Source organism: Colwellia sp. SU-HH00943, from assembly GCF_057546125.1.
Genome location: NZ_BAAJLW010000003.1, coordinates 634,386 through 692,056, shown reverse-complemented (window position 1 = coordinate 692,056; position 57,671 = coordinate 634,386). Strand labels below are relative to the sequence as shown.

General features: G+C 37.1%; 43 protein-coding genes (2 of these 43 cut by a window edge). 21 read left to right on the top strand and 22 right to left on the bottom strand.

Features of this window, described 5'->3' with window-relative positions:
- Positions 1–1,306: the 3' portion of a protein adenylyltransferase SelO gene (locus AC27GZ_RS11485; protein WP_487095196.1), read on the top strand. 269 nt of this gene lie to the left of the window's left edge; 1,306 of the gene's 1,575 nt are visible here — the last part of the coding sequence; the start codon falls outside the window, past its left edge; it ends in the stop codon at positions 1,304–1,306.
- 169 nt (positions 1,307–1,475) lie between these two features.
- On the opposite strand, the gene AC27GZ_RS11480 is transcribed toward AC27GZ_RS11485, so the two are convergent.
- The 8 genes from AC27GZ_RS11480 to AC27GZ_RS11445 form a co-directional block, all read right to left on the bottom strand.
- Positions 1,476–2,189: a DUF3379 family protein gene (locus AC27GZ_RS11480; RefSeq protein ID WP_487095195.1), complete on the bottom strand. Its 714-nt coding sequence runs from the start codon at positions 2,187–2,189 to the stop codon at positions 1,476–1,478.
- On the bottom strand, positions 2,182–2,697 hold the full coding sequence (locus AC27GZ_RS11475) for a sigma-70 family RNA polymerase sigma factor (RefSeq protein ID WP_487095194.1): 516 nt from the start codon (positions 2,695–2,697) through the stop codon (positions 2,182–2,184). The genes AC27GZ_RS11480 and AC27GZ_RS11475 overlap by 8 nt, the downstream gene beginning before the upstream one ends.
- A gap of 66 nt (positions 2,698–2,763) precedes the next feature.
- Positions 2,764–4,515, bottom strand: a complete 1,752-nt coding sequence (locus AC27GZ_RS11470; RefSeq protein WP_487095192.1) for a BatD family protein — start codon at positions 4,513–4,515, stop codon at positions 2,764–2,766.
- Entirely contained in the window at positions 4,509–6,560 is a 2,052-nt protein-coding gene (locus AC27GZ_RS11465; protein ID WP_487095190.1) for a vWA domain-containing protein, read from the bottom strand. Before AC27GZ_RS11465 ends, AC27GZ_RS11470 begins: the two co-directional genes overlap by 7 nt.
- Positions 6,561–6,574: 14 nt before the next feature.
- Positions 6,575–7,570, bottom strand: coding sequence for a vWA domain-containing protein (locus AC27GZ_RS11460; RefSeq protein WP_487095189.1), 996 nt, complete (start codon positions 7,568–7,570; stop codon positions 6,575–6,577).
- Positions 7,567–8,136, bottom strand: coding sequence for a DUF4381 domain-containing protein (locus AC27GZ_RS11455; protein WP_487095187.1), 570 nt, complete (start codon positions 8,134–8,136; stop codon positions 7,567–7,569). The genes AC27GZ_RS11460 and AC27GZ_RS11455 overlap by 4 nt, the downstream gene beginning before the upstream one ends.
- A complete protein-coding gene (locus AC27GZ_RS11450; RefSeq protein WP_487095186.1) occupies positions 8,124–9,182 on the bottom strand; it encodes a DUF58 domain-containing protein in 1,059 nt (352 codons plus the stop codon). The genes AC27GZ_RS11455 and AC27GZ_RS11450 overlap by 13 nt, the downstream gene beginning before the upstream one ends.
- Positions 9,183–9,200: 18 nt before the next feature.
- A complete protein-coding gene (locus AC27GZ_RS11445; RefSeq protein ID WP_487095185.1) occupies positions 9,201–10,166 on the bottom strand; it encodes an AAA family ATPase in 966 nt (321 codons plus the stop codon).
- Positions 10,167–10,493: 327 nt separating this feature from the next.
- Between AC27GZ_RS11445 and fadI the strand changes: the two genes are divergently transcribed.
- From fadI to AC27GZ_RS11430, 3 genes are all read left to right on the top strand, one after another.
- The gene (gene fadI / locus AC27GZ_RS11440; protein ID WP_487095184.1) at positions 10,494–11,798 is read left to right on the top strand and encodes an acetyl-CoA C-acyltransferase FadI; all 1,305 of its coding nucleotides are present in this window, start codon (positions 10,494–10,496) and stop codon (positions 11,796–11,798) included.
- Positions 11,798–13,966, top strand: coding sequence for a fatty acid oxidation complex subunit alpha FadJ (gene fadJ, locus AC27GZ_RS11435; RefSeq protein WP_487095182.1), 2,169 nt, complete (start codon positions 11,798–11,800; stop codon positions 13,964–13,966). The genes fadI and fadJ overlap by 1 nt, the downstream gene beginning before the upstream one ends.
- A 271-nt stretch (positions 13,967–14,237) precedes the next feature.
- On the top strand, positions 14,238–14,441 hold the full coding sequence (locus tag AC27GZ_RS11430) for a hypothetical protein (protein WP_487095181.1): 204 nt from the start codon (positions 14,238–14,240) through the stop codon (positions 14,439–14,441).
- A 309-nt stretch (positions 14,442–14,750) separates the two neighbouring features.
- On the opposite strand, the gene AC27GZ_RS11425 is transcribed toward AC27GZ_RS11430, so the two are convergent.
- From AC27GZ_RS11425 to AC27GZ_RS11415, 3 genes are all read right to left on the bottom strand, one after another.
- The gene (locus AC27GZ_RS11425) at positions 14,751–15,107 is read right to left on the bottom strand and encodes a hypothetical protein (protein ID WP_487095180.1); all 357 of its coding nucleotides are present in this window, start codon (positions 15,105–15,107) and stop codon (positions 14,751–14,753) included.
- Between the two features lie 269 nt (positions 15,108–15,376).
- The gene (locus AC27GZ_RS11420) at positions 15,377–20,086 is read right to left on the bottom strand and encodes an EAL domain-containing protein (RefSeq protein WP_487095179.1); all 4,710 of its coding nucleotides are present in this window, start codon (positions 20,084–20,086) and stop codon (positions 15,377–15,379) included.
- 59 nt (positions 20,087–20,145) lie between these two features.
- Complete coding sequence (locus tag AC27GZ_RS11415; RefSeq protein WP_487095178.1) at positions 20,146–22,953, bottom strand: insulinase family protein; 2,808 nt, start codon at positions 22,951–22,953, stop codon at positions 20,146–20,148.
- Positions 22,954–23,219: 266 nt separating this feature from the next.
- On the opposite strand from AC27GZ_RS11415, the gene sixA reads away from it, so the two are divergent.
- Entirely contained in the window at positions 23,220–23,723 is a 504-nt protein-coding gene (gene sixA / locus AC27GZ_RS11410; protein ID WP_487095176.1) for a phosphohistidine phosphatase SixA, read from the top strand.
- A 28-nt stretch (positions 23,724–23,751) separates the two neighbouring features.
- On the opposite strand, the gene smrB is transcribed toward sixA, so the two are convergent.
- Complete coding sequence (smrB, locus tag AC27GZ_RS11405; protein ID WP_487095175.1) at positions 23,752–24,306, bottom strand: endonuclease SmrB; 555 nt, start codon at positions 24,304–24,306, stop codon at positions 23,752–23,754.
- Positions 24,307–24,393: 87 nt separating this feature from the next.
- On the opposite strand from smrB, the gene prmB reads away from it, so the two are divergent.
- Genes prmB through AC27GZ_RS11390 form a run of 3 tightly spaced genes read left to right on the top strand, consistent with a single transcriptional unit; the run spans position 24,394 to position 27,711 of the window.
- Positions 24,394–25,335, top strand: coding sequence for a 50S ribosomal protein L3 N(5)-glutamine methyltransferase (prmB, locus tag AC27GZ_RS11400; RefSeq protein WP_487095174.1), 942 nt, complete (start codon positions 24,394–24,396; stop codon positions 25,333–25,335).
- Between the two features lie 31 nt (positions 25,336–25,366).
- Positions 25,367–26,491 carry a chorismate synthase gene (aroC, locus tag AC27GZ_RS11395; RefSeq protein WP_487095172.1) on the top strand — a complete coding sequence of 375 codons (1,125 nt, stop codon included), beginning with the start codon at positions 25,367–25,369 and terminating at the stop codon, positions 26,489–26,491.
- Positions 26,492–26,538: 47 nt separating this feature from the next.
- Positions 26,539–27,711, top strand: a complete 1,173-nt coding sequence (locus AC27GZ_RS11390) for an MFS transporter (protein ID WP_487095171.1) — start codon at positions 26,539–26,541, stop codon at positions 27,709–27,711.
- A 43-nt stretch (positions 27,712–27,754) separates the two neighbouring features.
- On the opposite strand, the gene AC27GZ_RS11385 is transcribed toward AC27GZ_RS11390, so the two are convergent.
- Together AC27GZ_RS11385 and tpx are read right to left on the bottom strand one after the other, a co-directional pair.
- Positions 27,755–28,210 carry an Hsp20 family protein gene (locus AC27GZ_RS11385; protein WP_487095170.1) on the bottom strand — a complete coding sequence of 152 codons (456 nt, stop codon included), beginning with the start codon at positions 28,208–28,210 and terminating at the stop codon, positions 27,755–27,757.
- A gap of 213 nt (positions 28,211–28,423) precedes the next feature.
- Positions 28,424–29,023 carry a thiol peroxidase gene (gene tpx / locus AC27GZ_RS11380; RefSeq protein ID WP_487095168.1) on the bottom strand — a complete coding sequence of 200 codons (600 nt, stop codon included), beginning with the start codon at positions 29,021–29,023 and terminating at the stop codon, positions 28,424–28,426.
- A gap of 224 nt (positions 29,024–29,247) precedes the next feature.
- On the opposite strand from tpx, the gene AC27GZ_RS11375 reads away from it, so the two are divergent.
- Together AC27GZ_RS11375 and AC27GZ_RS11370 are read left to right on the top strand one after the other, a co-directional pair.
- Complete coding sequence (locus tag AC27GZ_RS11375; RefSeq protein WP_487095167.1) at positions 29,248–30,351, top strand: response regulator; 1,104 nt, start codon at positions 29,248–29,250, stop codon at positions 30,349–30,351.
- 36 nt (positions 30,352–30,387) lie between these two features.
- Entirely contained in the window at positions 30,388–31,353 is a 966-nt protein-coding gene (locus AC27GZ_RS11370; RefSeq protein WP_487095166.1) for a GGDEF domain-containing protein, read from the top strand.
- Between the two features lie 384 nt (positions 31,354–31,737).
- Here AC27GZ_RS11370 and AC27GZ_RS11365 read toward each other — a convergent pair whose 3' ends face one another.
- Genes AC27GZ_RS11365 through pdsR form a run of 3 tightly spaced genes read right to left on the bottom strand, consistent with a single transcriptional unit; the run spans position 31,738 to position 36,052 of the window.
- Positions 31,738–33,063 carry a 3-oxoacyl-ACP reductase gene (locus AC27GZ_RS11365; protein WP_487095165.1) on the bottom strand — a complete coding sequence of 442 codons (1,326 nt, stop codon included), beginning with the start codon at positions 33,061–33,063 and terminating at the stop codon, positions 31,738–31,740.
- Positions 33,064–33,120: 57 nt separating this feature from the next.
- Positions 33,121–35,343 (bottom strand): proteobacterial dedicated sortase system histidine kinase, encoded by a 2,223-nt coding sequence (gene pdsS, locus AC27GZ_RS11360; protein WP_487095163.1) that lies wholly within the window; start codon positions 35,341–35,343, stop codon positions 33,121–33,123.
- Entirely contained in the window at positions 35,336–36,052 is a 717-nt protein-coding gene (pdsR, locus tag AC27GZ_RS11355; RefSeq protein WP_487095162.1) for a proteobacterial dedicated sortase system response regulator, read from the bottom strand. The genes pdsS and pdsR overlap by 8 nt, the downstream gene beginning before the upstream one ends.
- A gap of 241 nt (positions 36,053–36,293) precedes the next feature.
- Here pdsR and pdsO point away from each other — a divergent pair, with 241 nt between their 5' ends.
- A complete protein-coding gene (gene pdsO, locus AC27GZ_RS11350) occupies positions 36,294–37,127 on the top strand; it encodes a sortase-associated OmpA-like protein PdsO (RefSeq protein ID WP_487095161.1) in 834 nt (277 codons plus the stop codon).
- 206 nt (positions 37,128–37,333) lie between these two features.
- Here the strand turns inward: pdsO and AC27GZ_RS11345 are convergent, their stop codons facing one another.
- Positions 37,334–37,906: a TetR/AcrR family transcriptional regulator gene (locus AC27GZ_RS11345; protein WP_487095160.1), complete on the bottom strand. Its 573-nt coding sequence runs from the start codon at positions 37,904–37,906 to the stop codon at positions 37,334–37,336.
- A gap of 174 nt (positions 37,907–38,080) precedes the next feature.
- On the opposite strand from AC27GZ_RS11345, the gene AC27GZ_RS11340 reads away from it, so the two are divergent.
- Together AC27GZ_RS11340 and AC27GZ_RS11335 are read left to right on the top strand one after the other, a co-directional pair.
- Positions 38,081–39,127, top strand: a complete 1,047-nt coding sequence (locus tag AC27GZ_RS11340; protein ID WP_487095159.1) for an efflux RND transporter periplasmic adaptor subunit — start codon at positions 38,081–38,083, stop codon at positions 39,125–39,127.
- A gap of 1 nt (position 39,128) precedes the next feature.
- Positions 39,129–42,179 (top strand): efflux RND transporter permease subunit, encoded by a 3,051-nt coding sequence (locus tag AC27GZ_RS11335; protein ID WP_487095158.1) that lies wholly within the window; start codon positions 39,129–39,131, stop codon positions 42,177–42,179.
- A gap of 99 nt (positions 42,180–42,278) precedes the next feature.
- On the opposite strand, the gene AC27GZ_RS11330 is transcribed toward AC27GZ_RS11335, so the two are convergent.
- Both AC27GZ_RS11330 and AC27GZ_RS11325 read right to left on the bottom strand, forming a co-directional pair.
- A complete protein-coding gene (locus AC27GZ_RS11330; protein ID WP_487095157.1) occupies positions 42,279–44,015 on the bottom strand; it encodes a thiamine pyrophosphate-binding protein in 1,737 nt (578 codons plus the stop codon).
- Entirely contained in the window at positions 44,015–45,673 is a 1,659-nt protein-coding gene (locus AC27GZ_RS11325; RefSeq protein WP_487095156.1) for an FAD-dependent oxidoreductase, read from the bottom strand. The genes AC27GZ_RS11330 and AC27GZ_RS11325 overlap by 1 nt, the downstream gene beginning before the upstream one ends.
- A 76-nt stretch (positions 45,674–45,749) precedes the next feature.
- Between AC27GZ_RS11325 and AC27GZ_RS11320 the strand changes: the two genes are divergently transcribed.
- The 3 genes from AC27GZ_RS11320 to AC27GZ_RS11310 all read left to right on the top strand — a co-directional run bounded on the left by AC27GZ_RS11320 (position 45,750) and on the right by AC27GZ_RS11310 (position 47,866).
- Complete coding sequence (locus AC27GZ_RS11320) at positions 45,750–46,733, top strand: response regulator transcription factor (RefSeq protein WP_487095155.1); 984 nt, start codon at positions 45,750–45,752, stop codon at positions 46,731–46,733.
- Between the two features lie 165 nt (positions 46,734–46,898).
- Positions 46,899–47,591, top strand: a complete 693-nt coding sequence (locus tag AC27GZ_RS11315) for a substrate-binding periplasmic protein (RefSeq protein ID WP_487095154.1) — start codon at positions 46,899–46,901, stop codon at positions 47,589–47,591.
- Positions 47,592–47,677: 86 nt separating this feature from the next.
- On the top strand, positions 47,678–47,866 hold the full coding sequence (locus AC27GZ_RS11310; RefSeq protein WP_487095153.1) for a hypothetical protein: 189 nt from the start codon (positions 47,678–47,680) through the stop codon (positions 47,864–47,866).
- 207 nt (positions 47,867–48,073) lie between these two features.
- On the opposite strand, the gene AC27GZ_RS11305 is transcribed toward AC27GZ_RS11310, so the two are convergent.
- Positions 48,074–48,484 carry a hypothetical protein gene (locus AC27GZ_RS11305; protein ID WP_487095152.1) on the bottom strand — a complete coding sequence of 137 codons (411 nt, stop codon included), beginning with the start codon at positions 48,482–48,484 and terminating at the stop codon, positions 48,074–48,076.
- A gap of 307 nt (positions 48,485–48,791) precedes the next feature.
- Here AC27GZ_RS11305 and AC27GZ_RS11300 point away from each other — a divergent pair, with 307 nt between their 5' ends.
- Both AC27GZ_RS11300 and AC27GZ_RS11295 read left to right on the top strand, forming a co-directional pair.
- Positions 48,792–49,040 (top strand): putative quinol monooxygenase, encoded by a 249-nt coding sequence (locus tag AC27GZ_RS11300; RefSeq protein WP_487095151.1) that lies wholly within the window; start codon positions 48,792–48,794, stop codon positions 49,038–49,040.
- 78 nt (positions 49,041–49,118) lie between these two features.
- On the top strand, positions 49,119–49,577 hold the full coding sequence (locus tag AC27GZ_RS11295; RefSeq protein WP_487095150.1) for a GNAT family N-acetyltransferase: 459 nt from the start codon (positions 49,119–49,121) through the stop codon (positions 49,575–49,577).
- A 22-nt stretch (positions 49,578–49,599) separates the two neighbouring features.
- Here the strand turns inward: AC27GZ_RS11295 and dinG are convergent, their stop codons facing one another.
- On the bottom strand, positions 49,600–51,720 hold the full coding sequence (gene dinG / locus AC27GZ_RS11290) for an ATP-dependent DNA helicase DinG (RefSeq protein WP_487095149.1): 2,121 nt from the start codon (positions 51,718–51,720) through the stop codon (positions 49,600–49,602).
- A 100-nt stretch (positions 51,721–51,820) separates the two neighbouring features.
- On the opposite strand from dinG, the gene AC27GZ_RS11285 reads away from it, so the two are divergent.
- From AC27GZ_RS11285 to AC27GZ_RS11275, 3 genes are all read left to right on the top strand, one after another.
- Positions 51,821–54,199 (top strand): DNA polymerase II, encoded by a 2,379-nt coding sequence (locus AC27GZ_RS11285; RefSeq protein ID WP_487095148.1) that lies wholly within the window; start codon positions 51,821–51,823, stop codon positions 54,197–54,199.
- Positions 54,200–54,331: 132 nt separating this feature from the next.
- Positions 54,332–55,504, top strand: coding sequence for a cystathionine beta-lyase (locus tag AC27GZ_RS11280; protein ID WP_487095147.1), 1,173 nt, complete (start codon positions 54,332–54,334; stop codon positions 55,502–55,504).
- A 611-nt stretch (positions 55,505–56,115) separates the two neighbouring features.
- Positions 56,116–57,671: the 5' portion of a chondroitinase-B domain-containing protein gene (locus tag AC27GZ_RS11275; protein WP_487095146.1), read on the top strand. 1,336 nt of this gene lie beyond the right edge of the window; 1,556 of the gene's 2,892 nt are visible here — the first part of the coding sequence; the start codon lies at positions 56,116–56,118; its stop codon lies beyond the right edge, outside the window.

Sequence of the window (57,671 nt, the reverse complement as noted above, 5' to 3'; positions counted from 1 at the left end):
GGATGGGCGTGCTCATTTACTAGGTGAGGTGATTGATAAAGATAATATAAGGCGCGATATCCAACTTAAAGGCTCAGGAATTACACACTTTTCAAGGCGCGGTGATGGTAAATGTGCCTTAGGTCCAGCTTTACGTGAATATATAATGAGTGAAGCTATGTTTGCCTTAGGCGTGCCCACAAGCCGCTCTTTAGCCGTGGTTGCTACAGGCGAACTTATTAATCGCGGAGTTGCGAAAGCGGGCGCTGTTGTTACGCGTGTTGCAAGTAGTCATATTCGTGTAGGCACGTTTCAATATTTTGCTGCAAGAGGAGACTTAACATCACTTCAGTCTTTGGTTAAATATACTATTAATCGTCATTTCCCAGAGCTAGTTAATACAGATGTTCCTAATGTTGATTTGCTTGATGAGCAAACCGTTCTTGCTTTTTTAGAGGCTGTTATAGCGAAACAAATTACCTTAGTCGTTAGCTGGTTACGGGTGGGGTTTATTCATGGCGTGATGAATACCGATAATACTGCTATAAGTGGTGAAACCATTGATTTTGGACCATGCGCTATGATGGGACAGTATGATCAACAAGCTGTTTTTAGTTCTATAGATGAATATGGCCGTTATGCTTTTGGGAATCAAGCAAAGATCATTCAGTGGAATATGGTGAGATTAGCTGAATGTTTATTGCCATTATTAATGCAAACAACTTGTGGCGATATGAGTGATGATGAACAAGAAAAACACGCTGTAAGGCAAGTTGAAGAAATTATACATCAGTATAACGCCATGTATGATCAGGCTTATTATACTATGTATGCTAATAAACTGGGCATGGACAAGGCGACTAGGGAAAATAAAGAACTAACGGAACGTTTACTGGCTATCTTACAAGAAGAGGGTTTAGATTATACCCAAACCTTTAATTTGCTAACTCTTTCACTAACAGATGATGAAGCTGCAAACAGGTTAAAATCTAAGCTAGGGGATTGGTATCATGATTGGCATGAATTACTTTCAATCTCAGCACAGTCTATCTCAGCAATAGGCTCAACCCCTGACAATGCTGTTTTATTGTTAATGCGTCAAAATAATCCTGTGGTTATCCCTCGAAACCATCATGTGGAAGCGGTATTAACTCGCTGTGAAGAGGCAATGGCTAATGAGGATGCACCAAGCGCAACCATAAACAAGTTAGTGAACGATTTTCTCATCGTATTACAATCTCCCTATCAGGAATTAGCAACGACGAAGGATTATCAAGATTTACCTGAAGATGGTGATCGATATTATCAAACTTTTTGTGGCACCTGACTTTATTAGATGTATGTTTGCATTGTTTATTAAGCAGGCAACACACATGAAACATAAATGGTAGAAAAAGTCAGTTTAGTTGCTTTAAGTAACTTCAACAAACACAAGTAATGTTAGATTAGCCAAGTATCTTAAACTGACCAAGTAGTCTTAAACTGATCTATTAGTCTTAAATTGACCAAGAGACATTGTTGCTAATAGCGTTCTGCCATTGATTTAATGATTCATTTTTATCCGCGACCACAATTACATTGGCTTTTTCAAAGCCTATTGATTCACCTTGTAAGTGTGTATCACTAAAATATTGCTTAAACGGCAAATCTTCATTTTTAGGTACCACAAACACATCAACGGTATCAGTGACTCCTTTAAAAACTAAATGCAAACTTTTCATGCCGCCAAATCGACAATAATCAGCAGAAATTAGCTCGCCCACGGTTTTATCGAAACTGCCGTTAAAAGCAATCATCTTTTTATTTAAAGCCGTTAAACTTATTTCAGTTTCTGTATCATTTTGAAATACACCTTGCTCATGGTAGACGTGGGCTAAGGCATAGTCACCGAGATTACTATAGGCATTTGAAAATTGTAGGTAATTCACCACTAAACCTGCGACAACGGCAACAGAAGCTGCAAGCGCTAAATGGATGCGAGATTTTCGCTTTTTCTGCTGATGGCTTGCGAGCGTTTGACGTAAAATTAACTTATCACTCAGTCCTTCAGGTACAGGAACCTGCATAGCTTGTTTTAACTTTTCATCCAGTTGCTGTAACTCTTGCGCAAATTCTTTTTTTGACGGATCAGTTTGCTGTGCTTTAAGTACTTCGTCGTCTTGGCATGTAGGATCTGCGTATATGCTACGTCTAAATTGCAAATCATCCATTATATTGACCTCTAACTTTCGGTTCTTTCTCTAACGCTTCTTTTAGCTGATTACGCGCTCTAAACAAACGTGTCATTACGGTATTTTTATTTAGATCAAGCATAGAGGCTATATCGTCACCACTGTAACCGCCTAAAATTTGTAATACTAATGGCTCTGAATACTCAGGTGGTAATTGCGCTATTTTTTCTCTTAACCAGTGATTTTCAATTTCTTGCTCTGTACTCGTAGACTGAGTATCCATTACACTGGCTTCTTCGTATTCACTCATATCAAAGCGTTTTCGTTCAAATCGGCGAGCATTTTCACGACGTAAAATTGTGATCAACCATGACTTAGCCGCTTTCTCATCTTTTAATGAGTCTAACGCCCGCCATGCACGTAAAAATGTTTCTTGCACTAAATCTTCAGATACTTGCTTATCATGAGTTAACCAATACGCATATCGGTATAGATCAGTATGCAAAGCCTTGACTAGTGCTTCATATCTAACTTGTTTTGTTGCCATATTAGTAGAGACCTGAGCACTAGCAGATTTATTTCGCTTTTTTTTAATAAACATTTTTATTGTTTACTATGGGTTAAGTGTGAAGCTGATATTGCTTTTCGATGGTTTGAAGTTTTTATTAACGTCTTGAATCGCTGTGAGTAAAGCTTGTCCTGACCATGTCGAGTTTTCATTGGGTTTACCGTAGAGAGACGATTGCACATCATTAACCGCATGTGTGAATGCTTCATCCTCAATGACTGTCATTGCTTCTGATAAAGTTGAAACATTTGAGTTAACGCTGACTAGTAAACTGTTAACCCAAGGTACAATTAAATTTAAAGTTTGCTCTGCATTATTTTGTTTACAACTTGCCAGTAGGGCAAGGTAGTGGTTATTAGCAAGAGGCTTTTCTTTAGCAGGCTGTGTTTTTATATAACCACGTTTTAAATAAATAACATGGCTAAACCAGGCGATAAGGGTTAATAACCACAATGCAAAGAATAGCCATTGTAATTTTGTGTTTTGCTCAATGATAATGGCTTGTTGAGGCCCTGAACCTATAGTTTCTTGATTATTATGTTCTTGATTACTTTGTACCTTGTTTTGACTCAAGCCTTGCTGATCATTTACCTGCATAGAGGGTGACGCGTTACCAGAATCACCATTAGGTAAAATAGTGATGGTTTGCTCAGGCAACACAGCTTGTTGATACTTGTTGGTGACCGTATTCCACCAGTTAATGGTTATTTTAGGTAGAGTATATTGGCCCACTTGACTGGCGACTAATGCAAAGTTTTGCTTCTTTTGACTTACTAAGCGATCTTTAGATAAGTTTGAATGTAGCTCTGCTTGATCTGGATACACTTTTAACCCCATAGGGGCTTGCATAACTATGTTAGGTAATTGAGATTCTCCAAGGCCTGCTGCAGTAAGCAAAAGCGTGCGTGTAATTGGCTCACCCACTTTAAATTCACTGCTACTGGGTTGCCACTCTTGATGTAAAGTTAATAATTCACTGGGTAACCAACTTGCGTTATCAGGGTAGCTATCTGGAATAGGGCGTACATTAAGAGCAAGCTTTTCGCCTAAAATATTGATTGGCTTAGTTTCTCCGAAGCTTAAAAAACCTGAACGACGTTTTGATTGCACCATCACTTCACCGGCAAAGGTTGGGGAAATTAGGGTTAATTCTCCACTTTTTTCTGGTGTTATTGCGTAAGTTCGCTCGATAATACGATAGCGCTTGCCGTTAATGATGTTGTCCGTTTCTTTATCTGTTCCAACTTGTAAAATATTGGCGCCATCTAGGGTGGGCTCAGTTAAACTACCACGCTGTAGTTGGACACTAATATGAAGCTTGACGGTGAGCGTTACTAATTGCTGGACATAAACATCATTTTTTGAAAGCTCTGCGGTAATAAAAATATCTTGTTGTTTTGCTGAGCTATCATTTCCTGGTTCAACAACCACGACAGCTATTGCTTTTGAGTAATGGTTATCAACTTTTAAAGCAGGAATGATAAGCTTGCCGGTTTTTTTCGGAATAAGCACTATTTGCCAGCGTGTTGTCTGGCTAGTCTTAAAATTGATTATATTGGTCTGAGAGCTTACTTCGGTGCGCGCAACGATGAAGTCAGTAGTTAATGGGCTTGTGTCAAGGGCATCGCGCTCGACACTGTCATCAGCGGTAACTGTGAGCACAATAGATTCGTTACTCATGACAGGATTAGAGTCAATACTAGCAGTCACTTGCGTTAAGGCAAAAGCTGACTGACTGATGACTAATAGTGCGCTAATAGTTATTGTTGCGACTAGTTTTAAGGTTACTTTTACCACTTTTTCTTGTCTCCTTGACTAGCACCAAACTGTTTACGTTTTTGATACTCTAATTGCATTTTGTTTCGCAGTAACAGGTGAGGGTCGTCTGTTACTTTATTAAGTAACTGTTGGTGTTTCTGCTCGGTTTCTTTGGCTTGTTGTTCTGCGGCTATTTGTGCTGGCGTCTTTTCTTCGCCTTGCTCATTTTCACCTTGCTCAGAATTACTAGCTTGTTGCTCTTGCTCATTTTGCTGCTCTTGGGGTTGGTCTTTTGATTGTTCTGAAGATTGTTGTTCATTTTGTTGTTTATTTTCATCAGTGTCACTTTGTTGCTGTGATTGCTCGTTCTGCTCACTTTGTTGGTTATCATCACTTTGTTGCTGTGAGTCTTGTTGCTCACCTTGCTGCTGATTGTTTTGATTGTCGCTTTGGCTTTGCTCTTGATTTTCGTTTTGGCTCTGATCTTGTTTATCAGAATCTTGAGATTGATCACCTTGCTGTTGTTGCTGTTGCTCTTGTTGTTTTTGTTGTTGTTTAATTTTTTCTATATTGTCTTTGGCATCTTGCAGATCTGGATTCTTAGCAAGGGCTTGTTCGTAATGTTCAATCGCTTGCTCGTACTGTTGCATTTGCGCTAATGCATTGCCTTGGTTATATAATGAGCTAGCACTCGTCGATTGTTCACCTTGTTTAAAGGCATCTAATGCTGCTTGATAATTTCCAGCTTTATAGTGTGCGCTACCTTGCCATTGATTGTTTTCAAATTGTTCAGCAGCACCTTGGTAGTCTTGTTGGTTGTATCGTTGTTGTGCTTGTTGATCCTTAGTTTTCCATAAATTGTTCCAAATATTACCCAAAGTAGAGCCTTGGTTATTGCCTTGACTATTGTTGGGGTTTTGACTTGGCTGATTAGTGGTTTGTTCCATTTGCGCAGTAGTTTGCTGATAGGCAAAAGTATTCGAACTGATAAATGAAAAAGACAATAGAGTTAATAGAGGCAAACTTATAGAAGACAGCATTAAAACACTGCTACCTCGTCTGAAATAACTTAATAATAGCGGTAAAACTATGATTAATAACCATGGACCTTGCTCTTGCCATTGATCACCACTTTGCTGACTTTGTTGTTTGTTTTCTTCGCTTTGCGCTAAAACTGTACGATTACTCAGTAACTTTTCAATATCATTATCGTTGTGAGAAATCGTTTGATATTGACCATTACCACGCATTGTTAAGCCATTAAGTTTTTGAATGGGTAACTTAGGCACGACAATGGCACCATAATTATCTTTAAGTAATTCACCTGAAGGTAAGGTGATTGGTGCACCTTCTTGACTACCAATGCCTAAAATATTTAATTGATGGCCGAATTTTGTTGACCAGTCATAAATATCATTGATTTCACTATTATCTACATCATCAGTAAACCAGTAAATATCTCCATTTAGGTGTCCGGCATTTGTCAACATTTCATGGGCAAGTGATAAGGCAGGATATGGGTTAGCTCCATGTTCAGGCATAATCTCAGGACTTAACGATGGCAAGAGTAGTTCAATATTTTTAATGTCTTGTGTTAAAGGGCTGATCACAAAGGCATCACCTGCATAAGCAATTAAACCAATATCACCTTCATTTATTTTATTCAGTAAATCAACGGCTTTATAGCGCGCTCGGGTTAAGCGATTTGGTTTAATGTCAGTGGCGTACATGGAGTATGACATATCCATAATTAACACTGAGCCAGTTTGCGTTTGATAAACTGGTTGTGGTAATTTTTGCCATGCAGGGCCTGCCATGGCGATAATAGCAAAGAAACCAATCAGAAAAGGTTTGATTAACTTGCTTTGAAAAATTGAAAAACCTTGAGACTTTGGCTGAGCAGTTGTACTGGCACCCTCAACTAAGACTTGCCTTAAATGATCAGGAATAAATTTATTCCAAGGAGATTGGTTGAAACGATGTTTTTTTAATAACCAAAGGGCAAAAATGAGGGCAATTATTGCCAATAACCACCAAGGTCTTAAAAAGTGAAAATTGTTTATAAATACGGTGAAAGAAGTCATATGTTTTCGATAACCTAAGCCGCTTTGCGATTAACACTGGCGAAGTTAATCACTAATAAATAGAAAAAACTTAATACTAATGCCAAGGCGAGTGGCCAATAAAATAGCGCGGTAAGTGGGCGCATTTGTTGTTGCTCTTGCTCAATCGGCTCAAGTTCGTCAAGCAACTGATAAATTTGGCTCATACTTTGGCTGTCTCTAGCACGAAAGTACTTACCACCGGTTTCATTAGCCAGCTTTGTTAAGGTTTTCTCGTCTAATTCACTTGAAGGGTTTACGCGGCGATTGCCAAATAGTGATTGTTGTATCATGACATCAGCGCCTATACCTATAGAATAAATGGTAATATCTTTGGCTATGGCTAGTTCAAGTGCTTGCTCAGGCGTTATTTTTCCAGCGGTATTTTGACCGTCAGTTAATAATAATAGTACTTTGTTGGATTGCTGTTTAGCATCGAAACGTTTTACGGCAAGGGCAATAGCATCACCAATAGCGGTTTTTCTGCCGACTAAACCAAGCACACTTTCATCAAGCATTTGTTTAACGGTTTGTCTATCAAAGGTCATTGGAGTTTGCATATAAGCATCGTCGCCAAACAATATTAAACCTAATCTATCGCCAACACGACGTTCAATAAAATCACCCAGTACTACCTTTAACATATCGAGTCGATTGACGGCTCGTCCATTAATACTCATGTCTTCAATTTGCATACTGCCAGATAAATCGACGGCAATCATCATCTCTCGACCTTCGGTTGGAATGTCTATCGCATCACCTAACCATTGTGGTTGACTCAGAGCCAATACAGTTAACAACCAACATAGGGTTAATATGATGAGTGGAGCTTTTTTACTGTTTTGTGTTTGGGTACTCGAGCTGTTTGACGATAATAGTGTTGGAACGATTAAGGCCGCACTCGTATGGCTTTTTTCTTTTTTAGGAAGCCAGTAAACCAACAAAGGTAAGGGCATAAGCAGTAACAACCATGGCCAGGCAAAATCAATCATAGTTCAGCCTCCGGCGTTTTGGGGCTTAAATTTGGGCAAAAATTTGAGCTTAAATTTTTGCCTGTCTCTTTTGGTGGCAAAGCATTGCTAAGCCATAATATAGCTGCTTTGTGAAGGTTACTTTGATCATTATCGGCTGTATCGATTGAGCTATGATACTGATTTGTGAAGCTATCTCCAACAAGTTCTAGAAATGATTGTTGGTGCTTTTCAGGGAGTTTTTGTGATAAAAATTGTAGAAAATTAGTACCATATAATTTAGCTAATTCAAAGCGTGAGAAATACTGTAAAGCTGCCCATTTTAATAATGCGATAATATCGTTATTACTCATGTTTGGCGTATTTTTTAACTGCTGCAATGCTATTTTTTGCTGCTGCTTTAATTTCTTCTGTTGGTAAGTTTTTATAAAAAATAAAACCATCAGAACTACAACTATTGTAGTTAAAATCCACCAACCGTAGGCAATAGGAAAATTTGATATTTGCTCAGGTGCGTGAATATCGTTCAGGTTGAGGGGATTTGTTGGCGTTACTGGCGTAGCAGAAGCGGGATTTATCTGTTGCAAAACTGCTCTCCATTTTTCAGTTGTTGTTCTAAAGTTTCTCCAGCCGTTAAGGTGATAACTCGGGCACCTGCTTTTTGTAGTAGTTTCTGACAGTGGTTATTCATTATGCTTGCTTGTTGTTTATACGTGGCCGCAGTTGCACTATCGCCTAAGGTAAGTTGTTGACGATTATGACCATCGGTAAAGTTAACATTTAGCTTAATGCGACTTTTTGGTAATTCTTGCTCTAACGAGTCAGAAATCAAGCAAACAACGAGTTCACAATGTTGGCTAATTTGTGTTAGATGGCGAAGGGCGTTTTGTTGTTGTGCTTCACTGGCATTTTTAAGTTGCTGTGCATCTGTAATTAAATACACTAAGGCACCAGGTTTTGCTATTTGCCTAATTCGGGCGCAGTTGTCAGCAAAGTATTGTTCACTTTGAGTGCCTGCTGTTAAATTTTCTTGTTGGCTATCTGCTTGATATTGTCGTTTGTGCTGACTGTTATGTAATGTCTGTAAGGCATGCAAGTAATGCAGTACACCTTCTTTTCGACTTCTGGGCTTTAATTCTAAGTGTTCACTTTGATTAAATACGATACCACCTAAACGATCACCACGGTTTTTAGCGTGCCAAGCAACAAGCGAAGCTAAGTGTGCCGCTTGTACGGACTTGAATAAAAGTTGACTACCAAAGTGCATGCTAGCACTTAAATCTGTTGCAATAAGCACAGGGCGCTCTAATTCTTCACGGAATAACTTAGTATGTGTTTTACCTGTTCGAGCGGTAACGCGCCAATCAATAGCTCTAATATCATCGCCTGTTTGGTAATGTCGCACTTCGTCAAACTCCATACCACGCCCTTTACTGCGTGATAAATAATTGCCTGACATTTGCCCATGAATATTTTTACGGGCGGACAAATCTATCAGAGCAGTTTTGTTCTGATAATGAAGCAGCTCAGGCATTGCAAGTTCAATCCCATTGCTAAAAATGCTTGCAAGTTGAGATTGAAAATCACTTTGGGTATTTGCTTGCCTGTTAATTGTTTTTTGTTTAAACCACATAGCTATAACTAAACGAGATTAAGCAACAGCAACTAGACTTAATAAGTGATCAAGTAGTTGGTTTGCGGTAATACCTTCTGCTTCTGCTTGATAACTTAATAAAATTCTGTGTCTGAGTACGTTATGAAAAACGGCTTGAATATCTTCAGGGCTAACAAAGTCACGGTTATGTAACCAAGCACGAGCGCGGGCACAGCGATCAAGGGCAATTGTAGCTCTAGGGCTGGCACCAAAAGCTAACCAAGATTTTAACTTGTCATCATATTTTTCTGGCTGGCGAGTAGCTATGATTAAATCAACCATATAAGTTTCTAGCGCTGGTGCCATATGGATGTTCAGCACATCTTTACGGGCACTAAAAATTTCAGCCTGACTTAATACTCTCAGTGGTGCTTTTTCTTCCGCTGAGCTCGCTAATGCTTCTCCACGATTAAGCTTTAATATATCTAATTCACTATTGGCATCAGGGTAGTCAATTTCTAAGTGCATTAAAAATCGATCTAATTGTGCTTCAGGTAAAGGGTAAGTGCCTTCTTGCTCAATAGGATTTTGTGTTGCCATTACCAAGAATAGTTCAGGTAATTGATAGGTTTTTCGGCCAACAGTTACCTGTCCTTCAGCCATAGCTTCGAGTAATGCAGATTGAACTTTAGCAGGCGCACGGTTAATTTCATCAGCTAAAACAAGATTTTGAAATAAAGGACCGGCTTGGAAAACAAAGCTGCCATCTTCTGGACGATAAATATCTGTGCCAGTTAAATCTGCCGGCAATAAATCAGGCGTAAATTGAATACGGTGAAAGTCTGCTTCTAAACCTTCAGCTAAAGCATTAACAGCACGTGTTTTTGCAAGACCTGGTGGGCCTTCAACAATTAGGTGGCCGTTTGCTAGTAATGCAATAAGTAAATTTTCAACAAATGCCGGTTGACCAATAATTTGTTGCGATAAATGTTGTTTTAATGCGGAGAAGTGTTCAATTGCCATATTTTTATCTTAAAGTGTTGTTTTTAAATTTTGTTTTTATGTAAAACGTTGTTGCTGATTAGCACTCTAGCATTTTATATAAGGTTATAGTTAAAGAAAACAAGGTTATTGTTTGATAGTTGTAACAAATTTTTATTTATTGGCAATTGCTGGTAGTAGTCTATGCTTTGAAGGTTAAACAGTAGTTTTAAATCAGGGATTGATTATTTTTTATAGTTAGTTAAAATCAAAGGTAAAGAACAAGAGGTCTGACCTCTTTGTCTTGTCTATTTTTTGCAATAAGTAAATAGGTAAATAGGTAAGCATCATCACTGGAGAATAAAATATATGACGATAAAAATGACCACGCGAACAGGGGAGCGCATTGCTGTAGTAGCAGGCTTAAGAACCCCATTTGCTAAGCAGGCTACAGCCTTCCATGGTGTACCAGCTGTTGACCTAGGTAAATTAGTTGTGAATGAGCTATTGCAAAAGCATGATGTTGACCCTGCAATTATTGACCAATGTGTGTTTGGTCAAGTTGTACAAATGCCAGAAGCACCGAACATTGCGCGTGAAATTGTTTTGGGTACGGGTATGAATGTAAATACTGACGCTTATAGCGTATCCCGTGCTTGTGCGACAAGTTTTCAGTCTACCGTCAATGTTGCTGAATCTATTATGGGTGGTTTCGTCGATGTGGGCGTTGCTGGTGGGGCTGATTCATCTTCCGTTGCGCCTATTGGTGTATCGAAGAAGTTTGCTCGTACTTTATTAGATTTAAGTAAAGCGAAAACTCTTGGGAAGAAAATTGCTTTAATTCGTCAGTTAGGTTTTAAAGATATTTTGCCTGTGGCACCTGCTGTTGCCGAGTATTCTACCGGTATTTCGATGGGGCAAACAGCTGAACAAATGGCGAAAACTCATCAAATATCTCGTGAAGATCAAGACGCTTTAGCGCATCGCTCTCATACCTTAGCAACGAAAAGTTGGGCTGAAGGTAAGCTTGATGGTGAAGTGATGACTGCCCATAGTGAGCCTTACAAAGGTTTTATAGATAAAGATAATTGTTTTAGAGAAGACTCAGTATTAGAAGGTTATGCGAAGCTTCGTCCAGTATTTGATCGTAAGCATGGCACAGTAACCGCCGCAAACAGTACTGCATTAACGGATGGTGGTGCAGCTTTATTATTAATGAGAGAAGGTCGAGCCAAAGAGTTAGGCTATAAACCGTTGGGTTATATTCGCAGTTATGGATTTGCTGCTATAGATGTATGGCAAGATATGCTTATGGGGCCAAGTTATGCAACGCCAATAGCGTTAAAACGTGCAGGCTTAGAGTTAGCAGACTTAGATTTGATTGAGATGCATGAAGCTTTTGCGGCACAAGCATTAGCAAATATGAAAATGTTTGCCAGTGACAAATTTGCTCGTGAAAACTTAGGTCGTGACAAAGCAATAGGTGATATTGATATGACCAAGTTTAATGTCATGGGTGGCTCTCTTGCTTATGGTCATCCTTTTGCAGCAACTGGCGCACGCTTAATTACTCAAACATTGAATGAGTTAAATCGTCGTGGCGGCGGCGTTGGGTTGACAACTGCTTGTGCGGCAGGTGGTTTAGGTGCAGCTATGGTATTGGAGACAGATTAATGACTGATATTAATGAAGAAGGAAACAGTGTGAGCGCTTTTACTTTAGTTCGTCAAGATAATGGCATTGTTCATTTGGTTATGGATGTTGTTGAAGACACCATGAATACGCTTAAAGCAGAGTTTGCTGAACAAGTGGCCGATGTATTAGCTGAGATAAAATCAGACAAGTCTATTACAGGTGTAGTGTTATGTAGTGGTAAAAAGGATTCGTTTGTAGCGGGTGCAGATATCAATATGATTAATAGCTGTAAGTCCAAGGAAGAAGTTATAGCACTTTCTCGCCAAGGGCAGATGATTTTTTCTCAACTTGAACAGTTAACTGTACCTGTAGTTGCTGCTATTAACGGTGCTTGTTTGGGTGGTGGCTTAGAGCTGGCCATGGCATGTCATGCCCGGGTCTGTAGTGATAATCCTAAAACAGCTTTAGGGTTACCCGAAGTGCAGTTAGGTTTACTACCAGGCAGTGGTGGTACTCAACGACTACCTAAATTAGTTGGCGTACAAAAAGCACTGGATATGATGTTAACTGGAAAACAACTTCGTGCTAAGCAAGCCTTAAAAGTGGGCTTAGTAAATGATGTTGTGCCTAATAGTATATTAATTGCTACAGCTGAAAAAATGGCACTTGCAGGGAGTTTAAAGCAAGTGGTGAAGTTTAAGTCATCATTGGTTAATAAATTTTTAGAAGGCACATCGTTTGGACGCGGCATAGTATATAAACAAGCTAAAAAGTCTGTTTTAGCGAAAACAAAAGGAAATTATCCCGCTCCAGTTAAAATTATTGACTGTGTAAAAATGGGTGTCGAACAGTCTTCTGCCAAGGGGTATCAAATTGAAGCGGAGCATTTTTCTGAATTAGCAATGAGTGCTGAGTCGGCACAATTGCGTAATTTGTTTTTTGCCACGACTGAAATGAAAAAAGAGCAGGGCGTTGCTGATGTAATGCCTGAAAAAATTATTAAAGCAGGTGTGTTAGGTGGAGGTTTAATGGGAGGAGGTATTGCTTTTGTAACGGCAACTAAAGCAAATATTCCTGCGAGAATTAAAGATATTAATCACCAAGGCATTAGTCATGCGCTTAAATACAGCTTTGATTTACTCAATAAAAAAGTAAAGCGTCGTTTTATACGTAAAAGTGAAATGCAAAAGCAGATGTCAATGATTACTGGCTGTATTGACTATTCAGGTTTTAAAGATGTTGATATTGTTGTTGAAGCAGTATTTGAAAACTTATCTTTGAAACAGGATATGGTGTTAGAAATTGAGAAAAATGCAAAAGAGTCTACAATTTTTGCAAGTAACACCTCTAGCTTGCCTATTGGAAATATCGCTGAAAAAGCTGCAAGGAAAGAGAATGTTATTGGCTTACATTATTTCTCGCCTGTCGATAAAATGCCATTAGCTGAAATTATTCCGCATGAAACAACGTCAGATCAGACTATTTCAACCACAGTTGCTTTTGCCAAAAAACAAGGTAAAACACCAATCGTGGTAAAAGATAAAGCAGGATTTTATGTTAACCGTATATTAGCACCTTATATGAATGAAGCAGCAATATTGCTTTTAGCTGGTGAGCCTATTGATAAGCTTGATAAAGCACTTGTTAACTTTGGCTTCCCTGTTGGACCAATGCAACTCCTCGATGAAGTTGGTATTGATGTTGGCGCCAAGATAGGGCCTATTTTGCAAGCTGATTTAGGTGAACGTTTTGCTGCTCCTGAAGCTTTTTCCAAATTACTTGAAGATGGTCGTTTAGGTAAAAAAGCAGAGAAAGGTTTTTACTTGTACGGAAAGAAAGCCAAAAAAGGTAAAAAGCAAGTTGATGAAAGTATTTATCGTTTATTAAATTTGAAACCCTCTGGTAGTTTATCAAATGATGAAATCGCTAAACGCTGTACTTATATGATGTTAAATGAAGCAGCTCGCTGTGTAGATGAAGGCATAGTCAGAAATGCGAGAGATGGTGATATTGGGGCTATTTTTGGCATAGGCTTCCCACCATTCTTAGGTGGCCCACTACGTTATATAGATAAAATTGGTGCACAGTCATTAGTTGCACAATTATCTCAATGGGCTGAGCAACACGGTGATCGTTATGCACCTTGTGAAGCTTTAGTTTCTATGGCTGAAAATGGTAGTAGCTATTATGAGCCAATCTTAGTTTAATTAATTTTGATGTCATTTAAATAGCCATATTAATTCAAAACGCCAACTTTTATAAGTTGGCGTTTTTTTATATCTAAAGTTTTATCAGTTATTTAGGGTTAGTCATTTTTTTGACTGCAATATTGATCCTAATGTAGGCAAATAAGATCCGTTAGTGCGGATCTTTTTTGCCTAGAATGATTTGATTAATTAACGTTATAAGTGTTGAATAATTACTCTATTTTTACTATATTAGCCGCGATTTTTCGCTGTATTTTAGAAAGGTATAATCGTGTTGGCTTTAGTAGTATTCGTTGTGAGTGTGGTTTGTGGTGTGTTTTTTAATATTCAGGCATTACTTACAGGTTTTGGTCGTAAACGATGGACATTGGCAGGCCTATTGTTTGGCCCACTAATTTTACCTATGTTCATGATGAAAAAGCGAATGCTGTTAAACCATATGACGGGTTTAAATCAATTGATCTTTAGGGCGTAGCACTGAATAGTGTTTAACGGGTGCGTTAACTGAGTTTGCTAATGCAAGCTTTATGAGTAAAAGCTGATAAGCTTTTATTGAAAAATATGAAGTTGTTTCGGGCTAGTCCGTTAGAATAAAGTCGCTAACATCCATGTTAGTGTCTTAGACGATTTGACTTTTATGACCACCAAGTATTGGCGGTAGTCTCTTTAAATTCAATACGAGCTGCAATAGGATTTGCCTTTTTAGCGTTCTTTGTACCGAATAAAGTTTTAAATAAATTAATCATAGTTAACTCCAACGTGTAAGTAAGCTATTGGTTTTTTGTTATAAACGACGAGTACCGCGTTGAGCACCTGTTTCTTCGATGATTAGATCATTTTCAGTACTTAAACGACGAGTACCACGTTGAGCACCTGCTTCTTCGATGGTTAAATCATTTTCAGTACTTAAACGGCGAGTACCACGTTGAGCACCAACTTCTTTGATGGTTAAATCATTTTCAGTACTTAAACGACGTGTACCACGTTGAGCACCAACTTCTTTGATGGTTAAATCATTTTCAGAACTTAAACGGCGAGTACCACGTTGGGCACCAATTTCACGAATATCTACTAGATTGTTATCAGCAACTAGCGCTGGCGTCGTAGACATAGCTACAGATAAAATAATTGAACTTAACATGCACTTTTCCTTAATAATTTAGATTGATTAGTTGTTCTAAATATGTAAATGCTTAAAGTGTGCCAAGTTAATTGTTTTTTTGTACAAGTATACAAAACACCTATTTTTAAAGGCCTGAAGAGTAGGGTGGATGGTAATTGTTGAAATTTAAGACTTTCTTAAAGCTTAATATTATAATGAGTTTATAAAGTAGTCATATTTTTGACATACAAGTATTAATAGTAATAACTGGCTACTTAATTAAGGTTTTGTATATGCGCTATAAAAGGTTAGTTAAAGGTAGTTGAGTTGTGCGCAATTTGGTGAGCCAGCAAGTATTTTTGAAATTGCTCAGTTGCTAGTGGTTTACTATATAGGTAGCCTTGTAATAACTCACAGCGTAATCCTGATAAGAAGCTCAATTGTTGGTTAGTTTCTACACCTTCAGCAACTACATCCATACCTAAGTTGTGGGCGATAGTAACGATAGTGGCTACCATGTTTCTTCCTTGCTCTGATACTTCTATGTCGTCAACGAAGGCTTTATCTATTTTTAATGTGTTAAGAGGGAATTTTTTCAAATAAGCTAAAGAAGAGTAGCCAGTACCAAAGTCATCTAGGGACAAATGTATACCCATAGCTCTTATTTGTAACATGGTATCAATGGCTGTTTGAGGTGAATCCATAACCGTGCCTTCGGTTATTTCTAACTCTAAGTGCTTAGCAGGCAATTGACTTTCTTTTAAAATATTGGCTATTTGTGCTACTAGGTTTGCTTGAGTGAATTGTACTGCTGATAGGTTTACCGCTACTCGTCCATCAAATAGACCGGCATCAACCCATTTTTTGGTAGCAAAACATGCTTTTCTTAGTACGATTTCGCCGATATCTATAATTTGCCCTGTTTCTTCAGATACAGGTATAAATACGACTGGGCTTACAACACCTTTGCTTGGAGTCTCAAATCGGACAAGTGCTTCCATACCAGCAACTTTCCCTGTAGAAATCTCAATTTTAGGTTGATAAAAGACAGAAAAAGCATCTTCCTTTAAACCATGTCGTATTAAGTTTTCAATTTGTAAGCGTTTTACTGCTTGTTTATTCATTGAGTCACTGAAAAATTGATACTTATTACCACCACTACCTTTTGCGTGATACATGGCAGTGTCGGCGTTTTTTAGTAATTCGTGCCCGGAATTACCATCTTCGGGGAAGAGAACAATGCCGATACTACTGTAGAGTACTATTTCTTGGCTCTTTAATTTAAAGGGTTGAGCAATCGCCGCCAAAATATCTTTAGCGAGGGTGGTGATGGTATGAATATCATTTGTACCTTCAATAATGATACTAAATTCATCTCCACCTAAGCGATAAACGGTATCTTGCTTTCTACCTAAATTGAGCATACGTTTAGCTACTTGGCATAAAATGCTATCACCTACTTGATGCCCCATAGAATCATTAATCTTTTTGAAGTTATCTAAATCAAATACCAATAAAGCATGGTTGATATTGTTTTTAACTAGCCGAGCTTGATTTGCTTGGAAAAATGATCGATTTGGTAAGCCGGTTAATGTATCTGAACTCGCTAACTTTCTAAGCTCTGCCTCAGTTTCTTTTCGTTTGGTAATATCTGAAAATACCCCAACAAAATGTGAGATATTGCCACTTTCATCATGAATGATATCGATATTTAAATAGGTTAAATATTTTTCACCATTTGCTCGGATACTTTCTACTTCACCGCTCCAGCCACCTTGAGTTAGCAAATGTTTCTTAATGTTTTGGCTAAAGCTATTTGGGTATTGTGTGAAAGTCATTGAACGACCAAGCATTTGAGTTTTACTTTTACCTGTTATTCGTTGAAATGCTTTATTAACATCGACGGTAATAAATTGGCGATCATAGATGACGACAGCATCTGATATGTTTTGTATGCAGCGAGCAAACAGCTTTAAGCGCTCTTCAGCTCTTTTTATATGACTAATATCTTTGAGTGTACCTGTCATACGTGTAGGTTTATTGTTTTCATCACGTTCAACTATTTTGCCGCGATCAAGAATCCAAATCCAACGATCATTTTTATCTTTAACACGATAAGTGGCCTCAAAGTGTTCATTATGACCATTTAAATGCTCACTTAGAGCATGCTTAACGCGATCTAAATCTTGATGATGGATATTAGTTTGTGCCTTGGCATTTCGGGTACTATCTTGCGGGAATGCTAAGTTATTCCATGTGTTGGTGTGATAAACTTTATCTGTTTTGATATTCCAATCCCACATTTCATCACCACTTCCCCATAAGGAAAGCTTAAGTCGTTCTTCACTCTCTTTAATTTGAGCGTTATATAATTGCTTATTTCGGAATTGTTGTACTACATACACTAAAAATAACAATGAGAGTAGGGTATAAACAAACAATGCACTGCTAGATAACCACCAAGGCGGTAATATTTTTACGTTAAGCTGACTGGTTTTTGAATACTCAGGGTAGTTTACATCATAAGCTTGTACCTCAAAGGTATAATCTCCAGCGCTGAGGTTAGTGTATGTAGCTCTGTTGTTGTTATAGCCAGTGTCAGTTGCAGCATCTATCCAGTTTTTTTCTAAGCCTAGTAGTCGGTATTTATATCTTATTTGTGAGGGCAGCTTAGGGTTGGGAGATACAAACTCGAAACTGATAGGAGATTGTTTATAGGCAAGTTCTAATAATGCTGTAGAGTTTAAATGAGTAGCTATAGTAAATTTATCATTATTTGTTTTTTTATAGTTAGGCTCTATAGAAATTTTTTTATTTGCTACATATAAATTAGTAAATAGAGGAGGAGAGATAATTTGTTGAATTTGTAATATATCATCGGGGTTAAACTGGTAATAACCAGTAGGACTTCCAAAGAACATAAACCCTTTCTTTGATTTTAATGCTGAATACTCAATAAATTCTGGATTAGAAACTGCAAAATCATCACCAAAGTTTATAATCTGGTGGCTTTGGGGAGATATAGAAGTAATTCCAGAATGAGTGCTAACCCAAGCGTTTTCTATTTTATCTATTAAAATAGATGATATATGGTTATTCCTCATGCCGCTATCTTCACTAAAAATATGAAAACCTTGTGTTTTCCTGTTTATTAGCACAATGCCTTGTGACTCAGAGCCTAACCAAATCCAATTATCACTTACAGCAATATTAATTGTATTTATATTCGATAATTCAGTATGTTGGTGATTTAAAAACTGTTTAAATACTATTTCTTTAGTATTAAATGAATAAATATTGTTTTTTTGAGTAGTTAACCAAATAGTATTCTTACCATCAGTTGTAATACTGGTAAGTGATATGTTTGACTTTATTTCATAACTTTTAAACTGTTTAGTCTTGGTATTAAATTGAGTCAATTTACCTTTTTTATTGAGAAACCAGAGGTTATTATTTAATTGGTGAATAGGACGGTTGTCTGAATATTCGGCGTTATTTTCCCATTCTTTATATTCAATTAATATATCTTTACTTTTATTATATAAAAATAGTTTATCGGTATATGAACGCAACCAGACATCACCATTTTCACCTGCAAAGGTCTGATATATATTATCAGTTAAAGTTAGAGGTGACTTCTGTATAGCATTTTCATTAGATGAAAGAAAATATAAACTTTGTTGTTCTGTTGCCATCCAGATTAAATTATCAGTGGTTTCAGTAAAAGATTCAACACGATAATTTTGCTCTCTATTTCCTGATAGTCCATGATAAAACAATGCGTTTAATGGTGAGTATTTGTTTAATCCGCCCCCATAACTAGCAAGCCACATATTACCATTACTGTCCTTGTACATATCCATGAGCCAGTTTTCACTGAGGGAGTTTATATTATTGCTTTTTTGATAGGCACTAATGGTATCGTCTAATAAGTTAATAGTGTTTAAACCATCGTGAGTTGCTAACCATACATGGGTATCATCATATTGAGTAATAGCGCGGATATTGTTAGAAAGAAGCGATTGGTGGGCGAGGGGATTGTCAGCCGATAGGTGAGAGAGTAGTTTATAGTCATTGTTAACTATAAACAGACCGTTATCAGTTGCTAACCAGTAACGATTAGCGATAACTTTTATGTCAAATAGCGCTTGAGCATCTATGGTTAAATCGTAAATGTTATCTTCTTTTAATGATCCTAAGTAAGCTAAGTTTTTATTGATAAGGTGGATACCATTATCATAAGTACCAAGCCAGTAGTTTTGTTGTTTGTCTTGAAATATGGTTTTGACTTCTCTGAATATATTGTTGTGACCACGTATATCAATGCGTGTGATAAAAGGTTGAAGCTTTGGATTGGTGATTGCTATGGTATGTAAACCTTGAGTTGTGGATATCCACAATAGCCCTTTTTTATTGTTGTTGTTTTGTTCTTGATAAATATCCCATATAACATTATCTCTAAGTGAATTAGCATTGTTGGCATCATGGGTAAAGTTATCAAAGTTATCTAATTCAATATTGTAACGACTTAAACCATTTTCGGTACCAACCCATAGCGTGTTATCACTATCGATAAAGATTTTTCGAATAACATTGTCGGCAATGGAGTTTTTGTCATTGATATTATGGCGGTACGTCACAAAATTACTGCCATCGTAACGATTTAAACCATCTTCTGTAGCAAACCAAATAAAGCCTTGATGATCTTGAGTGATACCAAAAACATTGGAATTTGAAAGACCATTAATAGCGGATATGTGGCTGAATTTTAATTGCTGCTCGACTGAGTCGTTATCAGGTGAAGTGACATTCGTTGCGAAAACAGGCAGTGATAATGATGCAATGCAAAGAATTAGGAAAAATGTTAGCTGTGATAGATTATTGTGCTTAATAGCAAATCCTTTTCGGGTTACCGTTAAAATAGAACAAAGCTTGGAAAAGTTTAAAAGCACAGCTAAACCTGAATCAAAAAAAGAAATAGTATTATTACTTGTAAATACATGACTATTTAAAATCATGCCTAGCCTTAAGTCAACTGAGGCTTAATAGTTAGTTATCGGCACTAGTCAGCTTATCATTAGTATTTTCTTTTACTTTTTGTAATAAAATCATCAATATCAGTGATTACTTTTGTGGATGTATCTATCTTGTTTATTATTTCATTTATTGCTGGTTTTTTGGGGGTAGAGGTTAAAATAAGCCTGTCAGGGGTATTTATTGTCATCAATTGCTTTTCAATAAAGAATATTACTTGCTCAAAATTGAGAGATAAGATTGCTTTAAGCAGGTTATCTTTATTAGAAAAAGTGTGATCTTTATTACAAATAGCAGCCCAAAAACGTTGGCTTTTGATTCTTAAATTACTGTCTTTTTCTTCAAGTTGTCCAGCTAAACCTTGAATCAAGTGTGACCAATTTTCTTCAGTTATTTCTTTAAGCATGGATAAACTATTATTAATAAAACTATCAATAGCTTTTGTTAAATCTTTTGCCTCGATATGAGGTGATTGAATATAAAATGCGATACCAGGATAGCGATTGATAGGAACATAGCCAACCCCGACAATGTAACCATATTGTTTTTCTGTTCGCATCTCTTGAAAAAAGAAAGGGGATAAAAGGTGGCTAGTTACCATAGTTAAGGCAACCATTTCATCATCTCTCGTTGGTAAAGGCTTATAAACTACAGCCGCATGATCATGTTCAGGAATCTCCATGGGTAAATAGAGTGTACCATGATCAGAAAAATCAATTACAGGGCACTGCACAGCATATTGCTCATGATAATGTCCTTCAAAAGCATTCTTTATATGACCTGAGATAAGCTGTGCATGTTCTAGTAGCCAGTTTCCGTGGATGAGCGCTTCGAGTGTTATTTGTTGAAATAACTGTTGGCAAAACGCTTTGTAATGCATGAAATCAATGTTAGTCAATGCGTTAGCAAGAGCTTCAGCATTTGGGTTGTTAGGTTGAGATATTGAGCTCAACGTTGAAAACAATTGCGAGATTGATTTACTTTTATCAGTATTTTGCCAATGACTAATTAATTGCTGTTTAAATAAATTAAAATCTTGCTCATTTATATCGTTAATATGCAAACTGCTTAAAAGCTTTTTCAATAGTGAAGGTTGGTTTTCACTAATACCAGAAATCTGTAGAGTAATACCTCCTTGATGGGCATATAAGTGATAATGAATACAAGCAAGCTCAGCATCATAATTCTCTTCGACAACAGTATTAGTATATAGGTCGACAAACAGCCGTGTCATGGCAATATTTTCTACGCTTTGAATAGAGTATGGTGAGTCAATACCAAGATATATGTATCCTTTAGGAACTTTAAACGTAGTGTCTTGTTTAAACCAAATGGCTAAACCGCTGGCCTCTTCAATTTTTATCGGTACTGTTTTTGGATTTTCATTTTCATAGATATGCGGGTTACCAACAATATAAGGGTTAGCTGCTGGCAAAAATAGCGAACTGTTGTTGGTTGCTTTAGTGTTCGGGCTAGCTAGCTTTTGCCATTTAGTTAATTTTCTTTTACTAATTTTCTCAACATGATAGGGCACCTGATACCAAAAGCTAGTTTTTGAAAATGTGTTATTAGAACTGACATGAATAACTCTCATGTTATCGGCATTTAAGTAACTTAGTAGCTGTTTAACATTATGATGATTCATGCCCGACATGATGTAATCCCCAAAGATGTAGTCTTCAACTGGGTAATGCTGCATGTTAATCACCAACTGATTAACATTATCTAAGGGGCGAGTTTTTTCATGATAGTTAAAGGAAAGTTCGGCAATGGCTTGCTTTTCTTTGTAGTAATGTTCAGGAAGTTTGTCAGCGTTCAACAAGCCTATATAAGCAAAGACAATGGAAATAATGTCGTCTATATGATCTTCACCATATTCCGTTAAGCTTATACGTATATTAAAGTCTTTAAAGTTAGAACCATTAATGCCTGAGCCAGCAGTTAAACCCATTGCCCATTGCTTATGTTTTAAATCAGCTAATATACTTCCTTGGCCTTCATGTCCTAGTAAATAAGCCAATATTGATTCTGGTTTGTCTTGATAATATTTATCAATACTTTCCATCGCAAAGCTAATAATTAATTGCCTATCATCTTTAACTGGGCAAACTTGAATGGCAATGCCTTGGTGTTCGGGTAAATAAAGTGGCACTGATATTTCAGGAAGTGGCGTCTTGGTTGTTTTGATACCAGAAAACATTTGCTCGGCCAGTTCTGTTAACTCAGTTAATGCTTGTGGTCCTTCAATAGCCAAGGTCATATAACTTGCTTGATAATAGGTATCAAAAAAGGCTTTAATTTCTGACACAATACTTTGATTATTTCTGTCTTCAAGGGTGTCAACATTACCAACAGAAAATTGAGAAAAAGGATGCTCTTGGTTGATGGTTTCTTTATGAACATCATAAAGGCGACGAATATCATCTTTGAGTTTTAGCTTAAATTCTGCGTCAATATTTTTTCTTTCTTTTATAATAAATTCTTCACTTAATAATGGCGCTGTGAAAAATTGGCTAAAACGATCGAGAGCCCCATTAAAATGTTGGTGGTGAATATCAAAATAGAAGCAGGTATGCTCAGTGGCTGTCCATGCGTTGTTTGATCCACCGTGTTGGCTTATATATTTTTGATATTCGCTACCGTCAGGGTATTTTTCTGTACCCAAAAATAACATATGTTCGAGAAAATGTGCCAAGCCTTGTCGGTCTTTGGGATCATTAAAGTGACCAGCATTAACAGCTAAAGCAGCTGCAGATTTGTCAGACTCATTATTATGAATCAGTAATACCCGCAAACCATTATCTAAGGTGAGTGAGTGATATTGTTTAGGATCATTTGGGCTTTGCTTCAACGCTTGGCTCCTGAGCTTGAGGGCGGTAAATCATACTTAGCTTTATTTTTACAATAGGTTAACTTATCTAATTACCATATGGAATAACAAGACTTTCTTTATTATTAACAGTTAATTTCAAAGGCTGGTACATTCTATTACTATAGTCACAAAAGATAATGTGTGTGATTTTATCTGGTTAATTTAGTTGAGCTCAGTAATGAACCCAGTAAGTAAAACAAAATATAGAGTCATACTTCTCCGCTTTCTATTATTATGAGTAGTTAATGCAAATTTTTATTATGCGCCATGGTGAAGCAAGTAATCAAAGCTTTACCTCAAGCAATAATGATGCTTTAAGACCCTTAACCACGCTAGGTGAAAGGGAAGCAAAGCAAATGGGACAATGGTTGTCGAAGAATATCAAAGCGCCTATTGAAATATTTGTTAGCCCTTATTTACGCGCTCAACAATCTTGTGAACATGTAGTTGAACAACTTGTTAACTGCGGTTTAAGCTTAAGAACACCACCAGTCACTTTAGATATAATTACCCCGGCTGGTGATGCCCAGCAAGTTCACGACTTTATTGATGGTTTAATTGCACAACAGCTTGAAGATGAAAAAGATATTTTGTTAGTGTCTCATATGCCATTTGTTAGCTATTTTATTGCTCAGATAACAAAAACTCAAAATATGCCAATATTTTCAACAGGCTCTATTGCACAAATTAATTATGATAAAAAATCGATGCAAGGTAAGTTGCTAGGCTTGTTTTCACCGGAAAAGTGAAAATGCTTAACTAGCCCTCAATGTTTAATTAGCCCTTATTGAATTTATCTTTTAACTCAATTAAGGCCAATATTGCGCCATTCCCCCCCCATTCAAGTGGTGCTTGGTGAAATGCCATGACATCAGGGTGTTGAACTAACCAATGTGGCACTTTATTCTTTAAAACTCTTGAGCCAATACCGTGAATGATGCAAATGCATTGGGCATGTTCCTTTTGACAAGCATAGAGTAATGCCGCTAGCTCTTTTTTTGCTTGCTGCTGATCTAAACCATGTAAATCTAAGATGAGATCAGGTTGATAATAACCTCGTCGTAAGTTTTTCGCTTCAAAGCTATCAACGTCACTTCGTACGTACTTTACAGGTCCTTCGGATGATAAATCAGGCTCAAACTCATCTGAAAAGTGAAATTGTGCTAATGCTTTAGTCGATTTTTTGTCGTTATAGCGTGTTTTGGGCTTGCTGGTTGTTTTTTCAAAGTGTATTGTGTCAGCCATTATCGGCTTGACCTTGCCTATTGCTTCTTTAAAAAGCTTTTTATCGTCTACACTAAGTAGTCTATTAGGTGTATTTTTCTTTTTCATGGCGGCAGTGTAAAAATATCTGTAGCCCTTTACAAGAAGATTATAAAGAGAAATACACATACATTTATATATTTAGGAATACCTGTTGTGAATAAGTTAACTTCTGTAACCAGCCAATTACACACAGTTGCCGATTATTGTCGTTATGGTGCCACCTTATTTAACCAAGCTGATCTTTTTTATGGTCATGGCACTGACAATGCCTTTAGTGATGCCTATACGTTAATAATGTATGCATTGTCACTGCCCTCTGAAGTCAATAGCAGTTTAATGAACTGTCGGTTAATCGAAACAGAAAAAGAAAATGTACTTGCTTTATTTAATCGCCGAGTTGAAGAGCAAATTCCTGTTGCGTATATTACTAATATTGCTTACTTTGCTCAGTTACCTTTTTATGTTGACGAACGTGTTCTTATCCCACGTTCACCTATTGGTGAACTCATTGAGCATCAATTTTTCCCTTATATAGCAGCAAATAAAGCACCGAAGAGAATATTAGATTTATGTACCGGTAGTGGCTGTATTGCTATTGCTTGCGCAAGCTATTTTAATGATGCAGAAGTTGATGCTGTAGATTTATCTGTCGACGCCTTAAATGTTGCACAAATCAATATTGAAAACCATGGGGTTAGTGAACAAGTTATTCCAATTCAATCTGATGTTTTTTCTGGGGTTGAAGGGCAGGTTTATGATTTAATTGTCACTAATCCACCTTATGTTGATCAGCATGATATGGACACTTTGCCCGAAGAGTACTTGCATGAACCTGAAATGGGCTTAGGTTGTGGTTCAGATGGTTTAGATATCGTTAGAAAAATATTAGCAGAAAGTGCTTCCCACCTTAATGACGGTGGCTTACTCTTTTGTGAAGTGGGTAACTCAGAAGTGCATGTAAAATCGCTATATCCTAATGTACCTTTTACTTGGCTTACATTTGAGCGTGGAGGACATGGTGTATTTATGTTAACTAAGGCACAATTAACTGAATTTTCAGCAGTATTTTCTGCTGCATTAAATAAATCAAATTAAAATATTTTAAAGAACAAGCGCTGGAGTAATAATGTCAGGCAATACTTTTGGAAAATTATTTACCGTTACCTCATTTGGTGAAAGCCATGGTTTAGGCTTAGGGGCTATTATTGACGGTTGCCCACCAGGTTTAGAACTTTGTGAGGCAGATTTACAAGTTGATCTTGATAGAAGACGACCTGGCACATCTCGTTTTACCACCGCCCGTAATGAAGCCGATCAAGTAAAAATTATGTCTGGGGTATTTGAAGGCAAAACGACAGGGACACCTATTGGCCTTGTTATTGAAAATACGGATCAACGTTCAAAAGATTATGGCAATATTGCCAAAAGTTTCCGTCCAGGGCATGCAGATTACACCTATACGCAGAAATACGGTTTACGTGATTATCGAGGTGGTGGCAGATCATCAGCAAGAGAAACGGCTATGCGTGTTGCTGCCGGCGCTATTGCAAAAAAATACTTAGCCCAAAAATTTGGTATGAAAATTCAAGGTTGTGTCACGCAAATTGGCCCAATCAACGCAACGTCGGAAGATAGTTCGCCATTAGATATACAAAGCATTGATTGGGCAGGTGTAGAATCTAACCCTTTCTTTTTTCCAGATAAGACCAAAATAGATCAATTAGATGAGTATTTGCGTGGCGTTATTCGCACTAAAGACTCTATCGGTGCAAAAGTGTGTGTAGTTGCAGATAACGTACCTGTAGGTTTAGGTGAGCCAATCTTTGATCGTTTAGATGCTGACATCGCCCATGGCTTAATGAGTATTAATGCGGTTAAAGGTGTTGAAATTGGTGATGGCTTTTCTGTCGTTAATCAACGTGGTTCAGAGCATAGAGATGAATTAACACCAGAAGGTTTTAACACTAACCATGCAGGTGGTGTATTAGGTGGGATTTCTTCAGGGCAACAAATCATTGCTCATTTAGCATTAAAGCCGACATCAAGTATCGGTGTAAGCGGTAAAACTGTCGATACAGCAGGTGAGCCTATGGATATTATCACCCGTGGTAGACATGATCCATGTGTTGGTATTCGTGCTGTTCCTATTGCTGAGGCTATGTTGGCATTAACGTTAATGGATCACTACTTAAGACATAGAGCACAAAATGCTGATGTAGTTTGTGATACGCCGGTGATCACTGATAAATAACCATATAGTGTTATGGATAAAGTTTTAGGGTAAATAAGGAATTAATTTTGACATTGTTTACCCGTCTTTCTTCTAGTTATTTTTTTTATTTTGCCATTCTTGGTCTAGTTTCCCCATACCTTTCGGTGTTTCTTGACACCAAAGGCTTTAGCTCATTAGAGCTAGGAGAAATTTTCGCCATCATCACCGCTACTAAAATTGTTGCGCCAAGTTTATGGGCTATTTTAGCTGATAAAACTGGACAACAACTTTTCATTATTCGTTTAGGCGCCGCCTTTGCGTTCATAAGCTTTGCTTTGTTGTTTTGGTTAAACAGCTATTGGCCTATTAGTTTTTCGTTGGCGCTGTTTAGTCTTTTTTGGACTGCAGTTTTACCTCAACTTGAAGTGTTGACCCTAAACTCTGTGAGGCGAAGTAGTAAAATTTATGGTCGAATTCGTTTATGGGGAAGTTTAGGTTTCATTGTTTTAGCACTGTTTGCAGGACAGGTGATGGAATATTTTCCAATATCATCTTTTCCTTTTTCATTTTCGCTTATGGGTAGTGCTATTTTATTATTACTATTTATTTCAACTTTAACCATTAAACCTCAACAGAAAACCAAAAAGATAAAACAAGCACCTAAGGCGATTAAAGCGAAATTGCTAGAGTTAGGTTTTATTGTTTTTTTTGTTTCTGGCATGCTATTACAAATAAGTTTTGGGCCATATTACGGCTTCTTCGCGCTTTTTTTACGTGATTTATCCTATTCTGGTTTCACCATTGGTTTATTGATTTCTTTAGGTGTCATTGCTGAAATCCTAGTTTTTATCTATGCAGGTTTTTTCTTTAAAGCGTTTAGCTTAAAGCAATTATTAATCATCAGTTTAGGGTTAACGGCATTACGTTGGTATTTAGTCGCAGTATTTGCAAACTCAGTTTGGATTTTAACGTTAACTCAGCTATTACATGCCGCAAGTTTTGCTCTTTACCACAGTGCAAGTATGTTATTTATTAGCACTCACTTTACGTCGTGTCAGCAATCACGAGGGCAGGCTATATACTTAGGTGGCGTTTACGGGGTTGGCGGTGCTATTGGCGCCTATTTAGCTGGCGTGTTATGGCTTGATGGAGAGGGTGCGAAAACAACGTTTGTTGTGGCGAGCGCTATCGCCTTATTAGCTACGCTGATCATGTTTTTGTATAAAGATAAGGTTTATAACGAAAAAAGCCCAGTCTAAGACTGGGCAAAAAACAAAACTAGGGAAAACATGAAGTTAGGTGTTAGCTATTGTTAAGTAAGCTTTTACCGTTGATGGCTATTTTTCTTGGTTTTAATGCTTCAGGAATTTCTCGTTGTAAGTCAACATGAAGCAGGCCATTCTCCATAAAGGCACCAATAACTTTAACATGATCGCCTAATTGAAACTTTCGCTCAAAGTTACGTTCAGCTATACCTTGGTGCAAGAATTTTCTATTGTTGGTTGTTTTCTCATCACTTGGCTTCTTAGTACCAACAATAATCAAACTACTGTCTTTTGATTCGATATCAATATCTTCTTCACTAAACCCTGCAATTGCCATAGTGATTCTATATTGATCTTCTGCAAGTAGCTCAATGTTATAGGGAGGGTAAGAAGACTGTTTGTCGGCGCGAGAGGCTTTATCTATCAAACCTGCTAAGTGATCAAAACCGATAAATGAACGATATAATGGACTGAAATCTGTAGATGTACGCATAATAAGTATCCTAATAAATAGCAATAATTTTTGTGTGCCTTTCTCAGCTTAATTAGCAAGCTTCAACGAACAGGCGGTTAATTAATACCTAGCGAAATTAAAAGTTTAAACGTTAGGTATTATGTAGCCCCTTACGGCGACTACATAATTAAAGGTGGGGATTAGGATTTACTTTTCAAGGAAAAAATAAATAAAACCTTTAAGTGGTTGAATTTAAGGTTGTTTTTCTTCTATTGTTTTATCTGTCTGCTCAGCTTGCATGACAATGATAGGGGCAATATCTTTTACCGTGCTTAATGCTTTAGCATAATCAGGATGCTGTGAAATGTTAGCCACTAGCTCTTTATATTTTATCTTTCCTGTCTCATCAATTATGAAAATAGCGCGTGTTAACAAGCCCATATCCTTAATAATCAAACCATATTTAGCGCCAAAATCACGCCATACAGAATCAGAAAGAACTTTGATTTGCTCTACATTTTCAACTTTACAAAAGCGCTTTTGCGCAAAAGGAAGATCATTACTGATGGTGAGTAGGGTAATATTTTTAGGTAGTTTGCCACTTTCTTCATTGAAACGTTTTGTTTGTAGGGAGCAAACACCCGTGTCTAAGCTTGGTACAACTGAAATTAATAATGTTTGACCAGTAAAGTCACTCAGTTGCACAGGTGCGAAGTTTTTGTCGACTACCTTAAAGTTAGGTGCCTGTTCACCAACATTAACTTGTGTGCCTAATAACGAAACATACTTACCATTAGCTTTGACTAAGTTTTGTGTTTCGTTAAGTTGATTAGGCGTTTGTGTATTAGCCATTACGCTAAAAGTTGAGAATATACTTGTTAAAAATAATGTAAATAAAGTGTTATTAAAAGTGGATAATTTCATCATTAATTGGAATAATTAGACTATAAAAATTTAGTTTATCGTTTTTCTTATTAATTTTCTTCATTATTTTCTATTAAGTTGATGTTGGAAAGTCTATTCTTGATAGTAATAAGTCTACTGCTTCATCATTGTACTGAGGAACATGCCTGTTTATGTCAATTAATTTACTAATTTGTGATGATTCTAATATGGCGCGCAAACAACTTGCGCGCTCTTTACCAGATGGTTGGGATGTAAATATTAGTTTTGCTACTAATGGTGTTGAAGGAATAGAAGCTATAAAAGCTGGTAAAGGGGATGTGCTGCTACTTGATTTAAATATGCCTGAAATGGATGGCTATCAAGTATTGGAAACTATTCTAAAACAAGATTTACCCACGTTAACGATTGTTGTTTCTGGTGATATTCAACCAGAAGCTCATAAAAGAGTTACAAGCTTGGGTGCGTTGGACTTTATTAAAAAACCTGTTAATAAAGAAAAGCTGACAGAAGTATTATTGTCTTATGGCGTTTTTGATAAAAATGACACCATAGATAGTCAGCCTCAGCAAACAACTGCTGCTCCAGCAAAAAAGCCAGCGATTGAGAAAAAGCCTGAAAAAGCACCCTTAAAAATTACACCGGTGAGTGTTTCAGCGCCTGCATCTAATACTGAGTTAACATTATCTAATGATCTAAGAGATTGTTATCAAGAAATTGCTAATGTTGCTATGGGGCGAGCAGGGGATTTATTAGCACGCTTGTTAGATGTTTTTGTCGAATTGCCAATTCCTAATGTTAACTTCATCGAAGTGAGTGAATTGAGTATGGCGTTAAAAGATGTTGAAGCCAATGAGAGTACATCAGGTATTTGCCAAGGGTTTATTAGCGCAGGCATTTCGGGTGAGGCATTTCTAATACTCAATGATTCAAGTTTTAAAGATGTAGCCTCACTACTTAATTATCAATATCAGGACGATATGGGGACGGAATTAGAGCTATTGATGGATCTTGCTAATGTACTCATTGGCGCTTGTTTAAAAGGGGTATCAGAACAGTTAGATATTGATTTTAGTCAAGGTCATCCTGTTGTCTTAGGGCAACATCGAAAAATCTCAGAATTGATTTCCAATAATGCCTCTAAGTGGAAAAAAACATTAGCAATTGAGATTAGCTATAGCATTGAAAATTATCCAATAAAGTGTGATTTGTTATTGCTCTTTACGGAGCGTTCAATGCAAACATTAAATAATAAACTCTCTTATTTACTTGAATAAGATAAAACTAGTTTTAGTTAACATTCGGGATTATTCATGTCGTTAGAAACTACACAATTAAATGAATTACACTGGTTGATGGAAATGTTGCATAACATTGATGTTGGCTTAGTTGTGGTAGATAAAGAGTACAAAGTACAAATATTTAATGGTTTTATGGAGAATCATAGTGGTTTTCTGCCTAGGGAAGTAAAAGATAAATGTCTTTTCGATTTATTTTCTGAAGTACCGCAAGATTGGTTTGAACGTAAAGCTGAATCAGTATTCTTATTAAAAAATAAAGCTTTTACTATTTGGGAGCAACGTCCTTATTTATTTAAGTTTGATAGCTATCGACCTGTAACTGGTAATGCTGATTTTATGTATCAAAATACCACGTTTATTCCGTTACTATCTTCTACAGGTGAAGTCACACACTTATGTTTATTAGTTTATGATGTAACTGATAATGCGGTGCATAAATTAAGCTTAGAAAAAGCTAATGAGGAATTAGCTATTTTAAGCCAAACGGATGGTTTAACTAAACTATTTAACCGAATCCACTGGGAAAGCTGTTTGCAGGCTGAATATAAACGCTGGACACGTAGTGAACATTCAAGCTCGTTAGTGATGTTAGATATCGATCATTTTAAAAATGTTAATGATAGTTACGGCCATATGGTTGGCGATGAAGTCATACGACACCTTGCGGCATTGATCCATGAACACGTAAGAGAAACCGATATTTCAGGGCGTTATGGCGGTGAAGAGTTTGCAATTTTATTGGCAGATACTGATTTAAAAAGTGCCTATGTTTTTGCTGAGCGCCTACGGAAAAAGGTCGAACAATCTGTTGTGAAATATAATGATATTGAGCTTAATTACACAATTAGTATAGGGCTTGCAGAAGTTGAGCCTTGTATTAGAAATTATGAAGCATGGTTAGAATGTGCTGATGCTGCGCTATATCGCTCCAAAGAAAACGGCAGAAATCAAGTGAGTATGCATCCCAAACAGAGCTAATCTACACAAGCTATCTTCCAAAATTAAAAGGAGTATTCAATACTCCTTTTTTAATCGTTTTTGAGGAAGTTAGTAGCTTATACCAAGTTGATTAAGTTCTTTCCCACTCAGCGAGAATTAAAAGGCTTAGAGGCAAGGCATTGATTGAAGATAATGGTTATTCAGGAGAATATGCTCCTGCATTCTCTAATAAGCTACATCCATGTAGCGTCCTTGTCAAAATCAATAACGCAGCATGTAAGCCTTTTAAACTCGCCCTTTGGGAGCTTTCGATGCCCACTAACTTCGTTAAATTTATTTGATTTAGAATGACTAAACCTAAACAAATTTGCCTTGTTATTGAATGGCTCTGAGTAGGGAAGAAATTTAATCAAATTGGTATTATTAAGTGCCAATCATATTTAATCCGCAAACTCGAATAGTTTGACCAGAAATAGCAAAACTTGACTCAGCCCCCAAAAAGGCAATAGTTTCAGCAACATCTATAGGTAAGCCACCTTGTCCTAGTGCACTCATCCTTCGACCCATTTCTCGTGTGAAATAAGGTATTTGTTCCGTCATTTTAGTTTCAATAAAACCAGGGGCAACGGCATTGATGGTGATATTATTCTTGGATAACTTATCTGCCATACTGGCGGTATAGCCAATAATTCCGGCTTTAGAGCAGGCGTAATTGGTTTGACCACCTTGTCCTGCAATACCATTCATTGAAGATAAACAGACAATACTGCCATGATCATTAATAGCATTGTTATCAATAAGCGCTTGATTGATTGCGATAACCGATAATAAATTAATCGCTATGGTTTGCTGCCAAAAATGTTCAGGCATTTTACCAAGTGTTTTATCGCGGGTAATACCAGCATTATGAACAATTAAATCAAAACCACCGTGTGAGTTTGCTAAGTCCGACAGTTGTTCTCCAGCGTCATTAGAGGATACATCAAGTATAATAGCTTTAGCCTGTATTGATTGCATTCGTGCTGTCAGTTCTGACTTCATGGGTTCAATATCAACACCAATTACAAAGTATTTTTCTCGGGCTAGTGTTTCAGCAATTGCGGCACCAATACCTTGTGCGGCACCAGTAACTAAAGCAACTTTAGTTTGGTTAGCACTACTTAGCAATGCAGGTTTTTTTGCTTGGCTATTAAGTGTAAGAACTTGCCCGCTGACAAAAGCAGAGTTTGCGGATAAAAAAAATGTTAATGGGCTTACCAGAGCTTCTTGCAAACTCCTTTCTGCTGACGTTTTATTATCATCTATCATTACAACATTTGCCGTACTGCCTTTTCGTCCTACTTCTTTGGCTAAGCTTTTTGTAAAACCAACTATGGCTTGGCTAAAAGCATTTTGCTCCGGCGACAGTGTTGGACTGGTTGTGTTAGTAATTAATAAGATTCGAGCGTTTTTCGAGAGGTACTTTAAACTAGTGTGCACGTTGCAGTATAAATTGTCGTAACAAATTTCGTCTGTGAAAGTTGTGGCATCAATCACCATAGCATCTATAGATTTTTCAATAATTTCATTATTTAGTGTTAGTGTGCTAATGGCTAATTCATTAATACTTTCTTTAATCGTGTTATTGAAATCATTATTGATGCTGATTAGTAAGACTTTCTCTGGTAATAATGTTGAATGCTCACTTCGTTTAAGTGTTAAAGGCTCAGCAAAGCCCAGTAATGAAAATAGTTTGTTAGTTAATGACATAATATATATCTAGAAGGCATTTTTTTTAGTTTATCAAAATGAGCCGCTTGTTGGTTATTATTTGCAAGGTAAAGTGATTTTGACGGTAACGCCTTTTACACCGTCATTATTGCGGGCACTGATTTTGCCATGATGAAATTGGCAAATTAAGCGAGCAATATATAAACCTAAGCCTAAATGAGGTTGTTCTTGTTCTTTTTCTTTATTTGTGTAGCCTGATCTAAACGAGACCATAGAATCGAATAAACTCTCAGTTAACTGTTCGGGTAATAAAGCACCATTGTTACTGATTAATAACTCAATTTCGTGAGAATTTTGTGTTAGCTCAATGGTGATGATTTTATCTTGGCTAAATTCAACGGCATTGTTTATGACTTTATCAAATAATTGCACTATATGTTCAGGGGAACCATTGAAGTTAAGCGTGGTAATTTCAGTAATTAAGTTAAAAGTATGATCAGGGTAAACCTGTTGATAACCAGCTATACAGCCACTAATAACGGTTTTAAAATCAAATTCAATTTTTTCTGTTGTGGTTAACATTTGTTCCAACCGTGTGGCTTCGCTCATATTGGTTAAAATCAAATTAAGGGTATTAATACCGGTTTGCGCTCTTGCTATATAGGCATTTTTACTATTGCTTATTTGAGCGGAGTTGGAGTTAATATTAGCGTTTGTTGGTTGTTGTGATTGTAATGCTAAACTCTCAAGCGATGTTTTAACAACCGCGATAGGTGTTCTCAACTCGTGGGATAAACGTGATGACATGTTTTCTAAATAATGGTTGTACTCACTAAGTCTGTTTACAGCCGTTGTGAAGCTTCTTGATAAGTCCCCAATTTCATCATTAGCAGTTGAAGGGGACATCTTTCCAATAATACGACCTTGTTTATCGATGGCTTGCTCGGCTTGGTTAGATAAGTTTCGAATTCGTGAAGAAATACGGGTAGCGAAAATAATAAAAGTTAATGCACCCAGTAGCATGATAGCCAAGATAACAGTAAACAACCGCTCTAAAGCATGATTTCTGAGGGTTCTAATGCCGTTAGTGGTCTCTTCTACAATTACTGCACCTTGTACATTTTCATTGATATAAATAGGGTAGGCTGCAGAAAGTACGAGTGCTTTTTTATCTGTGGTTAGTCGCCATTGTGATTTAGCATTACCTGTTAAAGCACTTTCTATATGCTTTCCACTTAAGTGTTTGGCATCATAAAGTTTATCAATAAAGTCAGTTGGCGCTTTGGTCAACAATTTATAATACAAGGGCAGTAAAGCTTGTTGCTTAAATTGGTACCATAAACTAGCCTTTTCAACTTCGCTTATTTGTTGTTCTTGGTTTTTCCACACCCCGCTAGCCGATTTTAAAGAGCCAGCACTGGCAAGTACGCGATGATGTTGATCCACAACCCAAATACTTGAGTTTGTATAGCGCATACCTTTTACAATACGCTCAATTTCTGGTGATGGAACTAGTATTGTGCCTAAGCTTGCTAATTGGCTTGGTTCGGCAGACCCTATAGCTGATACTGCATTACCATTGGTTTGATTCACGTCATAAAATGCAAAAGCAATTTTGTCGCCTAAGTTACTTAATGGTACCCGTAATTCGATATTATAGCCTTGAGGCGTTAGTCGCCAATGCCCTTGAATTTGTGGTGCAGGTTTTGGAATTTGCTTCTCTGTTATTTCAAAAGCTGATATCCAACCAGGCTTTTTGTTACTAATGATAAAGCGATTTAATAAATTATTTTTATCACTAAAAGATAAAGCTAAATGATCATTATTTAAGATGCTTCGGCTATTCTTACCACGGAAAATAACCTGATTATCGACCACCTGAAAAAACAAGTATAAATACTTGTCATATTTGCCAACACTCGCTTTGAAATTTATGGATAAAGGCTCATGAGCAAATAACTGGTGTTTATGATCATAAAAGTGTGCACGTGTAGAAAACTCAGGCCAATCATTATGTAAACCATCAAGGCGAATAGCCTCGGTTAACTGATAACCATATAAATCTTTACCTTGCTTAACAGTAGGTAAAAAGCTTGCTTGATTCTTAAATAAATTTTCACGCTCGTGAAGCGCTGTTGCCAATGCTCTTGCTGTACCAACGAGTGTTTGCTCTTGGCCAAAGCGTAAATACTTTTCCATTTCCCAAACGTATTGATAGCCAAACCATGGAATAACAAACAAAAAACTGGATAAAAGTAGTAGTTTAGTTCGTAATCCAAAACGCCATTTAAATGGTTTAGTAAGCTTTTGTTTAGCCATGTTCACTCGTATTATTGATACTACTTAACCATCTATAGCCCATACCGTAAACGGTTTCGATACAATCAAATTCGCTGTCTGTTTTTAGAAACTTTTTACGAATGCGTTTTATGTGAGAAGTGATCGTGCTGTCATCCACGTAAATTTTCGAATCTGTCATCAGCTGAGTTCGGTTTTTAACATGCCCAGGATGTTTTGCTAAGGCATGTACTAACCAAAACTCGGTAATGGTTAAATCAATAGCTTTATCTTGCCAAGTTATGGTCATACGTTGACTATCAATGGTTAAAGCGCCAGTTTTTGTAATATGCTCATCACTAACCGGTTGTTTAAACGCTTCTTGTCGACGAAACAATGCTGAAATGCGTGCGGTTAAATGGGGGAGGCTGATATCTTTTGTTAAATAATCATCGGCACCAATTCTTAAACCTGACACTGTGTCAAAATCATTATCTCTAGCCGTTAAAAATATAATAGGTAAACTTGCCGATTTAGCTCGTAGCTGCTGGCATAACACAAAACCGCCATCGTATTCTTCATTTAACCCTATATCTAAAATGACTAAATTGGGTAAACGTAAATTAAAAGCTTGTGTAGCTGTCTCTCTATTGGCATAAGTTTGTACTTGATAGCCTTGGCTTCGTAATACATCGGCATAGTTTTCCCGTATAGCCGCTTCATCTTCAACAATTGCAATTCTTTTTGTCATGTCACTTTTCACTTCTTATATAGCTAGAATCGTGCCTGCGATATTTTCATGCTTTGACTATATCTAAATTTTCCCAAAAGCGCGCATAATTTTTGAAATTGCCATTTTGTTGCCACATTTGCCCTTTAATTTTCCTTTGTTGCTACATGTTAATGCCTTTTTGTCGCTGTTTAATAGAAACCGTAAACGAAAAACGTTTTATACACACATGATTAAATAGCTAAACGAAAGAGGAATTATTATGAAAACTATCAAAGATGTTAACTCAGTTATTACTTCGAAAAAATCACCAAGCAAGATGTTAGTTGCTGCCATAGTTGTAACGGCTATAACTAGCACATCCGTATCGGCTTATGACGATATCAACTTTACACAACGTAGTGAAGCCGAAAAACACCAAGCTAAAACAACTAATGAAAATATAGGGTTTGGCACAGGTGCTGTTATCGGCGGTATTGCAGCGGGCCCATTGGGAGCCATTATTGCAGGCGTAGGCGGTGTTTTTATTGCTAAATTTATTAACGTAAATGATGAAAATGAAGAATTAAACATAGCATTAACTCAAGAGCAAGAAGCACAGCGGTTACAACAAGCGAAAATCAAAGATGAATATCAGGCAAAGTTACAACGTGTTGAGTCTGCTTATCAAAAGCAATTAGTTAGCTTAGAAAGTAAGCAACAAACGGGTCAGTTACAGGCTGATAACCTGCTAATGAGTTTACAATTCTCAACCGGCTCAAGTGAGATAGCGCCACATTATCAAGAACAAGTGTCAGCACTTGCTCAAATACTAAATAGCTCGCCAGCAATGAAAATAGACTTGTCAGGCTATACGGATTTAACCGGAGAAGAGTCTATAAACCAAGCATTATCGCAAGCCAGAGTAGAATCAGTGAAAACCTTATTAATGGCACAAGGCGTTGATGAAGAGCAAATTGAAACCTTTGCTTTTGGACAGCAATCACCGGTTGTGGCGAACAACGAGAAAAAAGTAAGCTTTTATGATCGCCGTGTGGTGCTAAAGCTTCACAAGCCAAGCTCACTTGAAAATAACCAAATGGCAAATAACCACTAAGTAAAAGTATTCGCTATAAAAAATATTAGCTCCCAGTCGTTGTGTAATTAAAAAAGGAGGTGTTTATTAGAATTTAAATCCATATCCGTAAATAAAAAATAGTTGTGTATTCAAAGCCTAAGTTATTATTCCTTGCATGATAATTACTTAGGCTCTGTTCTTTTTATGGTAGCAGCACAATTAAAAGTACGTTTGCGACTTAACCACTAAGTTATTTCTGTTGCTAACCTGAAAAGGTTAAGGGTATGACAGATAAAATTGGCACTTTCTTTATCAAAGTTTGATACCGCAATTCCGACGGGGATTGCTTCAATAATTCTAGCAAGATCATAAGCATTCATCTCGATATTGATTAGAGATAAACGTTTTTCTGCGATTTCTTCTAATATACGGTTTTCAATAACTTTGACGACTTCATCTTTTTCGGTATCGATAATATCACTGCAGAGTGAATGTCCGCAGTGAATTAACTCAGAACGAATTAAGCTACTAGTGACACAATCAAAGACGCCTTCACAGCGCTTTAACAGCAAATCTTGCGTTGCTTGCCAAAAATTATCATGCGCTTTTGAATACGCGATAACATCTTGCTTACTTTGAGAGAAGTGATTAACAACAACGGCTCTAAATAATTCTTTCTTAGAGCTGAATTGTTTATGAATAGTCACACGCGAAATTTCAGCTTGGCGGCTAATAGCTGTAATGTTGGCAGCATTATATCCATGACGAAAAAAGCAATCTGTAGCCGCATTAATGATTATTTCAGTAGACTTGAGCAAAATTTAAAACCAGAGCAAAACACAATTGGGCTAATCTTATCGTGATAAATATTGCGGTGCAATATAAGTTTACAGGTTTACTTATTGTGTAAATGTGTAAACCCGTGTTAATATGCCGTTAATTTAAGACTATCATTGATTCGTTTACTGATAGACGCACGATTTGGAGTTATTGTGAGCCGTATATTATTAATTGTTTTAGCATTTTCCTTATTTTCATGCTCAAAACAGGAAGTTAAAAAAGTTGAAATAAAGCCGTTAGTGGTACAGTTATCAGCCGTTAAGTTAGCTTCTAGTGAGCAAAGCTATCAATTTCCAGCTACAGTATCGGCAGTAAAAAATGTAGATCTAAAATTTGAAGTATCTGGCCGCCTAGTTTTTACTGACCTTATTGCGGGTAGCACGGTAAAAAAAGGTCAAATACTCGCGAAAATTGATGCCGCACCTTTTCAACGAAAAGTGGATGAAAGTAAAATTCGCTTTGAGGTTGCCGCTAGAGATTTAAAACGAATAAAAAAGATTTTTGCTAAAAATGTTGCTTCTCAAAGTGATTTAGATGATGCGGAATCCGCATACTCCATTGCAGAAATTGCCCTTGCTAATGCCGAGCAAGACTTAAGTTACACAACAATAAGAGCGCCATTTGATGCCATTATTGGTGAACGTTTCATTGAAAATAATAGTTACATTAATGCTGGAAGCACACTGGCTAACTTGCAAGATCGTTCACAACTATATTTTTCATTTGATGTACCAGAACGAATCATGACCGCCAATGCTCATAATCGAAATGTTGAAGCTACTGCTCATATTTTAGGGCAAGAAGATAATATCTTTTCTATTCATTATGTTGAGCATAAAACCACGCCAGATCCTATTACTCAAACCTATAGTGTTACGTTTGCTTTAGATAGCAAAATCACCAACGCATTTTACCCAGGTTCACGTGCCATGGTTAACGTTAAAGTAAATAAAGACGTTTCTCATTCATTGTTAATTCCTATTAACGCTGTTTCAGGAGATAAAAACGCTGGCTTTAATGTTTGGCGATTTAATCCTGAAACCTCTCAAGTGGAAAAGGTTGAAATTAATATAGCCAAAATATTTGGTGACTATGTGGTAGTAACGAATGGTTTAACAGCTGAAGATAAAGTAGTTTCAGCCGCGGTTAATCAAATGAGATCTGGCCTAGTAGTTAAAGAATATAAGGCTGATTTTTAATATGGATTTTGCACGCTATTCGATAACAAAACAGGTAAATATTTGGTTAGTTGCTTTATGTTTTATCATTGGTGGTGTTATCGCCATGAATGAAATAGGGCGCTTAGAAGATCCAGCTTTTACTATTAAACAGGCGGTTATTTTTACTTATTATCCCGGTGCTAGCGCTGAAAAAGTTGAAAAAGAAGTCACTGAGCAAATAGAAATAACCTTGCAACAAATGTGGCAACTTAAGAAGTTAGACTCAGTAAGTAAACCTGGTTATTCGCAAGTAATCATGGAGGTGAAGTCACATATTGATGGTCCTTTTTTACCGCAAATATGGGACGAGTTACGCAAGCGCTTAAGAGATATTCAATCTTCACTGCCGCTTGGCGCTACAGCACCTATGGTGGTAGATGATTTTGGCGATGTTTATGGTTTGTATTATAGCTTAACAGCACCAGATTTTTCAGCTTATCAAATGCGTGAATTTTCTCGTATTATTCGACGAGAATTATTGACTGTTGATGGAGTGGCAAAGGTTGCTGTTGATGGCATTTTAGAAGAGCAAATTGTTGCCGAAATTGACAGTTATCAAATTGCTGGATTAGGGGTGTCATTTCCTGATATTCAACAAGTGTTAGCCAGTAATTTAAAACCTTTCTCAGGTGGGCGTATTTATGTTGGTGATAAGCAAATTCGTATTCCTATCGATAGTGCCACCAATAAAGTTGAAGAAATTGAGAACCTATCTTTAGTCGTTCCAGGGAAAAATGCTTCAGTTAAAATTAAAGATATTGCTAATCTCAGCATACAAGCGGTAGATATTCCCAGTGATCTAAAACGCTATAATGGCGCTAGCGCTGTTACTATTGGTATATCAGCGCTCAATGACATTAATATTGTTGAAGTGGGTAAATTAGTTGAAGAAAAGCTTCAAGAAGTGCTTGCTAAAATGCCAGCAGGTATCGAGGTTTCCTCTATTTATAATCAAGCCAATATGGTTGACGTTGCAGTAAGTGGCTTTATTTTCAACCTTGAAATGTCTATTGCGGTGGTTACGCTTGCACTTTGCTTGTTTATGGGCTGGCGCTCAGGTGTTGTGGTTGGTGGTACTTTATTGGTTACTGTACTTGGCACTATTGCAATTATGTGGCTTTATGGCTTGCAGTTAGAAAGAATTTCATTAGGCGCGATGATCATTGCCATGGGGATGCTGGTGGATAATGCCATCGTGGTAGCTGAAGGCATGATGCTCAGGATGGAAAAGGGTAAATCTGCGATTGAATCAGCAAGCTTTATTGTTAAACGAACGCAGTGGCCATTACTTGGCGCAACGATAATTGGTATAGCTGCATTTTCGGGTATTGGTTTATCAGATGATGCAACAGGGGAGTTCTTGTTTTCCTTATTCGCAGTTGTCTTGATCTCATTGATGTTAAGCTGGATTTTAGCGATATCTCTGACTCCTTTATTAGGTAAATATTTTTATAAAGTCGCTAATAAAACTGCGGAAAAAGGGACTGAGGAAGATAATTTATCATTATTTCATAAGGGTTATTTAATTCTATTAAGAACAGCTCTTAAATATAGAGCAGCAACCATAGTATTTTTAGTAGCGATTACTGTTGGTGCTTATGCAAGTTTTGGCTTAATAAAACAAGGCTTTTTCCCACCGTCAAACGCGCCTATATTTTTTATTCATTATTGGGGACCACAAGATACCGATATCCGTGCTACTGAAAAGTACATGAAACAAGGTGAAGAATTAATTTTAAACTCTGAAGGTGTTGAGTCGCTTACTAGTTTTATTGGCCGTGGTGCAGAGCGCTTTACTTTGGTTTTAGCGCCAGAGCTTCCTAACGAGAGTTATGGTATGTATTTGGTGCGCGTTAAGGATGTTGAAGACTTGCCTGTTATTGCAAAGCAAGTCGCTGAAAAATTAAAAAGTGTTAACCCTGATGCTCAGTATTTTTCAGAAATGATGCAATTTGGCCCAGGTGCTGGTGCTAAATTACAAGTGAGATTTTCAGGACCAGATCCTGAGGTGCTCCGAGATTTAGCATTACAAGCCAAAGCGGTTTATTCAAATGATGGTTTGATACGTGATGTTAGAGATAATTGGCGTAATAAAGGCATCACTTTAACACCTGAATATGATGATAATGCCGCAAGTGTCGCGGGCGTTTCACGCAGTGATTTTAACGATGCTATTCAGTTTTATACCAGTGGCTTACAATTAGGGCAATTACAAGATGGTGATTATTTATACCCTATTGTCGCTAAAAATCTTAAAAGTAGTAAGAACGAGTTAGCTGCTTTGGAAAATAGTTTAGTATGGAGTTCAAGTCAGCGCAGTTATATTCCATTTAAACAAGTTAGCGCAGGAATTAGTTATCAAAGCGAAGAGATGTTAATTAATCGTCGTGATCGCGTGAGAACTATCACGGTTAAGGCAGAAGCAGGGTTTGATGAAACGGCCGGAGCTGCCTTTGAGCGAGTAAAACCAAAACTTGAAGCTATTCCTTTACCTGATGGTTATGTTTTAGAGTGGGGAGGTGAGTATGAGTCTTCTAAAGATGCACAAGCGGCATTAGGACAAGGGCTTCCTCTTGGCTTTTTGGTGATGTTTTTGATCAGTGTTGTGTTATTTGGTCGCGTTCGACAACCCTTAATTATCTGGCTGATCGTGCCAATGGCAGTAGTAGGTGTGGTTGCTGGCTTATTATTAGCAGACATGCCATTTAGCTTTATGTCTTTATTAGGCTTCTTAAGTTTATTTGGCATGCTGATTAAAAATGCCATTGTTTTACTTGAAGAAATAGATCTTCAAATTGATGAAGGTAAAGAAAAGGCACGAGCGATTGTTGAAGCAAGCTTAAGTCGTTTAAGACCAGTATCATTAGCGGCTATAACGACTATCTTAGGTGTAATGCCGCTATATACAGATCCATTTTTCTCTGACATGTCAGTAACCATTATGGGTGGTTTAGCGTTTGCAACCATATTGACATTAATTGCTGTGCCAGTACTTTACAGTAGTTTATATCGCATTAAAGTGGCTAAGTAGATACCATTTTCTGCTGTAAATTTATTGGTAATAGTGTGCTATAACAGCTTGTAGGTTTAAAAAATATATTAGGCCTACAAGCTGTGAACTTAACTTTATTTATCCCGTTACTTTTCTTATCAATGCTCTGCCAACCATACGTACTTTAGTTGGGAAAGGCATGCGCTTTAAGTTGGTTTTAACCGCGCCTTCAGTAAATGCCGTTGCTTTTGAATAATCAATATTGATATCTAAAATAACTGTTTTATTCTCTTGTGCCAGGGCTCTTGCTTGAGTTAAACCAGTTTTAATCTCATGGTTATTTTCAATACGTACATATTCAGCTCCCGTTGCCATGGCTAAGCCTTTTAATTTAGTTTCGGGCAATACAGTACAAGTTTTACGGTTGTATGGGATTTGCTGAGCTTGGGCTATTTGAGACAGCTCTCCGTCATTAAATACGCCAATCACAAGCCCCAAATTGTGAGTTACTGCGGTTGCTAGCTCTGTGGCTGTCATCATAAATGCCCCGTCACCCACAATGGCGTGTACCTCTTGAGTTGGCTTTGCCATTTTAACCGCAATAGCAGCAGGTGTTGCATAACCCATACAGTTAAAATCGGTTGGTGAAATTAATCCGTATGCTTGATGAATAGGCATTAACTCAGCGGTTAAAAAGGTATGATTGCCATCATCAACAACAATGTGAGCATCATCACTTAGCTGGGATCTTAGCTCATCAAAATAGAGAGCAGGGTTAACTTTATCTTTTGAGTCATGTTGATACCAAGTTTCTTTATAAGCTTTTTTATCTTCAGCAAGATTTAATTGTGTTTGTGATGAGTCTTTTTGGGCTCCTAGTGCTGTTATCGAAGTGAGTAATAGTTGGCAAATTTGTTTTGAATCACCTTCGATGGCGATAGCGGTTTTAAAGTTAGCGTCGAATACCTTTGGATTGATATCGATATGAATCAGTTGCTCTGGTAATTCCCCACCAAAACTGCCCGTGGCAATTTCACCAAATCGAGTGCCAATAGCAAGAACGCAATCAGCATTATTGAATGCATTTTGCGGGGCAGGAGCTGCTGCTGGCCCAAAACAAAAACCTGCATGCAGTGGATGATTTGCTGGAAAAGCACTGATGCCTTGCATTGTAGTTGCTACTGCGGCACCAATTTGCTCGCTAATTGCAACGAGTAATTCGCTAGCATGCATAGCACCCCAACCAGCAAAAATAACGGGGGATTTAGCATCCATTAACATTTTAGCGGCATTTTCTATTTGCTTAATAACTTGCTCTGATAACTGTGCTTGGGGAGGTTGGATATAAGTGGGTAATTCTTTTATGTCAGCTTTATCAAGTTGTAAATTAACAGGGATTTCAACAAAAACAGGCCCCGGCTCGCCTGAAATGGCAATATCGTAAGCTTTATAGATGGTGTCTATAACTTCATCATGAGTATTAACTTTGAATGCTGCCTTAGTAAAGCCTGCCACTAATTTGAGTTGATCCATTTCATGAAGTTGGTAATCAAATTTTGAATCATTACGAATGCCACCTGTGATGACTAGCATTGGGATGCCATCAAGGTAAGCTTCAGCAATACCGCTTGCAGCATGAGTTACTCCCGCGGCAGGAACAATCACGAGCGTACCTATTGATTTTGTTACACGGCTGATTGCATCAGCCATAAAGCCACCATGTCCTTCGTGCATAACTAAGTTTGGCGTTATTTGTTCTGAGTTATTTAATTCGTCATACAACTCAGTATTATGCACTCCTGGGATACCAAAAGTATGTTTTACCCCTATTTGTTCTAATGCATATCGGGTTAACCATGCGGCTGTTTTTTTCATTAGCTAGCTTCCTGTGGATCTGAGTTTAAATTGTTATTTTTATGATTCATGTTATTTATGTTTTTCGCTGCTTGTTGAGCAGTTAATATGCAACCTGCTAAGAAAGTTCCTTCAAGTGATTTCATGCCATTTGAGCCGCCACCACCAAAGCCTGAAGCTTCACCAATAGCGTATAGCCCTGTTATAGGATGATCATTATTATTGAGCACTTGAGACTGTATATTAGTTTGAATGCCACCTAAACTTTTTCGGCTGATTAGTGATATTTTAATGGCAATTAAAGGTCCGTGTTTCACATCTTGAATTGGGTGGGGTTTACAGGTTCTTAATTTATCTGCTTTCCACTTACGTGCATGCTCAATACGCCTAATTTGATCATCATTCCACTGAGATGATGGTCTTGCTAAAATTGCGTCATATTCATCGAGCGTTTGTTGTAAAGCTTTAGAATCAATACGGGGTTTGTCAGTAATCCCATTCATTTTTTTAGCAAGTTCATCAACCGTATCAGCGACAATAAAATGATCACTTTCCTTTTGCATTTGTTTAACTAATCTATGATTGCCAAATAGAGTTTCTTTTAACATAGTGATAAATTTTTTATCACGGATCATCGGGTTGTGATCTGTACCTGACATAGCAAACTCTTTACTGGCTATTTTCCAGTTTAGCACTTGCCAAGCATAGCCGTTCTCTTGTTCACTCATGCTTTTGCAAAGTTCATGGGTATCAAAACCTGTCACTAATGGTTCAGGACCTATTCGCTTGCCTTCACTGTTCAACCAAAGGGCTGACTTACAGGGAATTAAACTTAAACCTTGCTTATCAAAGTTTGCTTGTGGGTGAGGAATTCCAGCAGCATAATTCCACATTTTATCTAGGTGAGTTACATTACCGCCAAGGTTAGCTACTTCATCGTGTATTGCGCCATCACAACTTGGATGTGTACCATTAAGTAAAAGATCTGGGGCAGGGGAAAAATGTTTTGGCCAGTTGGCTTTTACTTTAGTTAGGTTACCTGTAAAACCACCTGTAGCAACTATAGTTGAATCTGCAAAGTAGTTGTTGCCATGATTATCTTGGCAACCAATAACACCGTTATCATTCGTAAGTAACTGTGTAATTTTACAATTAAAACTAAAGTGAATGTTTTTATGCTTAAAGGGCGCTATAGCATCGAGCATTTTATTAACTAACTCTAAAGATGTCCCCCATATAACATGGTAACGCGGTACCGAGTTACCATCTCCGTACAACCCACGTTCAACCCAGTTCACTGCAGGTAAAAAGGTTATACCTAGTTTTTTTACGTATTGATAAATGTCTTGATAACTGCGCTCTACATAAAGCTTTGCCCATTGTTTTGGATAAACATCTTGCGTTGAAAAGTTAGCAAAAGAAAACCAGTCTTTTAACGCAATATCAGCATTGTCGGTTATACCATTACGCTTTTGCTCGGGTGTGCCAATAAGTGCCATACCACCAAAAGCAGAGCGAGCTAAACCGCCCACTTTTTCTTCATCTTGGGCATCAAGTATACATACTTGCTTGTTGGCTTTGGCAAGTTCAAGGGCTGCTGTTAAACCCGCGATACCCGCACCAATGATTACTACGTCATAATTAATTTTATTCTTTTGCTCTGGGGTATTTGTCGACATACATCTTGCATCAGTTTGGTTGTCATAGCATTATCATAGTCTATGATTTCTTCAGCGCTATAGTAAAAATTACCTAATGAGTTTATCGCCAACGACAAAAGCTTTATCGCCAAACTCCGATGAATTAAATCAGTTTATCAGTGAACTATATAGGGCGACTAGCCAAATAGATTTGGCGGAATACCGTGATTGGGCACTTGCTCAATTGCAAAATTTAATTGAGTTTGATGGGGCTATATGGAGTAACGGCCACCAGTACACTAGGCGTTTTCATAACCATACTTTGGTCAATGTATCGGAAACACTCACCCAATGCTTACTTGATAACCTAGCAATTAACCCTATCGCCACTAAATTGTTTGAAAATTTAGGGTCGCCGATAGATATGCAGGACTTGATGACGGATGAAGATTTTTATCAGTCTGAGATTTATTTAACATGTTTTAAACCTCATGGTATAGAAAGAATTCTATCTTCCATTCATTTGGATGAACGGACAGGCTTATTTACTGTGCTTAGTCTTTATCGCTTTAAACGCGATAATGCGTTTACCCCACAAGATAAAGCAGTACAGAAACAGGCACTTTACCATTTACTCTCTGCTGCTAAGCATGCACTTTTTCTCCAGTTAGAATACGTTGATAATAAAAGCATTAAAACTAAGAAAAATAGTCACAAGGCTATTTGTGACGGTGAAGGTTATTTTCATCAATTACAATCTAGCTTTATCGATTTATTAGAGCGCTTTTTTCCTCAAGCTGACTTAGTTAAATTGCCTTTTGCATTGGATGGCGCGGTCAATCGCTACGAAGTAGAGGGTTTGCAAGTTGAGTTAAAGCCATTTAATGACTTGATTATTGTTGAAATTTGGCCTCAAGGACCGCTGGATAGCCTGTCTGAGCGAGAGCTAGAAATAGTGAAAGTGTTAGCGAAAGGAGGAACATTTAAAGAAGCGGCACGTGAGTTACATTTGTCTCCCTCTACTGTGTCAAATCACCTATACCGTATTTATCAAAAGTTAAACATAGGAAGTAAGAGCGAATTATTTAAATTATTATAGCCTTGATTATGTTTAAACTTTTAGCTGGGTAGATAACTAAGTTAATATCAGTCTTTGGTTCATTTCATTCATATCCAAAATGATTAAACTTTTACATTCTGCACTTTAGTATTACAGTGCTATACTGATAAAATTATTTATTAATTTGAAAAATGGATTTCCTAATTGTTTAATATATTCTGTTGGCTTTTAGCAATAAGTTTACTTTCCCTCCCAGCAGTAGCTAAACCGAAGAAATTAATCTTTGCTGCAATCCCTGAGTACATAGATAGATTTGAGTCAGGCCAATTAGAAGATAATATTGTTGTGAAATTAGGGAAGGAGCTTGGGGTTCCTATTGAGTTATATCCTTGTCCATGGGCTAGATGTTTAAAACTCATTGAAACAGGGCAGGCAGATATTATTGATGACCTTTTCAAAACACATGACAGAGAAGAATTTATTCAATACCTCTCTCCACATTTTGCTGTTCAAAATGCAGGTTTTCGATTTTATTCCAAGAATAAAACAATTAAATCATTTTCGGATCTCGATGGTTTGATTATTGGGCATCTAAGAGGTTATAAACACTTTGAAAAGTTTGACCAAGCAACTAACTTTACCAAAGTGCCCGTTTTAGATTTAAAAATAATGGTAAACCTTATAAAGAACAATCGTATTGACGTATTTATCGCACCACCTTCATTTGATATCAATCACATTCAACCATTTGATCCTAATGGCACAATAAAAAAACAAGATTTTGATTACATAGTAGATATGCCTCTTTATCTTGGAGTGTCTAGGAAAAGTGCATGGTATAGTGAGCAAAGCTCTTTGGAACAATCTTTAAATAGAGTACTTTCTAATACTCACTAACTCACTTTTATCATTCTAAATCGATTAAAAACAATTTTGATTGTTGTTGTAGTTATTAATGAGTTGTCGTTAATCAAGGAGGTTTTATGTTTGCTCAGGTATTTATGGCAATTATTGGACTAGTACTTTTTTATATAGGTGTTATTGAAGGTTCTGCTTTCAATATTATCATCGCTACAATTTTAATTATCATATCGGCAAGTAGGTTTTATGCTGCAAAATCAGGCTCGTCATTTCAAGAAAAATTAGAACAATGGTTCAAAGACAGATCTTAAAAGAATAAATCACAGTTTAAGAGTGCTGTTAACAAGGCCGTCTAGTATACCCAATTAACAGTTGGTTTTTGCACCTTCATGGTTTAATTTTAGCCAACATATCTATTGCCTCCGGATGAGGCGTTACCGATGTTTGCTTTTTGCACAAATAAGACTGTCAGATTTAATTAAGTGCTAATAGTCGAATATTAAAATTCAGGTTAAGACTTATAAAAAACGTTTTCTATCAGCTTCAGTGGCACTTTCATGACATTCTCCAAGTAAAGTAAATATAGAACCACTGAAGCTTCTTTCAAGTTCTATAAAGCCTTTACGACAATATTGGTTTTGATCTAAACGCTCTGTTAGTAATTCTTCAAAAAGTTCTGTCATCTCTTCAGTATTCTTAATGCGATTAGCCATCGAAGTGTTATTGCTTTGGCTATTTCTGCTACCTTTATCGCCTCTTCCTCCTGAATCTTTTCCTCTTGATTGTTGTTCTCTAGAGCTTTTACCTTGCGGTGTTTGCTTATTTTTTGATGCAATTTTTTTATCGTTATTAGTGCTTGAAACAATCACGGTAAAGGTAAACATTTTTGAATCATCATCTTGAATTTTAGTGTTAAAAAAATCCTTCATATCTGACTTACTAACGCTACTACAGCCAGCAAGAGTAAAAAATATTAAAAACGGAAGATAGCAAAGTGGTTTCGAGAAAGTCATGATGAGCCTAAATAGTGCCTGAATTTAGGTATTGTAAAGTATAACTGTGTAAAGATACGTAAAGTGAAAAAATATATTCAAGGTAAATTTCAATATCTTTACTGGAAAATAATAAGGTAAAGTAAGTTGGTATTTTTATTTTATGATTTTAGCTTTTTCTAAAGCTTTAGTTTAGTTCAGAGAGAAATTAGTTTTGTCGAAAATTACATTACAGGGTTACATTTTGGTTAGTGATGAAGACTTAATGCAAGTGAAGGCAGAACTCATCACACATAAGCAATTAACTTTAAAAGAGACTGGCTGCATTATGTTTAAAGTTAGTCAGGATACTGGTGAGAAAAATAAATTTCATGTTTATGAAGAGTTTGCTAACCAACAATCATTTGAACACCATCAAAAAAGAGTGAAAAACTCCCGATGGGGCGCTATAACTAAAAATGTTCAAAGATTTTATACGATAGTAAATAATTAATAATCGTTATTTCTAAGCAGGAAGTTTTAAAAGTTATAAGAAGAAAATTATTATTTAAAAAAAATTTACGGAGAGTAAATGCACATTGTTATTGATAGCCTTGAAAACGAACAAGTTAAGCAATTACTGTTAGAACACCATGAAGATATGCTGAAACATTCACCAGTAGAAAGTGTGCATGCTCTTGATTTATCGACGTTAAAAAGCTCTGATATTACTTTCTGGTCTGCTTGGGAACATAATCAGTTAGCGGGTTGTGGCGCACTTAAATATTTAACGGATAAACATGCAGAGCTTAAGTCGATGAGAGCGAGTAAGGCATTTTTAAGACAAGGTGTTGCGGCTAAATTACTCGTACACATTTTAAATAATGCAAAAAGTAAAGGGGTTGAGAGGGTAAGTTTAGAAACAGGGACAATGGATGCATTTATTCCTGCTCATAAACTTTATCAAGGTTTTGGTTTTCAAACATGCCCCCCGTTTGGAGATTATCAAGAAGATCCATATAGCATGTTTTTTACCAAAGTTATTGAGTAGTTTTTATCGCGCCCTAGCAAGTTTATTCTATTACACGTTGAAATGGCGGCAAGGAGTCAAGTAACTGTTTACCATAGCGTTTAGTTACCACGCGTTTATCCATTAACGTAATAACCCCTTCATCCATTTCGTTACGCAATAAACGGCCGCAAGCTTGTACTAATTTTTTTGATGTATCTGGAACCGATAATGACATAAACGGGTTACCACCTTTCGCTGAGACATACTCTGCTTGAGCTTGTTCAACAGGTGACGTTGGCACAGAAAAAGGGAGTTTTGTGATAATTAAGTTATTCAAATAATCTCCAGGTAAATCTAAGCCCTCAGAAAAACTCTGGGTACCAAAAATAATACTGGTTTTGTTATCGTCACAACGCTTTTTATGATCTTCAATAATGTGTTGACGTGAGTGTTCCCCTTGTACGGCAATGTCTAATTTATGATTGTCTCTAAGTGCTTGAGCAACTTTTTCCATTTGCCAGTAAGATGAGAATAACACTAAGCTTGCACTACCTTGCTCAAGGTATTTGGGTAATTTTTTAATTAGTTCATCGGTAAAATCAACAGCACTTGGCTCGTTTACCATTTTAGCTACCACGAGTTGAGCATTATTTTGATAATCAAATGGCGATGTAACCTGTTGATATTGACTGCCATCGTTATTTTGAAGGCCTGCTTGAAAGCGAAAATGATCAAAGGAATTTAAAGCTAAGAGGGTTGCTGAGCATAATACAGCTCCTTCACATTGGCTCCATAACTTATCTTCCAGTGTAAAACCCACTTCAATAGGAGAAGCACAAAGTAAGTAGTCTTGTCGGTTATTACCTTTATTTGGAAGCTGTTTTTGTAACCACCTTGCCATTGGTGCTGCTTTTTCACTGTCTGATTTGGCAAACATATGCCAAAGGCTCTCTAGGTTCTCTAGTCTCTGGAGCATAAAACCAGCTTCACTTAATACTGGCTCGGCAAGGTACATTTGAACATCGCCATCTTTAACAGCTTCAATCAAGGCATTGTAAAGTTTATTTAAATGACTTAAAGATTTTTTACTGAGTTCATTACAGTCTTCCGCCCAGTTTTTAAGGGTTTTGGGGATGATACCGTTGTCAAAACGATAGACTTGCTCATCACTTGGTTTAAAGTTATTGTCGCTTTTTTGAGCTTCGATAAAATATACATTGGCATTGTTTTCAACAAATGTCAGTACTTTTTGCATTTCAATGACTAAATCTTGGCAATCATCACTGAGCTTTAATGCGGGTGAAATAGCGCGCTGTGATTTGATCAACTTAGCCATTTTATCGCCGGTTTCTCTGAGCTTTGACAACCAATCAATTGCGCCACGTAGGGTTATGCTGGCACTGGAATGATCTCGGGTAATTTTCGGTAAATGGTGCGCTTCATCAATAATATAAAAAGTTTCATCAGGCGGAGACAAAATTCGGCCACCTCCTAACTCTAAGTCAGCCAATAATAAGCTGTGATTCACCACTAAAACATTCGCCTGCTCCATGGTTTCACGCGCTTTATGAAAAGGGCAATGGTGATGATCAGCTAAGGTTTTTAAACAGCTGTGTTTATCACTTTGTACTTGTGACCAAATATGGTGTGGAATAGGGGTTTTCCAAGAATCGATATCTCCTAACCATGAGCCGTCATTGAGCGCTTTATGCATCGCATTTAACGTTCGAATATCGCTCGCTTTAGGCTTTTCTGCGAAGGTGAAGCCTGCTTGAGGCGAGTCTGTAGCTACCGCTTGGGCAAGTTTTTGTCTACAGACATATCTTTGGCGACCTTTAACTAGTGCAAAATCGAACTTTAAGCCAGCATGTTCTTTAAGAAATGGTAGGTCTTTATCGACAAGTTGTTCTTGAAGCGCAACAGTAGCTGTTGAAATACACACTTTTTTATCACGTGCTAATGCTAGCGGGATGGCACCTAAGCTATAGGCTAGTGATTTACCCGTGCCTGTTCCAGCTTCAATAGTAATGATTTTTCTATCTTTGCTGTAATCACCCGCTAATGTTTTCGCTATTTCTGCAATCAGAAAGGTTTGTTGTTTACGTGGGTTAAAATTGTTTAAGTTCTCACCAATGGCTTTATATGATTGGCGGATCACTTGTTTCAATTTGTCAGTTAACATGTAGCGATGGTTTCCATTAGACAGCGAATACGATATGATGCTGTATATAATAACAGGTTTTTAACCTTTCTTCTTAAAATTTCCATACTTTTTAAAAATTATGTCTCAGCCATTGCCACAGTCTATACAAAGCGGTTTCTTGTTAAGTCGTCATGTACAAGATAAGGGCAATGCTATGCAGATCACCTTATGGCTCAAAGGTAAAGAAAAGGCCTATAAAACAGTTATACAGAATGAATTAGCTGTTTTTTTTGTGGAAGCTAGACAGTTTGAACAAGCGATTCAATTACTTGAAAACCACAATATTTTGCTCGTCAAGCAACAAGCATTACAACTTAAAACCTTTGAACAACGATATGTACATGGTTTTTATTTTTCAAGTTTAACTCAGTTTTATCGAGCTCGGGATTGTCTCAAAGGGCAACAGATAAAATGCTATGAAGATGATATTCGCCCTGATGATAGGTATTTGATGGAGCGTTTTATTACCTCAGATATCGACTTTATTGATAGCGGCCAAGTTAAGTGTAAAAAAGCAGCAGAAAAACTATCAATAAAGCTAACTATGGTATCTATTGATATAGAGTGTTCAATGGCTGGCGAGCTTTATTCTATAGGACTTTATGCAAATAATGATGAAGAGTTTCGCTGCGTATTGATGATAGGTGAGCAAGAAAGTAATGCACCAGAGTATATTCAGTGGTTGAAAGATGAAAAACAGCTACTGTTAGCACTTATCGAGCAAATAGCGTTAATTGACGCCGATATTTTTATTGGTTGGAATGTGATTAATTTTGATTTTCGTTTATTACAAAAGCGAATGGATCTTCACCATATTAAATTTGCGATTGGCCGTGATGGTAGTGCGCCACGTTGGCGTAAAAATACCAATAACAGTGAGCAAGAGTTTATTGAAATTGCTGGTCGAGTAGTACTAGATGGCATCGATCTACTAAAAACGGCTACCTATAATTTTCCTAGCTTTTCTTTGGATAATGTCGCTAATACGTTATTAGGGATCGGTAAAAAAGTTGAGGATGTTGAAAATCGCGTTAAAGAAATTACCGACAACTTTAATCATAATAAACAAGCGCTTGCAGCCTATAATTTAGAAGATTGCCGTTTAGTTTGGCTTATTTTTGAGAAGACTCAATTATTAGATTTTGCCCAGCTACGGGCACAGCTTACAGGCCTTGCTATTGATAGAATAGGTGGCTCTGTAGCTGCTTTTACTAACCTGTATTTACCTAAATTACATCGAAGTGGTTATGTTGCGCCTAATATGGGAGACGGGGCATCAGAGCTAGTTTCACCTGGTGGCTATGTCATGGACTCCATTCCTGGCCTTTATGACAATGTATTAGTATTGGATTTCAAGTCACTATACCCAAGTATTATCCGCACTTTCAAAATAGATCCTATGGGTTTGATTGAAGGCTTACGTGAACATGAAGCAGGGCAAGAGTGTATTCCGGGCTTTGATGGTGCTTATTTTTCTCGTGAACAACATTTTTTACCCAAAATTATTACTTCACTTTGGCAAGAGCGTGATAAGGCTAAAGCGCAGAAAAACGCGGCTTTATCGCAAGCGATTAAAATTATTATGAACAGTTTTTACGGGGTGTTAGGCTCTACTGGCTGTCGATTTTTTGATCCTCGTTTATCGGGATCGATTACCAAACGTAGTCATGCCATTTTAAAAACCACTAAAACGTGGATTGAAGATAAGGGCTATAAAGTTATTTACGGAGATACAGATTCTATTTTCGTTCACGTAGGGGCTGAGCTATCGTCCAATGCTAGTAAAACTTTAGGTAAAGAGCTGCAAACGTTTATTAATGATAAGTGGCAAGCGTATGTCAGAAAGGAGTTTGCGCTTTCTTGTGAGTTAGAAATAGAGTTTGAAACGCATTTTAGTAAATTTTTTATGCCCACTATTCGTGGCAGAGATGTTGGTACTAAAAAACGTTATGCTGGCATAGTCTGTAAGGGAGGAACAACACCAGATAAACTTATTTTTAAAGGCTTAGAAAGTGTTAGAACAGATTGGACGCAATTGGCAAAAGATTTTCAACATACGTTATATTTAAAAGTATTTAATCAAGAAAGTGTTGATGACTTTATTAAAGATACCGTTAAGCAGACCTTAAATGGTGACTTTGACGATAAGCTTATTTATCGCAAGCGTATTCGCCGTAAATTAAAAGATTATGTAAAGAATGTACCACCGCATGTTAAAGCTGCTCGTTTAGCTGATGATATTAATCAAAAACAGGGGAAACCTTTGCGTTATCAAAAACGCGGCTGGATCGAATACTATATGACAGTTAATGGCCCACAAGCCATTGAACACTTGTCATCCCCATTAGATTATCAATTTTATATTGATCGACAACTTTGTGCTGTTGCAGATGCAATATTACCTTTTATTGGCACTAGCTTCGAACAGTTGACCGATACGCAGCTGGGGTTGTTTTAATGTTAACTTATTTAGAGAAAGTAAAAATAATAGGTGAAATACAAGGTGTTTCAGGGTATAAATAGAGATAGTTTTTAGATGGCTAGATAGCTATTAAAAAAACATGTTTAGGTTGCATATTTAAGGTTGCTAATGAAACAAGATACTAAAATAGTCAGTGCAGGACGTAAAGCTGAGTTTACTCGCGGTGTAGTTAATCCAAGTGTTACACGAGCTTCAACAGTGGTATTTGATACTGTTAAAGAAATGAACCATGCGTTAAAAAACCGCCATAACAACACGATGCTTTATGGCCGCCGTGGTACAACAACGTCATTTGCGTTTAGTGATGCCATGACTCAGCTTGAAGGTGGCGCAGGTTGTGCACTTTATCCATCAGGTACAGCGGCGATAACCAATGCTATTTTATCCTTTGTTAAAACCGGTGATCACATTTTAATGGTAGATAGTGCTTATGAGCCAACCCGTGACTATTGCGATAAAATACTCGGTAAAATGGGCATTGAAACTACTTATTATGATCCTATGATTGGTGCGGGTATTGAAAGTTTGATCCAACCTAATACTCGAATAGTCTTTTTAGAATCTCCTGGCTCTATTACCATGGAAGTTCAAGATGTTCCTACTATTAGTAAAATAGCCCATCAACATGATTGTATTGTCATGCTTGATAACACTTGGGGTGCTGGTATTAACTTTAAACCATTTGATTATGGTGTTGATATTAGTGTGCAAGCGGCAACTAAATACATTGTTGGTCATTCCGATGTAATGTTAGGGACAGCGACAGCAACTGAAAAGTATTGGCCACAACTTAGAGATAATAGTTACTTAATGGGGCAGTGTACTTCGCCTGATGACTTATATCTTGCTTTACGTGGTATTCGTACCATTGGTGTTCGTTTAAAACAACATCAAGAAAGTGCACTTAAGGTAGCAAAATGGTTAGAGCAAAGATCTGAAGTTGATACTATTTTACACCCAGCATTTGAATCTTGCCCAGGACACGAATTCTTCAAGCGAGATTTTAACGGTTCAAACGGTTTATTTTCTTTCACCTTAAATTGTGGCAATAAAGAAGCATTAACTGCCTTTCTAGATAGTTTAACGCATTTTAAGATGGGGTATTCTTGGGGAGGGTTTGAGTCTTTAGTGTTAGGTATTACTAGTATTGGCTCTATCCGTACCGCAACCAAATGGACAGCAGAGTTCCCACTTATACGCTTACACATTGGTTTAGAAGATGTTGATGATTTAATTGCCGATCTTGAGCAAGCTTTCATACAATTTAATCAACACCTGTAGATAGTTTTATCTAGTGTAGTTTTGTGTCGTTAAGAGCTGGTTAATATTATCATTGCGGTGATAAGCGTAATAATAACACTTACTAACTCAGAAAATATGCATATGGATATTAATCCCCAAGACTATTGAAAGAGTTTATTCACTGTTTAAACTCTTTCAATTTTTAAATTGTTATAATTCACTTTCCTAAATATATGTATTGCTATTTCTTTTCAGCAATCGCTGACGTATGACATATAAAAGCCTATATTTTGTTAATTCATTTCAGTCTATGCTATTGGCTAATCTTTAACTTCATAAAGTCCATCTAGTTATCTTCGTCTCTTAACAAAACACTCTGTAATTGGTCATACAGATTGGTAATATCGTGTGGTTGTTGTTCTTTACATTATATGGTGATGCTTAAATTCAACAGATCTTAATTTCTTTATTTTAGTAAAACCTAAAAATAATAATTAATCTAAAACCCTATTTAGTCGAGTGTCATCTTGATTGGTTATACCAATAATTGTTTGTTGATATTCCTGTGCTCTCCAATTATAGTAAATATACATTACCAATTTATTGGTTTTGTTTAGACAAAGTTTACGAATCTAACAAGGATAATAATAATGAATAAAAACTTAGTTACGATCGCTTTAACACTTTCACTGGCAGCATGTGGCGGCGGTAGTGGTGGCAGTGATAATGGGGAAATTGACAAAGTTGAGGAGACTAACACAGCAGCAACTTTTACAGGCGTTAATACTGCAGAAATCGATAATACAACAGCAGACTATAATAATGTTGTTAATGTTAGCGATGTTGATAGTGGTGAAGCGGCAATTGTTAGTCAAACCGATGTAGCTACATCTTACGGTAAGTTTTCTATTACAGAAGATGGCAATTGGACGTATGAATTGGACACAGAAAACAGTGCCGTTAACACCTTAGCCGCAAATGAAACAATAACAGATACTATTCAAATTACCTCAGTAGATGGTACTGAAAGTCAAGTGACCATCACTATTACTGGTGTAGATGAGCCGGTAGAAAATGTTGGCACGGGTGCCGCTAATGATACTGTACCTGATATAAATTGTACTGAAACTGTGAGCTCTCTTTCTGCTTTAGAGGATTCAGCAGAAAACCTAGTTGCAGGAGATACACTTTGTTTATCTGACGGCGAATATTCGGGTGACTTAGAGCTAAGAATTGAAGGGCAAGGCACTGAACTACAACCTATAACCGTTGCGGCTGAAAACCCTGGTATGGCTATTATAAAGGAAGGAGAGATTTCAGTTAGAATGGGCGGTGAGTACATCACTTTGCAAGGCCTAGTTTTTAGAGACGGGACTTCTGGAAGTTCAATTATTAAGTTTGAAGGTGAAACTGAGTGTAGTCATTGTCGAGTTACTGAAGTTGCTATCATTGATATGGATGGTGGTGATTACGATAGTTCAAAATGGATTGAAGTTTATGGTCAATATAATCGAATAGATCATAGTTGGTTTTCAGGTAAAGAATCTCGAGGTGCATTATTAGTATTTCCTCGGTGGATTGATGAAGCTGACTTTGATGAAGACACATGGCCTACAGAATTTGCGCAAATAGATCACAATTATTTCGGTGATAGACCGCCAGCCTTTGGCCAAGCCTATGCCGGTAGTAGTGATAATGAATATGAAGGAATACGTTTAGGCTTAAGTACAACCCATACAGCCTCCTCACAGACTGTTGTTGAATATAATTACTTTGAACGTATTCAGGGTGAAGCAGAGGTAATTTCTAACAAGTCTAAAGACAATACGATTCGTTATAACACAGTAAGAGACAGTAATGGCTCAATTGTGACTCGTCATGGTAGTCACGCAAATATTTCAAATAACTTTATCTTTGGTGATGATAATCCATTTTCTGGTGGAATTCGTTTAGTTGATAGCGATCATACCGTAACTAATAACTACATTGAGGGCGTACGCTATGCTAGCTCTAATTGGAATGGCGGTATTGTATTAACAACGGGGGATGGCGCTGGTCGTACTGATAATGGATATCAAAATGTTGAGAATGTTTTAGTGGCACATAATACCATCGTGGATAGCGTAAATAGTTTAAACGTTTATGGTGGTAAAAATGATGAAGCACCTGAAAATATTTACTTTGTTAATAATATTATTGCCGATGC

Coding starts and splice junctions, on each gene's coding strand:
- AC27GZ_RS11480 (WP_487095195.1), bottom strand. CDS start 2,189: ATGGATGATTTGCAATTTAGACGTAGCATATACGCAGATCCTACATGC.
- AC27GZ_RS11475 (WP_487095194.1), bottom strand. CDS start 2,697: ATGGCAACAAAACAAGTTAGATATGAAGCACTAGTCAAGGCTTTGCAT.
- AC27GZ_RS11465 (WP_487095190.1), bottom strand. CDS start 6,560: ATGACTTCTTTCACCGTATTTATAAACAATTTTCACTTTTTAAGACCT.
- AC27GZ_RS11460 (WP_487095189.1), bottom strand. CDS start 7,570: ATGATTGATTTTGCCTGGCCATGGTTGTTACTGCTTATGCCCTTACCT.
- AC27GZ_RS11450 (WP_487095186.1), bottom strand. CDS start 9,182: ATGTGGTTTAAACAAAAAACAATTAACAGGCAAGCAAATACCCAAAGT.
- AC27GZ_RS11445 (WP_487095185.1), bottom strand. CDS start 10,166: ATGGCAATTGAACACTTCTCCGCATTAAAACAACATTTATCGCAACAA.
- fadI (WP_487095184.1), top strand. CDS start 10,494: ATGACGATAAAAATGACCACGCGAACAGGGGAGCGCATTGCTGTAGTA.
- fadJ (WP_487095182.1), top strand. CDS start 11,798: ATGACTGATATTAATGAAGAAGGAAACAGTGTGAGCGCTTTTACTTTA.
- AC27GZ_RS11425 (WP_487095180.1), bottom strand. CDS start 15,107: ATGTTAAGTTCAATTATTTTATCTGTAGCTATGTCTACGACGCCAGCG.
- AC27GZ_RS11420 (WP_487095179.1), bottom strand. CDS start 20,086: ATGATTTTAAATAGTCATGTATTTACAAGTAATAATACTATTTCTTTT.
- sixA (WP_487095176.1), top strand. CDS start 23,220: ATGCAAATTTTTATTATGCGCCATGGTGAAGCAAGTAATCAAAGCTTT.
- smrB (WP_487095175.1), bottom strand. CDS start 24,306: ATGAAAAAGAAAAATACACCTAATAGACTACTTAGTGTAGACGATAAA.
- aroC (WP_487095172.1), top strand. CDS start 25,367: ATGTCAGGCAATACTTTTGGAAAATTATTTACCGTTACCTCATTTGGT.
- AC27GZ_RS11385 (WP_487095170.1), bottom strand. CDS start 28,210: ATGCGTACATCTACAGATTTCAGTCCATTATATCGTTCATTTATCGGT.
- tpx (WP_487095168.1), bottom strand. CDS start 29,023: ATGGCTAATACACAAACGCCTAATCAACTTAACGAAACACAAAACTTA.
- AC27GZ_RS11375 (WP_487095167.1), top strand. CDS start 29,248: ATGTCAATTAATTTACTAATTTGTGATGATTCTAATATGGCGCGCAAA.
- AC27GZ_RS11370 (WP_487095166.1), top strand. CDS start 30,388: ATGTCGTTAGAAACTACACAATTAAATGAATTACACTGGTTGATGGAA.
- AC27GZ_RS11365 (WP_487095165.1), bottom strand. CDS start 33,063: ATGTCATTAACTAACAAACTATTTTCATTACTGGGCTTTGCTGAGCCT.
- pdsS (WP_487095163.1), bottom strand. CDS start 35,343: ATGGCTAAACAAAAGCTTACTAAACCATTTAAATGGCGTTTTGGATTA.
- pdsR (WP_487095162.1), bottom strand. CDS start 36,052: ATGACAAAAAGAATTGCAATTGTTGAAGATGAAGCGGCTATACGGGAA.
- pdsO (WP_487095161.1), top strand. CDS start 36,294: ATGAAAACTATCAAAGATGTTAACTCAGTTATTACTTCGAAAAAATCA.
- AC27GZ_RS11335 (WP_487095158.1), top strand. CDS start 39,129: ATGGATTTTGCACGCTATTCGATAACAAAACAGGTAAATATTTGGTTA.
- AC27GZ_RS11330 (WP_487095157.1), bottom strand. CDS start 44,015: ATGAAAAAAACAGCCGCATGGTTAACCCGATATGCATTAGAACAAATA.
- AC27GZ_RS11325 (WP_487095156.1), bottom strand. CDS start 45,673: ATGTCGACAAATACCCCAGAGCAAAAGAATAAAATTAATTATGACGTA.
- AC27GZ_RS11320 (WP_487095155.1), top strand. CDS start 45,750: ATGAGTTTATCGCCAACGACAAAAGCTTTATCGCCAAACTCCGATGAA.
- AC27GZ_RS11310 (WP_487095153.1), top strand. CDS start 47,678: ATGTTTGCTCAGGTATTTATGGCAATTATTGGACTAGTACTTTTTTAT.
- AC27GZ_RS11305 (WP_487095152.1), bottom strand. CDS start 48,484: ATGAAGGATTTTTTTAACACTAAAATTCAAGATGATGATTCAAAAATG.
- AC27GZ_RS11295 (WP_487095150.1), top strand. CDS start 49,119: ATGCACATTGTTATTGATAGCCTTGAAAACGAACAAGTTAAGCAATTA.
- dinG (WP_487095149.1), bottom strand. CDS start 51,720: ATGTTAACTGACAAATTGAAACAAGTGATCCGCCAATCATATAAAGCC.
- AC27GZ_RS11285 (WP_487095148.1), top strand. CDS start 51,821: ATGTCTCAGCCATTGCCACAGTCTATACAAAGCGGTTTCTTGTTAAGT.
- AC27GZ_RS11280 (WP_487095147.1), top strand. CDS start 54,332: ATGAAACAAGATACTAAAATAGTCAGTGCAGGACGTAAAGCTGAGTTT.